The sequence below is a fragment of the Staphylococcus sp. HMSC036D05 genome (assembly GCF_001836225.1).
Taxonomy (GTDB): Bacteria; Bacillota; Bacilli; order Staphylococcales; family Staphylococcaceae; genus Staphylococcus; species Staphylococcus caprae.
Genome location: NZ_KV827789.1, coordinates 1 through 42,772, shown reverse-complemented (window position 1 = coordinate 42,772; position 42,772 = coordinate 1). Strand labels below are relative to the sequence as shown.

Here is a 42,772-nt window from a genome sequence, read left to right as displayed (position 1 = left end):
CGCCGTTAATCGGTTTCCCAGAGCATAAACCAAAAAGTTCCCAACCTCTTCTTATTTTTAAAAATTACTATTTATTTTTAAATAAGTGGTGGTCCTGCGGTATCTGGAGTAAATGAATCCCATATACTTCGTGTCACATGAACATTCGCGAAGGAATGTAAAATCAGTATAAATAATAATTGATTCTCATTAAATACTTCATGGTTCCCTTCCACGTGTGCATAGTCACCAATCTGTTTCCAACTTGCTATTTCATTTTCTCTTTTCGTATCTTTAATTACCGTATATCTATTTTCATCTGAATGAATATTGTAAATGACTCCATTATATTTCATTATTCCGTATGTTTCTTCCCGACCATTACTTTGTTTATCGAATAGAATTTGAGATTCCCCACTACTCGAATAGTAGGTTACCTCGAAATGCTTTTGTGTCATTTGGGTCTTTACTTTAACATGCGCTATCAAATGATGATGGTTATCATAAATTGTGAATTGATTAAATTTAAAGCCCATACTGAAGAAACTAATGATACGTTGGAAAACATTACTATATTTTTTCTGTATCGTACCAATATGTTTATCTAAATTCCCTTTAATGTCGGAAGATTTTGTAGAAAATCGATTTCGCTTAAAGTATTTATACATGCTTTCACCTATATTCAATATGTCTTATTTTTATGATAAACAAACCTTTATAATGAATTCAAATCGTTTCTATCCTATATGAGTAGTCATTTTCCAAAGCGGGTAGACAAATCCTGTAAGAATGATTAAGTAATCACTTGAAAGGGTGTTAGAGAGAATGACTAAAACAGTTTATGATGTTATAGATTTCGGTGTGAATTATATCAGAAGTGTTTATGACGACTGGGATGTGGTGGAAGTATTAGATAAAGATGATAGCGTATTTCCAAATACATTGCATTGGCAATATGGACATGTGTTAACTGTGTTCGAAGAAGCGTTATCTATGGGTAACCAAGAAGTTGTAGATGTTGAAAAGTATGGCCGATTATTTGGTACTGGCACAAAACCAGCTGACTGGGGAAATGAAGACGTACCTTCCATTGAAAGTATTTTAAATGATATTAAAACATTACCTGAACGTGCGAGACATTTAACTGATAAGGACCTTGAAAAAGAAGTAGATCAACCTGTCGCAGGATGTAAAACTTTAGAAGAATTTCTTGTACTGAACGCATTACACATCCCATTACATGCGGGTAAAATCGAAGAAATGACACGTGTGTTAAAATCTGCGCAATAAACCGTTTGATTATTCCGATGGCTTATGATTAAGCTGTCGGAATTTTTATGTTTTCAAAAGTGTAGCACCTTTATTGATAATCTTTCTCATTAAAATTCTTTTAGGTCTGTACATATCATTTTCAGAAGACTATGATTGAAATGTAAAAAAGAACATTAAAAGAAAGAAGGAAAGTTATTATGGAGAATACGGTAAAATATCGTAAATTCATCCTACCAATTGTCGTAGGTTTGATTATTTTGGCACTTACCCCTTTTAAACCTGATGCCTTAAATGATCAAGCTTGGTACATGTTCGCAATCTTTGTTGCTACGATTATCGCATGTATCACACAACCTATGACCATCGGTGCTGTATCTATCATAGGCTTTACGATTATGGTACTCGTTGGCATTATGGATACTAAATCGGCTGTTCAAGGATTTGGTAATAGTAGTATCTGGCTGATTGCTATGGCCTTTTTCATTTCAAGAGGGTTTGTTAAAACTGGTCTTGGTCGACGGATTGCACTCCAATTCGTTAAATTATTCGGTAAGAAAACGTTAGGACTAGCATATTCACTTGTTGGTGTAGATTTAATTTTAGCACCAGCAACACCTAGTAACACAGCACGTGCAGGCGGAATTATGTTCCCTATTATCAAATCTCTTTCAGAATCATTTGGTTCAACACCTAAAGATGGTACTGAAAGAAAGATGGGTGCCTTTTTAATTTTCACAGAATTCCAAGGCAACTTAATTACTGCGGCCATGTTCTTAACTGCAATGGCTGGTAACCCTATTGCTCAAAGTTTAGCAGAGAAGACTGCACATGTTCACATCACATGGATGAATTGGTTTATTGCAGCTATCGTGCCTGGTCTTATTTCACTTATTGTTGTTCCATTCATTATTTATAAGATGTACCCTCCAACTGTTAAAGAAACGCCTAACGCTAGAAAATGGGCAAACGAACAATTAGACGAAATGGGCAAAATATCTTTAGCAGAGAAATTTATGATTGCGATTTTTATTATCGCATTGGCACTATGGGTAACAGGAAGCTTTATCAATGTTGATGCAACGCTCACAGCATTTATTGCGTTATCACTGCTATTACTTACTGGTGTATTAAATTGGAAAGATATTTTAAATGAAACTGGGGCGTGGAATACACTTGTATGGTTCTCAGTTCTTGTACTTATGGCTGATCAGTTAAATAAACTAGGATTTATTCCTTGGTTAAGTAAAATCATCGCACATAGTTTAGGTGGATTTAGTTGGCCAATCGTACTTATTTTACTTATCTTATTCTTCTTCTATTCACACTATTTATTCGCAAGTGCAACGGCCCACGTCAGCGCAATGTATGCCGCACTCCTAGGCGTAGCCGTAGCAGCTGGAGCACCACCATTATTTAGTGCATTAATGCTAGGTTTCTTCGGTAACTTACTTGCTTCAACAACGCATTATAGTAGTGGTCCGGCACCAATCCTTTATGCATCAGGCTATGTGTCTCAGAAACGTTGGTGGCTGATGAACCTCGTACTCGGTATCGTGTACTTTATCATTTGGATTGGATTAGGTTCACTATGGATGAAATTAATTGGTATTATGTAGAGTTGAATCGCTCTTTTTAGGGCGATTCTTTTTTAATTACACTCAGCTTCTATTCCTAACATTTGGTGGACGGGATGGTTTGAAATTTCCACGAGAACTTTAGCTATATAATGTGATCCATATTCCACTTCACTATTCATCCAGCGTTCAATAACCCCTAAATGGCCATATATAGTATGGTTCAGTATAATATCCTTTTTAAAGTCAATGTTCACATCGTTTTTCTCCAGTAAAGGATAATAGATTTCCTCTCTTACTTTTTGAACAAGTAAAGCCCTGAAATACGTATTATTCATATTCATAATTAGCACTTTGATAAATTCAAAGTTAAGTTCAATAAATTCTAGTAGTCTATAAAATGAAATCTCAAAATCTATGTTGAAAATCGCATCTTCATTCATTGGATTACTTTTCACATATTCAATCATCTCGTTGATAGTTTCTTCAATAATTGAATTAAGGAAGTCATCTTTACTTTTATAATGCAAATAAAAAGTACTTCTGTTGATATTTGCTGCATTCGCAAGTTGCTGAATCGTAATTTTTGAATAACTTTCCTCATTCATTAGTTGTGTTAATCCCTTTTTCAAATACTTATTTGTTCTAATTTGACGTTTATCCATTCTAGACAACTCCTAACTTAAGTCTATTAAATCTAATTTAATTAACATTTCATCCTAATTTGTTTATTAAGTCGTTTTCCTCAAAATTTTAAGGAGGACATTCTTATTCTTCTGTGCTATTTTATCTAATAGACACATCGTCTATTAAGTTTGATTATATTGTATCAGAAATCAACGGTAATTAATAAAGGGAGGTTCTTATTATGAATAATAAACGAGAGATTATAGATATTCATCACCATATTATTCCCAAAATTTATAAAGATGCATTAAAGAAAATTGGCGTTACCACTGCGGGTGGCTACCCTATCAAAGATTGGGAACCTCAAGATAGTATTCAAATGATGGATGCATTGAACATTCAAGTTGGTGTCACATCTATCTCAGAACCAGCGACATTACCTTTTAAAAGAAAACAAGCAGCGAAAGTCGCACGTGAAGTTAATGAGTATCAAGCTGAACTTAAGCGCACCTATCCAGGAAGATTTAAATGTTTAGCATTACTTCCTATGCCTCACGTTAAAGAAACGATTAAAGAAATCGAATATGCTTTAGATGTTTTAAAACTAGATGGTGTAGGTTTGCTTTCAAACTATGATCAATCTTATTTAGGTGACGATGAATTTGATAAAGTGATGGCTAACTTGAATCAACGTGATGCCATTGTATTCGTCCATCCTAGTTCTGCATCATCTCGGTTTAAAGCACCTCAATTTGTATTTGCTGACTTTATTGAAGAATTTACTTTTAACACAACGCGCGCTGCTTCGAATTTAATTTTCAGTGGAACGATGGAGCGCTATTCAAATATTAAATTTATCTTAGCGCATGCTGGTGGAACCTTACCGTATTTGAAATGGCGTATTAATGAAACGTTAAATACTCAAAAATATGTAATGGAAGATCCTAAAAATAGACTTAAATCATTTATTACTGGTAAAAAATCAGATTTAGCTAAAGAAGTTGCCAAACATCCAATTCGATACGCTAAAATGTTCAAAACATATAAAAAAGGGTTGGATCGTTGGAGCACTTTATCACAATCTGCTGAAGATTATATGCGTCAATTTTATTATGATACAGCACTATCAACAGGTGAATCGGCATTCGCCAGTTTAAATGAAGTAACGGACAAATCACATATTTTATTTGGTTCAGATGCACATTATGCCCCAAATGATTGGATTGCCAAAATGGAGAAAAATATTGAAGAATCTAGGTATTTTAATGAAAATGATAAACAAAATATTTTCCAAGGAAATACTGCTCAAATTTTGAAATAGGAGGAAAAAATGATGAAGGCTTTATTAAAATTTAAATGGCCGATATCCATATTAGTGATTATTGTTATCGCTCTATCCCTTATTTTCTCACCTAATTTATCTCAACTTGCAAAAGAGAAAGGTGAAATTAAGCCTCCGAGTGATACTACATCACAAAAATATGAACAAATGTTAAAAGATGTCGGTGCAAACTCTAATTCTATGGTCGCTGTCATCGACTTGAAGAAACCGATTAACAGTAATGGAAACGACCAATTAGAATCTTATATTAAAAAAATTAAAAAAGTAGATAACGTTGATAACGTCATCTCACCGTATACTAATAAAGAAACATTCAATAAAGTCGTTTCTAAAGATAAGAAAACGGTCATGCTTCCAATAGAGTTAAAGTCTAATAACTCTGAAAAGGTCGCAAACAATATCAACAAAATAGATCAACATTTCAAAGGTGTGTATTTAACAAATAATGATTTAATGACCAAAGATATTAATAAAAGTGCTGATGCAGGCTTACAAAAAACTGAAATTGTTACGGTCATTCTCATTTTAATTATTTTATTTGCGGTGTTCCGCTCAGTAGTCACACCATTCATCCCATTATTTATTGTGGGTATTTCATATGTATTTAGTTCTGCAATTGTAGCGATATTAGTAAAATATTTTGATTTCCCAGTGTCCGTATATATTCAGCCGTTCCTCGTAGCCTTACTATTCGGTATTGGCACAGATTATTGTATTTTATTACTCAACCGCTTCAAAGAAGAACTAGGTAAAAATGATAAATCAACTGCTGTTTATAACACGTTTGTAAGTGGTGGTAAAACTATCTTATTATGTGGACTTACAATTTTCGTAAGTTTCTTAGTCATTTTGTTTGCTAAATTCGACTTATTTAAATCTGCCATTGGCATTGGTATTGGTGTTATTTGTTTAATGCTCGTTATTTACACATTATTACCATTGATTATGTCATTGTTAGGTGAAAAAATCTTTTGGCCTAGTAAGAAATCTACAAGCCACAAAGATAACAAGTTCTGGGGTAAGTTGGGTTCATTTTCAATTAAAAATGCATTCCTCACTATCTTAGTGATACTCGCAGTGTTTATCCCATTAATTTACTTTACACCTAATAAAATCACTTACGATAACACAAATGAAATTAGTGACAGCTATCACTCAGTTAAAGCCATCAACATCATTAAAGATAAATTTGAACTTGGTGAAGCCTTCCCAGTCACTATTGCCATTAAAGACGACCACAAATTAACAACGAGCAAGGGATTAGGAGATCTTGAATCACTTTCTAAAAGTATTAATAAAATAGATGGTGTGAAAGGCGTAAACACAGTCACTCGTCCTACAGGTACACCAATCAAACAACTATCAGCAACAAATCAACTCGATACGATTCAGAAGAAATTAAATAAAGCCAATAATGGTTTAGGACAAGTGAATAGTGGCTTAGGAGATATGCAAAGTAAAGTTGAGCCTTATACTAACTCTGAAAAGGTTCAACAACAAATGCAACAAGGTTCTCAAAATCCACAAGCTGCATCACAAAGTATCACGCAACAAGCTGGTCAATTATCTCAAGGCTTACAACAAGCCCAACAAGGTAACCAAAAAGTAATGAACGGTCAAAAAGAGATTCAATCTTACTTAGACGGTATGGCCAACGATAAGAGCGTGAACCAATCTGGTATGTATATCTCTGATGACATGATGAAAAACAAAGATATGAAACAAGCTATTAATCAGTACAGTGATGATAATGGAAAAGTTGTACTGCTCAACGTAGAGCTTGATAAAAATCCTTATTCTAAGTCTGCGTTTAAAACATTAAATGACATTAAGGATACAGTTTCAAATCAAACGAATGATACAAGCTTTGATCACAGTAAAATTGAATATGGTGGGATTACGTCACAAAACTCTGATCTAGACCACACAATTAATTCAGATATGCAAAAAGTGATTATACTCATGTCATTAATCACATTTATCGTACTCGTTATATTTAAACGCTCAATTATTATGCCACTATATATGATGTTCTTAATACTCCTCACATACTATGTATCAATGAGTATTGCTAATCTCATATTCGATCATGCATTCGGTGGTAATGGCGTATTACTTGTCGTACCATTCTTTAGTTTAGTTATTCTCTTCTCACTGGGTATCGATTATGCTATTTTCTTACTCAATCGATTTAACGAAGAGGTTCAAAACGATGATATTCATACTGCACTGATTACTGCTATGAAGAAAATGGGTACAGTTATTATTACAGCATGTATCATTATTATCGGAACGGTGGCAGCACTTTATACATCTGGTGCACTCACATTAATGCAAATCGCTACCGTATTAATTATTGGATTGCTCATCTATAACTTACTCATCTTACCTTTATTCATTCCGTCTATGGTGGCTACATTTGGTAAAGGAAATTGGTGGCCATTTAAGATGAATAACAAAGAAAAATAAATGATCGCTAGATATAGAAATGAGGCTGAGACATAATTAAATGTTTCAGCCTTCTTTAACATATTGGCAGTAGATGTCTGAATTAAAAGTGCGCTTATATCAAGCTTCTTTCAATCCTAGCCATCCTTGCCGGCGGGGCCCCAACATAGAGAATTTCTTTTTAAGAAATTCTGCAAACAATGAAAGTTGGGAGAGGGACAACGAAAATAATTTTGCTAAATTATATTTCTGTCCCTCTCCCATTTTTTTAATATATGTGCCTTTTACTGAGAAAATATAATGAAATAATTATTTTGCAATTGGATTTCTTTTAATATTCATATATTGAGAAATGCTGTATAAAATAATTCCTATCCAGATAAAGATAAATGTAATAAGTTGATTGATATCGAATTTTTCTTTAAATACAAAGATACCAAGTATAAACATAATCGTTGGCCCTACATATTGAATAAATCCTGTCAGTGATAAAGGTATACGTTTCGCTCCTGCAGAGAACAGTATTAATGGAATCGCTGTGACTGCCCCTGAAAAGATAAGCCAAAATGATGACATATTGAAACCAAACGTCATGTGATGTTGCTGCCATAAATAAATGACATATATAATACCCGCTGGTGCAGTTACAATGCATTCGATAGCTATACTACTAATCGCATCAATGTGAACAACCTTTTTAAGGAGACCATAGACGCCAAACGATAGTGCAAGCATGATAGATACGAATGGGAATTCTCCTATTTTGATTGTCATATAGAGTACACCGATTAATGCAAAGATAATTGCTAGCCATTCAAATTTGTTGAATCTCTCTTTTAAGAAAATAAGTGCAAGCACAATACTGACTAGAGGATTAATATAATAACCTAGACTTGATTGAAGTACATGACCATTCGTTACGGCCCAAATAAAGGTTCCCCAATTAATCGTAATCACATATCCAGCCACAATAATTGCGATGAGTTGTATAGGATGCGAAATTAACTGATTCACATCTCTAATGAACGCTTGTCGTTGATTGCGTCCTACGATGAGTACAAGAATCATAAAAATCATTGAGAAAATGATTCTAAAAGCAAGTATTTCGAAAGCGCCGATATGATTGATGAGCTCCCAGTACATAGGAAGAATTCCCCATAATACATACGCGCCTAACGCAAAAAATATTCCCTTTTTATACTCAGATGCCATGATAAGCCCCCTCACTCTATGTAAAATAAAAAATGAGCATTATTTCAGCTCATTTGATAGTATGCTTATTTAGTTTACTAATTCTACTCAATGAATGATACAAATCTGTTTGTGAGTACAGACTGAGTGATTAAATTTTTACTCGCCATGAATGAATACGATCATTTAAACGATGAAGTTTTATCCTCCAAAGAATAAATCTATAAAGTCACTTGTACGGTTTGCGCTTTCTTTATAAAACTCAGTATAACCACAATTTGTACATGTAATTGTTTTAAAATTATTATGTTGAATGTCGAACATTTTCGATAAACCTGATCCAGTCGCCGATAGTGTTCCTTCCTCGATTTCAGTGTGACCGCACTTTACGCAACCTTTTTCTTCAGACATATATTTTCCTCCTTACAATTACCTTCTTTTCATTGATTACACACTCAACTATTACACATTGGATACTGAATGAAACACAATTAGGTATAACAGTGTTGTCACTTTTTCTTACAAATAATAGGCATTTCTAAGACTAAAGCGTAAAATAATTGCATCACATATGGAAAGTAGGTTATTCAGTGAGTAAGATAAATCACCGTAAATTAAGTTGGCTCCCCTATATCACTATCGTTATCTTTTTACATATCATCGGGTTTAGTTTCTTATGGATTGCTGGAAAAGATCATCATATTCTCTTTGGAATGGGCATTCTTGCCTATACACTCGGTTTGCGACATGCGTTTGATGCGGATCATATCGCTGCTATTGATAACACCGTTCGTAAATTATTACAACAGCGCCGTGACCCTGTCGGCGTAGGTTTTTATTTTTCGATTGGACATTCGACTGTTGTCTTTTTAATGGCAGTATTGCTTGGAATCTCTGTTAAATGGGCTAAAAGCGAACTACCTCATTTTCAAGACATTGGTGGAACCATTGGTACACTGGTTTCAGGTTTCTTCCTCGTGTTAATTGGTATATTGAATTTAATTATATTAGTTTCTCTCATAAAATTATTTGCCAAATTGCGTCATCAACGTGTTAATGAAGAGGAAGTTGATGCGTTATTAGAAGCACGCGGTTTTGTATCACGTTTTGTAGGTCCATACTTCAAGGTGATTAGTCGTAGTTGGCATGTATTACCTTTAGGATTTTTATTTGGTTTAGGCTTTGATACCGCAAGCGAAATTGCTTTACTCGCATTATCATCAGGTGCTTCTCAACAAGCTATTTCATTTATCGGCATTTTGTCTTTACCTATTTTATTCGCTTCAGGTATGAGTTTATTAGATACATTAGATGGTATTGTGATGAAATCAGCTTACAACTGGGCATTCTTCAATCCTATTCGTAAGATTTATTACAATATCACAATCACAGCTATTTCCGTGATTGCAGCCTTAGTGATTGGTGTCATTGAATTACTTCAAATTATAGCTGATAAGTTTGACTTTAAAGGGCGTTTTTGGGATTTTATTCAATCCATTCAATTTGATTATTTAGGTTACATTCTAGTCGCATTATTTTTGGTAACATGGCTGATTTCTACGCTAATTTGGAAATTTGGAAAAGTAGAACAACATTGGTCATAAACAAAGCCGTCCAGACGTCTTTTAGTTAATAAGATGTCTGGGCGGTTTTTCATTTTCCTGAAAACAACTAAAACTACCGTCATTAATCTTATCAATTGACTTTAATATTTGAATAGTAAATACTTAACCAACATTAAACAAAGGAGAATATGTTATGAATAAAAAGATCGTGCTCATTACCGGAGCATCAACTGGGTTAGGTTATGAAACTGCCATCTTACTGGCGAAGCAAGGGTATAAAGTTTATGCGACAATGCGTAACTTAAATAAACAAGATACACTATTACAAATAGCACAAGAAAATAATTTAGATATAATCATTCAACAACTTGATGTAACTGATATAGAGAGTATTCAAACTACTGTTAAAAGAATCTTAAAGAATGAAGAAAAAATAGATATATTAATTAATAATGCAGGAGCTGGATTTGTTAAGACAACAGAACACGCGAGTGATGACGAAATCATATGGCAATTGAATTTAAATTTGATGGGTGTGATTCGTATGACGAAAGCAGTCTTACCTTCAATGAGAGCACGTAGAGAAGGTCATATTATTAATATTTCATCTGTAGGTGGTTTGGTAGGTCAACCTTTCAATGAAATATATTGCGCAACTAAATTCGGTGTCGAAGGTTATACTGAAGCACTCGCAAGCTATGTACAACCTAAGTTCAACGTTAAATTTTCAGTGATTGAACCAGGAGGCATTCAATCTGAATTCACAAATAACGTTATGGCTCAACTCGATTCAACGGGAGGCATTCAAAGCGATGAATATAAACCTATTCTTAATACTTATTTAAACGGTCTTAAGAAAAATTATGGCCCCGGTTCGTCTCAAACATCAAATGAAGTCGCACAAGTCATCCTTAATACAATAGAAAATGAAGAACCACCTATTCGAACACGTACCTCTCCATGGTCTGAAACATTTACAGAGTTAAAAACCAAAGCTGATCCCACAGGTAAGATCCAACAACAACGTGTTGCTAAATTATTAGGAGAATAAACACATTCCCACTAACTTATCGAAAATATAAATCGATTAAGTAGTGGGGATATTTCGTTCAAAATGAAAAAGCATTGATAAAGATGAAAATTTACCAATGCTTAAATCAAGTTCTTCAATTTTAGACTGCCTACCCTCTTATTTATTGAGATAGCGCAATTTTAATATGTTCAAGATGATGACGTTCATGCCAAGATAATTTAGCTAATAAGAATCCAACTGTGAGCTCACCTGTTCCTACTAAATTAACTTGTCTATCAAGTTGTTCTTCTGTGACATTTTCTCCAATTGCTACTACACGTTTGTTTAACCCCTCAAGCAATTGAATAGATACTTCAATTGGTAATTCCGAATCTGCCAAATCTACCCATTGATTTTGATCAAACTCAGGTGCTGACGGATTTTCTTCAGTTAACGCTAATTTCAAACGGCTGAATAACTGTAACTGAGAATCTGCGATATGATGGACAAGTTGTCTCACCGTCCAACTACCCTCACGATATCTTTTCTTCAACTCTTCCTCTGAAATTCCATTAACTACGTTTTTGAGTTGGTCAATATATCTTTCTACCTCACTCATCCATCGTTTCACGTCGGCTAAACTCACTTGGTTAGGTAATTCCAATTCTCCTATAGGAAATCTTACATCCATTTTATCCACCCCCACATTTTATCAATACAACTTCAGTATAATTTAATTTTCAGAAAATGAAAAACTTACACATTTATAATTTGAGTAGTCATTCTACTTCAATTCATATATTGAGAGGAGGTAGTTGTCTTAGTTAGATTATTAAGTATGTCATGTACACGTGAATTCAGTGATTTACTTGAAGAAATTAGTCCCACTTTACGCACGTGATTTTCAAGTCTAGTATAATTAAGCTTTAAATTTATCTTATCTAAATAAGAATATGGCAAAAGAGTAATACCTTTATTCGTAGCAACATTAGCTAAAATTGTTTCAAAGTAATTATTATAAACCAAATGTTCTCTTGTATTTTTGAAATTACTTTTTATAAATCGTAGGGTGTCACATGGAGGTGTTTGGACATAAATCTGTTCTGCTGAAATATTTATGTCCGAATTATTCAACTCTCCTCTCTCCTTAGAGTAAATGACAAAATAATCTTCATCATATAATTCTTCAGTATAAAAATCATCGATTCTCAAGTTAGTAATATCGCCAATAGCTACATCTATTTTTTTATCTTTTAACGCATCTATCAAACTAATAGTATTGTCGTTAATTAAAATCTGAAAGTTATAACAATCACTATTTTGAATTTCCTTAATGTTAATAGGATAAAAGCTAGGTAATATCCCCAGTCTAATAGTATTGCCGTTTATATTAGATTCATATACCTTTATACTTTCAATTTTTTCATAAACTAATTTTAGTTTTTCTAAAATTAATCGCCCTTCTTTTGTTAAAAAAGCCCCCTTGCTATTTCTAACAAAAATTTTTTGATTTAATTCATTTTCAATTGCTGTAATTCTTTTTCTAATCGCTGGGGTACTTATATTCATTACTTCAGAAGCTTTATTAAAGCTTTTATATTTAGCAACTTCTAGTAAATCTTTAATATAATCCGTTTCCATTTCATTCTCCTTGAAACTTTTAGTTCACACGTCTTGAAACATATTTATTATTCAAAGTAATCTATTTAAATACTAACCTTAATTTACAATATTAAAAACTATTTAGATTAGTTAAATGGAGGTTAGTATGAAAAGAATTCTTATTTTAGCTTTAGGTATGTTTACTCTAGGAATGGATACATATATCGTAGCTGGATTAATCCCGGAAATAAGTAAAAGCTTAAATCACACAAGTACAGCCATCGGACAAGGCGTAACAATCTTTACACTAGTTTTTGCAATTTCTGCTCCGTTGTTTTCAATATTTTTATCAAAAATTAATGTGAAGTATACGCTTATGGTAGCATTATTCATTTTTATTATAGCGAACATCTTAACAGCATTATCATTTAGCTTACCTATTTATTTGATTGCTAGAGCTATTGCTGGCTTAGGCGCTGGTATATTTTCACCCATGGCTGTAAGCACAGGTAGTCAATTGGTAGAGAATAGTCATAAAGGAAAGGCTTTAGCAACTATCGTTGGAGGCATGAGCGTAGGAACTGTAGTAGGCGTACCACTAGGTATTCAAATATCTAATATAAGTTCATGGAGATTCACTCTGGCATGTATAGCTTTATTAAGTAGTGTGGCTCTGCTGCTCATCTCTATTCATTTCAAACAAATATTTGTACCTTCTCCTCCAAGCATTAAAGCACGTTTTAATTTATTTATAAATCCCAATATTATTAGAGTTATAACAGTTACGGTTTGTGCAGCAATATCTAGCTTAGGGCTTTATACCTATTTAAGTAACTTAGTTGATCAATATCCTAGTGTCTACTCAATACCTATTTATTTAACAATATGGGGTATTGGAGGCTTAATTGGGAGTTTTGGTATTGGCTTTATTTTAGATAAATTTAAATCTACTAATTTAATTATGTTAAGTATAATGGTTTTCCTTCTTATCAGTTTTATACTTTTACCGTTTATTATTCAAATACCTCTGTTGAGTAGCATTCCCTTTTTAATATGGGGAGCTATGGGGTGGGCAACACAAGCACCTCAACAACATATATTAATTAAGCAACATCAAGATTATGGAAGTACTGCTGTTGCCCTAAATAGTTCGATTAACTATTTAGGAAGTAGTATTGGCTCAGCCTTATATGGTTCTCTATTATTGATAACTCGGAATATCAACGCACTTATAATTCTGTCTATTTTGTTTTGTAGCATGGGGGTATTGGTACAATTAATAAATACAATTTTAAACGTAAAGAAAACGCAATAAAATTATCTTTATTCATATAGACTTAATACAAGTTCCTTTTTGATGTTTTTCGTTAAATCTATAAAATAATTACATTGCCATTTTTGAGTTTTAAGCGCAGTAGTATTCAAATTTGTTTCCCAAACTGGATAAACTCTAAATGCCATTTTGCCTTTCTTTTCATCATGGCTTAAGATACCTTTTTTCAACAAGAGATCCTTAGATAATACATATTGACCACATTTATCATTATCGATAACATTGACAATTAATTTCTCGGGAAAGTTTTGATAATCAAATGGTTGGTTGATTTGAGTTTTATCTTTAGTCCAGAGTGTTACAAAATACCCTGATTTTTTAGGTGTCTTTTTAGCTAATCTACTTTTACAAAATGTATGATTTAACTTAAGATCCATTGCTTCATACTCTGTATTCCATTGTTCTTCGGAAATGATGTTATAGTTTAAATCCATACACTTTGATAAGTGATTCAAAATTTCAACTGATTTCAAGTTCATTTTTTATTAGCACCTTTAAATTTATTTTTATAAGAATATCACGTTTCAATACAATAAAAATTCCTATGACACTTCATTACATTCATGTTTTTGAGTCATAGGAATTTTCTTTATATTCTTGATCTACATATCTCCAATTGATAAATATTTTGTTTCAAGGTATGGTTCTATGCCTTCGATGCCACCTTCTCGACCGTAACCACTTTGTTTCATGCCACCAAATGGTGCGTGTGCAGCTGATGGCCCTCCATCGTTCCAACCAATAACGCCATAATCTAAAGATTCGTATAAGTGGAATCCTGTATGATAATCGTTAGTGAAGAAATAGGCTGCGAGTCCAAATTCAGTGTCATTCGCCATTTGAATCGCATCTTCTATATCTGAATATGTCATGACTGGTGCAATAGGGCCAAATGTTTCTTCATGCATTGCTTTCATTTCTTGATTCGCATTTGAAATAACTACAGGTTTTAAGAAATTACCACCTAATTCTTGAATGTCTGATAATGAACGCGATAATTGGCCACCCTTATCTTCTGCGTCTTTAATCTGGTCAATTACTTTATTAACACCTTCTTGATTAATAAGTGGACCCACAACGACATCCTCATCCATGCCGTTACCTATTTTCAATGCATGAACTTTTTCTGTTAACTTTTCAATATACTCTTGTTCAATTGATTCGTGAACATAAATTCTATTTGCGCAAATACAAGTTTGTCCTGCGTTACGGAATTTAGTAGCAATCGTTTGATCAACCGCTAAATCCACATTCGCATCTTCATGTACGATTAGAGGTGCTAAACCACCTAATTCCATCGTTACATTTTTAATAGATTGAGATGCCTGCTCAATTAATTTTTTACCAACTTGAGTTGAACCAGTAAATGTAACTTTTTGAATGATTGGACTCTCATTAAAGATTTCTCCAGCATCTTTACCGGATAAAATCACATATTGAATCGCATCTTCTGGAATACCCGCTTCATGTGCTAACTCAACTAATCGAATTGTCGTTAGAGGTGTTTGCGTTGCTGGTTTACAAACAATCGTGCAACCTGCGGCTAAAGCGGGCGCCATTTTACGTGTAATCATAGCTGCTGGAAAGTTCCAAGGCGTAATTGCACCTACAACACCTACTGGAAATTGCTGTACGATAATCTTTTTAGATGATGAATTGGCAGGAATTGTACGACCATAGATACGTTTTGCTTCTTCTGCATACCATTTAATATAAGAATTAGCATAATCGACCTCACCTTGTGCTTCTTTATAAGGTTTGCCACCTTCTTGTGTAATCAGTTTTGCTAATTCATTTTTATGTTCATCAACTAAACGTGCCCATTCAAATAACTTTGCTGAACGTTCATGTGCATCCACTTGTTTCCATGATTGAAATGCTTCATGTGCGCGTTCAATTTGACGATGGGCGGTTTGTTCGTCAGTATATTCTAAAATCTTAATCACTTCATTTGTTGCTGGATTCAAAACATCTAATTTCGTCATTTAAATCCACCCCTTTGGTAATATTTTACACTTCCGATTGTATACTACTCTATCTTTATTCGCTAACTTTTAAGATGGATTGGCATCCTTCACCTTTCGTACAAGCATTTCGATGTCTTCAATATTCACTTTACCAATTAACTTTCTATAATCACTCATTAACGTTTGTATGATATTGTTACCCTTTTCCGTTAAATAAATATATGTCGCACGTTGATCTTCTTTACTCATATCCTTACAAATGAATGCTTTCTTTGGAGATCTCAGTCGGTCTATAAGGCGAGACATAGCACTCTGACTCAATTTCACTTCTTTAATTAGGTCATTAATTTTATATTTCTTATCTTTCGCCTTATATAACTCATAAAGCACATAGAATTCTCTTAAACTTATGCCATAGTTCTGTTTAAAATTACGTTCAATCATATCTTCTATATATCTGAAATATTCTGTAACCTCAATCCATTCATCTATACCATTCTGTTGTGTCATTCTTGCACCTCCTCAGCTGACTTATTCTCACTTATTATTATACATTGATGCTCGTTTTGTAGAAATATACAGCATTTATTTCTGTTTTTGAAAATGAATTATGAGATTATGTTTATTTAATATCATAAAATGACTCATGCGCTGAATTGAAGTTAATGATAAAATATATAGCGGTTTGTTAGCATTTTACATATAAAAATTAAGCGAAATAAAAAGGGAGTATATTCATGAATAAAACAGTGCATATTATCGGTGCAGGTTTAAGTGGTCTTGTAGCGGCTACGGAACTGCTTAAGAAAGGGTTCCACGTTACTTTAATTGATCAAGAACCTAGACAAACGATTGGAGGACAGGCTTACTGGTCGTTTGGAGGCCTATTCTTAGTTAATTCGAAGGTACAACGTCGATATGGTGTTAAAGATTCTTATGATTTAGCACTTAATGACTGGATGGGATCTGCACAATTTGACCGCCTCGATGGAGAGGATTATTGGGCAGAACAATGGGCAAAGGCCTACGTCAAATTTGCCACTTATGAAAAGGAAGATTACTTACATCGTATGGGTATCAAACTAACACCAATTCTTGGATGGGCTGAACGTGGTGGATCATCTGCATCAGGTCACGGTAATTCAGTACCTCGTTTCCATATTACATGGGGAACTGGTCCTGGACTTGTCGAACCATTTACGAATTATGTTTTACAACAAGAACAGGCTGGTCGCGTAACATATTTACCAAGACATCAAGTCACAGCTATCGACATTGAAGATAATCAAGTGCGACATATCTCAGGAAATATTCTTGAAGAAAGCGATGTAGAACGTGGCGCACCCTCTTCTCGTGAAGTCATTGATACGTTCTCATATGATGTAGAAAATCTTGTAATCACCTCTGGTGGTATCGGGGCTAATATAGAACTGATTAAGAAGTATTGGCCGAAACGTCTTGGCAAAGCGCCTCAACATATGATTCAAGGCGTGCCGGATTCAACTGATGGACGTTTAATCGGTATTTCTGAAAATGCCGGTGTCAATATTGTAAATAAAGACCGCATGTGGCATTATACGGAAGGCGTTAAGAACTATAGCCCTATATGGAAGCAGCATGGTATACGTATTATTCCAGGCCCTTCTTCAATGTGGTTTGATGCTGAAGGTCATCGTATGAAGGCACCTGATTATCCTGGATTCGACACATTACACACGTTAGAAACAATTATGAAAACAGGATATGATTATTCTTGGTTTATCTTAACAGAAGACATCATTAAGAAAGAATTTGTATTATCAGGTTCTGAACAAAACCCAGATTTAACGAATAAAGACATTCAATTATTAATTAAAGAACGTTTAAGTAAACAAGCTACCTCACCAGTCAACGCATTTGTAGAAAAGGGTGAAGACTTTGTTGTCGCTGATGATTTAGGCACATTAGTTAAGAAAATGAATGCACTTGTTAACGATCATTTACTAAATTACGAAGAGATTAAAGCAGAAATTAAATCTCGTGACTTACAAATTACAAATGCATTTAGCAAAGATCCTCAGATTGCATTTATTCATAATGCAAGACAATTTTTAGGAGATAAGATTGTAAGAACGGCAAAACCTCAACCATTCTTAAGTAATAAGAGTGGTAAATTGATTGCTGTGAAACTCAATATCATCAGTCGTAAAACACTTGGTGGTATTCAAACTGATTTAGATGGTCGTGCCATGAATCAACAGAGTGAACCTATTCAAGGTTTATATGCTGCTGGAGAAGCTTCAGGCTTTGGTGGTGGCGGTCTTCATGGATATCGCGCACTTGAAGGTACGTTTTTAGGTGGCTGTATCTTTAGTGGTATTCGAGTTGCAGAAGGTATAGATAAATATAATCAATAAGTCATTTCTTATAGAGTGGTTACTCATATTTTTGATATGGGTAGCCATTTTTTTGAAGGTTGAAAAGGGTTCTCTATTTTTATACACTACTTTATATTTATTTTATGATATTATTTTTATAATAATTGAAGAATGGAGTGTAAATGATGCCAAGAGATTCTTTAAAGCCATTTCGTAATCGCCTCGTGACTGTTTCTGGTCAAGTCGTACTTATGCATCATGGAGGTCGCTACGGCAGATATCCTTTTCACAATAATACAAGAATGTTACTTCGAGATTTAATGATTGAAGGACAACCCATTGATCATATTTGGCTCAAAGTTCCTCAAAGATATTACAATAAAAGAAGGAGTATCATAAATCAGCGTGTTAAGTTTAAAGCTAAAATTGTGCCTTATGTTAAAAAAGGTATGCATGGCTTTATTCAAGAATATGGATTACAAAAACGGAGCGGTTTCACTATTATTAATGGAAATCACGAAGAGATACTTGACCATGAAGAAAAATATTTCGATGAAGAACTTACCGTAGAATTCTTCTTAAAAGAACCATAGAAAGCGTATTGTTACCCTCACTTATGGATGAGTGAGCTCACAATACGCTTATTTTTTATAACTATTTATATTTTATTGTAATGTTTTAAGAACGGTCACTACGAATGTGTAGTCCTCGATATCTATTTATTGTGCCAATTAATTCTTGTTTGCGTGGTAAAGCTAAATTACCTGGATGACCTTGATGATGTGAAATCACTTCTAGACCTTCTTGTTCAATACGTTGATATAAGCGATCTGTTGCTTGAGCAAGCGTAACGTCATTGTTGAGTATTTCATTTTTAAGATAATCTAACATCATCGCTAAACTGTTCGTCTGGCTATCATCCACAAGTTGCTCTAAACCAGAAATTTGAATAGGGACTTTCCCATATGTCACTGTATGAAGCCCTTTAGCTTTGAAACGGTCATCTTTCCCTTTCTTATTGAAGCTAGATTTAAGAGGGACTCTAGACGGAATGCTACCAAAGTCTGCATGTGATTGATCGATTCTCTCATAACCTGAAGATTGTGCAATGTCCTTCGCTTCAGTTGTGACATCTTTTAAATGATATTCATCCATCATTAACACTTGATCTGCCACATCAAAGTAGTCTCCAGAACCCCCTACAATAAGGATTGTAGATACGTCATGATGCTCATATAATGGTTTCACTCTATTTGAAAATGGTGTAATCGGTTCTTTCTCAGGCGCAATCAATCTTTGCATGCGGCCATCACGAATCATAAAGTTTGTCGCAGACGTATCTTCATCAATCAGTAAGAGCGATGTTTGTGCTTCTAAAGCTTCCATTACATTCGCTGCTTGAGACGTACTACCACTCGCATTTTCCGTTGAAAATTCAGTCGTGTCTTTCTTACCAGGCAGATGATCGATAAACGGTTGAATATTAACCTTCTCAATACTTCTACCGTCTTCGGCTCGAATCTTCATTGCGTCATGTTGCGTAATCACATACTCTCTTCCATCTCCAGCAATATGATTATAAACACCGCGCTCTAATGCCTCAAGCAATGTTGATTTACCATGGTAACCGCCACCTACAATTAAAGTAATACCTTTGGGAATTCCCATACCTTTGATGGATTTTCCACTAGGTAAGTCTAATTGAATTTCAAACTTTTCAGGGCTTTGGAACTTAATGGCATGTGTCATAGGACGGTCAGATACACCACTTTGTCGAGGTAAAATGGCATCATTCGCAACAAATGACACTAGGCCTCTTTGAACTAATTCATTTCGTATAAACATTTGGTCTATCATCAATTTAACTTGATTGTGAAGTTTTGTTTGATCAAGATGCTCATAACGTAGTGCTTGGTTCACAATTTCAGGTAGTATATCGATAAGTGTGTGTGCTGCAGCTTTACCAAGAATTTTCCGACCAGCTGCAGGTAGTCCCACTTCAATTCGAACTTCTATATCTTTATCATTGATGACTACAGATGTACGTTCTAACATCTCTTGTCCACAACGATCGATAAATAGTTTCCCTGACTTTTTAGACTTTTGCGTTGCTGATTGAATATGTTGATGCATTGATCTTGTTAAGAAGTCACTGACTGCAAGACGCTTATATTTATCATTCAATAAATCATCTGGTATCCCCGTCGTATTTCTATCCATAATGACTCTCATTTTAGAAGGTGGCGCAAACGGATCGACTTGTACATGGTCGATTGCGAGTCTAAATTGGTCAAATTCGTACATTCCTTTCGTACGTTTGTATGCACCGTACTTTTGACCGTCTAATGATTTTAATGTGTGTTCAAGTGCTTGAGCACTTTTCATGTCATACACCTCCGTTCTTAATTTTCGTAACTTACATTTTTTACCCTGAAAATGAAACCCATTAAACGTATGCGATTCGCTTAAATGTAACTATGCGCGCACACTTAAAAATAAAAAACACTCCAAGTTCTCAACATTATATTGAAAACCGGAGTGTGAAATTTATATATTATTCAGTTTTAGCACCTGTACGTTCACGTAAGTCATATTCAATTTCTTCAAGACTACGTCCACGTGTTTCAGGTAAGAATTTAATAACAAATAACATGGCAAGTACACCAATCACAGCAAAGATTAAGAATACCCATTCTGTACTTAATGCATCACTTAAAATTGGGAATAATAATGACACAATCAATGTACCAATATTAAGTACTAACGCAGAGATACCTGTTGCCGCACCACGTGCACGCATTGGGAATAACTCTGGTAACATAACCCATAATACAGGACCCCATGAAATACCAAAGAAGACAATAAATAATGATAAGCATAAGATAATAATCCAAGCTGAAGATGCAATACCAATTGTCCAAATTAATACAGCCATGATGATTAAAGAAGCAATCATCCCAATATTACCCATAACTAATAACTTCTTACGATCGACTCTATCCACTACAAATAGTGCAATAATTGTAACAAGTACATTGACCACACCAATACCTACTGAACCTAAGATAGAGGCTGCTTCGCCTAAACCTGCTTTAGCGAAAATAGTTGATGAATAGAATATCACTGCATTGATACCAATAAATTGTTGGAATATCGCAAAGATACAACCAACGATTAATGTTCGACCTAACCATGGTGACTTAATGACTGTCCATGTAGATTCAGCAATTGCTGAGATTTCTCTCATTTCTTTAATTTCTTTTTCGATTTCACTATCGTCGTATGTAATTTTCATTACTTTACGCGCCGCTTCTTCGCTTCTATTTTCAAGGAGCCATCTTGGACTTTCAGGCATGAAGTATATACCAATCAATAGAATAACTGATGGTACTACTGCAAGACCTAACATCCAACGCCAACCTTCGATACTCGCAAAACCATAGTTAACAAGGTATGCCGCTAAGATACCAATTGTGATCATTAATTGGTTTAATGAACCAAGAGAACCACGGTATTCCGTAGGTGCCATTTCAGATAGATATACAGGCACGGTAGACATTGAACCACCGACAGCTAGTCCAATAATTAATCGACCAATAATCAATAATGCCAGGTTAGTCGAGAAGGCAAGTGTTAATGCGCCAATAATGAATACGACAGCGATTAACATGACAAGACGGCGACGTCCAAGTTTATCAGCTAACGGTCCACTGCTTCCCGCCCCAATAATTGCACCAATTAACATAGAAGATACAACAATTCCTTCTGTTGTACTGTTAAGTGGTATGTCTTTATGTATAAATAATAATGCACCGGAGATTACACCATTGTCATAACCGTAGAGTAAGCCTCCTAATGCTCCCAATATAAAAATCAAATATTTATTTACCTTCATGTAAATCATTCCCTTTTTTAAAAACTAAAACAATTATACGCCTAAAATGAAAGCGTTTCAATTTCTATTTTATTAAAATCGAATTACATGTTACTTTTTGCACTTATTTTTTGGTTAATCATTTTCCATTTGTATGTAAGTAACAAAAATAACACGCCGAGTATTGAAATATAATTCAATTCTCGACGTGTCTACATTTTATTTATCTGTTACTTTCTCGTTTTGAACTATTTCTTTCATCATGCTATCCCAGAAGTCTCTTAAATCGTCTACTGAAATACGCACTTCTGAACTATCTGAACCTACAAAATCACCGTGGTCCCAACCGTGTTTAACCGGCATAACTTGCCATACACCCTTTTTAATCTCTTTTGTTGCAGGTACAAAGGCTTGGTTAAATGGATGTTGTGCTGAAATGACAGACACCAATCCATCGTTGACTCTCCATTCTTTTTCTGGCGCTTTACCAATCACATTTGCTGTTACAAGATAAGAGAATTTGATATTAATATCTGCCTTTTGTCTACCATCTAATGTCGGACGCGTTGATTCTCCTGTGTATGTTTTATACACAATATTTGGATTAAGTGATGTATGTTGATTTAACTTACTCGTACCTTCGCGACTTAAATCGTAAAATGCATTATCTTTCGTTTTCCAAATCTTACTTGTGTTGTTAACGCGTTTCACATATTGCGCGTGCGTTTCACCGTCTCTTTGAGCAAGGCCCCATTGTTTTAAACCTAAATCAACTCTTGAAAGCTTATGCCCTTGAAATCTTGCATAGTCATAAGCAAGTTGACGGATAAATGGTTCATTCCCTACATCAGCAGCATGCGTACCATTATGTGGCGCAGCTAGAGTGGTAATTGAAGAAATCATATTATCCTGTCCGCCTTTAAATAAAGGTGATATGCTTCCGCCGTGTTGCTTTTGATAATCAACCTCTTCTGGATTGCCATTACGTAGCATTTCTTCTAATAAACGTACAGTTTGACCACCCATACTATGACCAATTAAATGAATTTTTTGACCTGGTTGCCATTCACGGTATGCACCGGCGTATGTTTTACCATATCTATCATGGCCATATTTAGCTGCATGGGCAGCGCCGTAATCGACTTTTCCGCCTTTAATATAGTAATATAATTCGACTGCTCGATCATAATTACTACCAAATGCGCTTACGCTGGCTTCACTGACGTTATAACCTTTAGCTCTTAATTCTTGTGTCAATTTAATTCGGTCGCCACCCCAATAATTTCCAGCAAGGGCAGGTCCATTATCTGCAGTATAACCGTTGAAACCATGCACTAAAATGATAGGATCATGATTTTTATATTGAATTTGAGGGAATGCTTTATTTGCTTGTTTTTTAACCTGTTTATCAGTTTGTTGAGCGGATTTATTTTTAGGTGTAGCAACAGCATTTCGTGTTAAAGTATTTAAGCCTTTTTTAGATTGATCATCTTTTTTACCAGGGGCATGTGTATTTGTCATACCGTCGCTGTCTAAGTCTTTTACTTTAAGGTCTTTTTGATTTGCCTGCTTTTGAGTTGTCTGCTTTTGTGGTGCTTTCGTTTGTGGATGCTTGTTTAATGCTTCCACTGGGGCTTCTTTTTTCGCATTTTGAGTATCTTTTGCAGTCACTTGTTGTTTTGGTGATTGTGTGTGATTCGAGTCATTATTTTGAGTCGAGGCAGGATGTGATTTCTTTTGAGGTTGTGCTTGAGTCACACTATCATTATCTTGTTTTTCTAAAGGTTTTATTGCATCATTGTCCCCTTTTTCAGATGACTTTGTCACATTTGTGTTCGAAGTTGATGGTTTCTGAGTATCTTCACTTTGCGGTTCTGCTTTACGTTCAGAAACTTTTTCTGCGCTTGCTTGTTCAGTTTGCTGTGATTGTTCATTTGGATTTTGTTGATTCTCTTGAGCTTGTGACGACACATGGTCATTTTTGGTTTGTGAACTTTGTGATTGTTGGATTTGCGGTTGCTGAGTTTCTGATTTATTTGTTTTAACATTGTCTTGATTCTGTTTGTCTTGAGTTGCATTTTCTTTAGTTTCAGTTACTTTGTCATTATTTTCCGTGTTTGTTTGCGCTTGTTGTTGAGCATCTTCATTATGTATAGATGATGGCGCATTATTTTTAGTTTCTAGTGAACTTTTATTATCATTTTCAACATTCGATTGCTTCTCACTATTTTTATCATTTTCAGCCCCAATAGATTGTGCTATGTGGTTTTCAGAATTCCCTTGAGCGTCTTGTTCTGCGTCTTGTTCTGCGGCATGTGCAGTTTGGCCCCCAATAAATAACATTGATGCGACGATGATTGAAGACGCACCAACACTTAATTTACGAATACTGTACGAGTTCTTTCTGTTTTTCATGTTTTTAGCACCTCTACATCATTTTTTAATTTTGAATTCGGTCTTAAATGAAAATATTTACAATAGCACGTGGGATTAACTCAAAGATTTTACTCAACCATGCTTTTATCATCTTCATGCTCCTCTCTGTTGAAAATAAAATACAAACACCTAAAGGCAACTTCATCATATAAAAACAATATTAAGCCCATATGAATTTACCTTTACATCTTTCTAAAGACGAAAAAAGGGAGCTGAGACATCATTAAATATCTCAGCTCCCTGTTAAATTAGTATATATTTTGTATGGGTATTTCAACTAATTCGTGTTGCTTGGTTCTTACCGTACATAATTGAATCATCATGTTATATTCAACGAATGGTTGAAATGATACTTCTTTATTTTTATAGAATAAAGGTTGCGTCACATCATAAACATCTATGCCGCGTATTAATCCTTCACCTATCATTTTCGTGTAGCTCTCTTTTTTCGTCCAAATTTCATAGAAGTCTTTTAATATTTGCACTTGTTTAAATTCATTTTCCGAAAATTGATGCGCCAAACTCATGTAATCAATCTCTTTCATCAATTCAATATCAAGTCCCACTGGTTGATCATCGATTGCACAAGCAATATATGGAAAACTGTATGAAAGATTCACATATAAGCCGATAGAATGTGCACTTTGAATGTCCACTTTCCCATTTTTCGCAATCTGATACTCCCATTGATTAGGACTCAACTCGCCCCATTGCTCAATACAATATTGAATAAAGAAGTCACCTAACGTATGCATGACACGGTCTTTTTGAAAACGGTACTGTATACGTCTAGGTTTCTTCGCTTGCCGCCTTGATGTTAATAATCTTTGCGCAATCATGTCGATGTCAGCGTTTATTTTTGTTAAAAATACTGTCATTCGTTATTCTCTGTTTTCTTGAATTTGTCAAAGAGTAAATCTCTCCAAGCGCGTAACCATTCAGAAGTTACTACAGGCCATCCATCACCTAATTGCGCGATCACATGTTGCGTCATATCAGAATTAATCTCTGCCGGCACTTGTGATGCATTACCACTACTTAGGCCAATCACCTCATGCATACCTTCATTAATTAACATTTGTTCAAACGCTTCATCACTAATGATATTCATCTGTGTATGATTGGCACCCTCTAATACACTTTGCATCGTTTTTGTATGAGGTGAATAAATATGATAAATAATTGGCTGTGCTTGTGATGCAGCAAGTTTCACAATATGACGTGCGGTTACATCAATAAATGAGAAATCTAGACATGTTTTACCGAAATATTCTCCTATAGATGATGTTTTTAATAACTCATGCATCATGATTGAGAATCGATTTGTTGTAAGATTTTTCATATTTAATGCGCCAGAATATGCACTTGTTAAATTACCTAATCTCATAATTTGTGCGTCTAATCCATCATTGACCGCTTCTAGTACTTTGATTTCACTATAGAATTTACTTTTGGTGTAAGGTGACGTAAATAATTGTTGTTTATAAACATCCTTTTCTGAAAAAGTTCTATCCTCAACATGGGCTTCAAAGACTGCTCCGACGCTAATTGTAGAAATATATATAAACTTCGCATGATGCTGTTGAGCGATGTTTAATAAATCCTCAGTACCTTGAACATTTACATCAATAAACGCCTCATCATCACCAAAATGATCTGTACGTGCGCCTGCATGTATAACGGTATCAATTGTTTCATTAATGCCTAAAGAACCTAAGTTTGTTAAATCGCCCAATACGATGTCTACATTTTTCATTAAGTCAGTTACATGTGAGTTATCAAAATAACAAGTCAAATTCTCTTGTAATTTGTATCGTGCCTCAGCTATGTCATGACCTCTCACAATACATGTCACTTTATCCGCATAACCTTGTAACTCATTAATGAGATATGCACCTAGGAACCCTGTCGCACCAGTGAGTAATACGTGACCCAATGCGTTTTGAGTAGGCGCAGTGATATCTTTTCGATATCGGCGTTCAACTAAAGCTTGTAACTGAGGTAAGTGATCCGGCACATTGACCGCTACCAACTCATTATCCGTCTCAAATTGTTCTGCTAAATGGCGCACCGTTTTATATTGGTATACATCTTGCATTGTAATGTGAATATCTTGTGATTTAAGTTTCGACACTGCAACCATGGCATCAAGGGACGTTCCGCCTATTTCGAAAAAGTCATCATCAATACCAATCATAGGCACCTCTAAAACTTCAGCAAATATTGATACAAAGGTTTGTTCCATGTTATTTCGTGGTTGGACAAAGGTATTTCGTTGAATACGAGGTCGAGGTAACTTCGATTCATCAACTTTGTCATTCCGTGTTAAAGGAATCTCATCAATTGCTGTTAATGTTTTAGGAATCATATATTTCGGTAAATAATGATTTAACTGTCTCGCCACCTCTGATTCTTTTTGATCACTTCCTACAAAGTAGGCATGGAGTATTTCGTGGTCATTTTGTTTATCAACAATTACTACACTATCAGAGATATCTTCCACAGAATTAATGACATTCTCAATTTCTCCGAGTTCTATTCGATACCCATTTACTTTGACCTGTTTATCAATGCGTCCCATAAATTCTATTTGACCCTCATGCGTATATCTTGCTAGGTCACCACTTCGATATAATTTACCTTCTCCAAATGGATTGTCTATAAATGATTCTGCTGTCAGTTCAGGTCTATTTAAGTATCCAGCTGTTAGACTTTTACCTGCAATACACAACTCACCTGATATACCCACGCCACATAGTTTAGTTCCAGAAAGAATATACACTTGTATGTTAGCTAAAGGCTGACCAATAGGTATCATTGATGGAATAGGTTCTCCTTTAGAGTAAGACCAATTCGTAGCAATAACTGTTGATTCAGATGGTCCATATGCATTGAAGTACGTATCACAATGTTGAGAAATGTGTCGGACAAATGCTGGCGTACTTGTTGCGCCTCCTGTAAATAGTTTAGAAATATAAAAGTCTTTCATCACATTACAAACTTGTAGCGGTATCGATGCAGCAGTGATGTGCTCTCTCGCAATGAGTTGTTCTAATTGTTCCGTGTCTGTCCGTTCATTGTCATTCGCAATCACAAGTTTATAACCATTTAACAGCGTACAATAAATTTCCATAGCTGACGCATCAAAGACATAGTTGTGATATTGCATAAATGTCTCTTCTTCTGATAATGCCAGCCTATCGGTCCATGCATTCACTAGATTTAAGATGTTGCGTTGTCTCACCGATACACCTTTAGGCATACCTGTAGTTCCAGACGTATAAATACTATACATTTCATCTTCTAGACTGCCCGCATATTCTGAAAATGATTTTTCAATAGGAATCTCTGTATCAATGGATTCAATTGGAATCGTTAATACATTTGAATCATAAGTGACACCATACGTCAGTATTGCTGACACTTCCGCATCTTCAAGGATATGTTCAATACGTTTTTCAGGATTTGTCACGTCAATGGGTACATATGAAGCCCCTACTTTCCAAGAAGCCACCATACATGCAATCATTTCAAAACTTCGCTCTGTTAATAATGCAACACGTTCACTAGCTTTGACTCCGCGTTGGATTAGTGCGTTTGCTATACGATTTGCGTATGTGTCCAATTCACGATAAGTCATAGAGTGACCACTAAGTTTAAGCGCCACGTCATCACCTTTACGATTCACGATGTCGTTAAATTGTTGTTGAAGAGATTTATTTTCCGGGAAATCTAATGAATGACGATTCACATGTGTCTCAACCCATTCCAACATTTGTTGATTCTCTTCAATATCTTGAATCTTCAATTCTTGAGTAGATATGACATGGCTGATAATGTTTTCAAGTTGTTCAGCCATATGACGAATCGTGTCGTCAGCATATAAATCAGTATTATATTCAATATTAACTACATAATCATCTTGATCTTCCTCAATAATGAATGATAGGTCGAACTTCGCTGTTGTTGATTGAGGAGGTATGTGCGTCAATTGACTATGACCAAAGTTTGCATGATTCGTTTCATTGTTTTGCAGTACAAGCATAACGTCAAACAATGGATTACGAGAAGCATCTCGTTCATCTATAAGATCGTTAACAAGACTTTCAAATGGATATTCTTGATGTTCATAAGCGCCAAGGCTAGTCTCTTTAATTTCAGACATCAATTGTTCCCACGTCTTATCATCTGTCGGATGGCCACGATAAACCAGTGTATTCGCAAACATACCGAGCATATTTTCAGTGTCACGATGTGTACGCGCACTAATCACACTACCGATAACAATGTCATCTTGGCGTGAATACTTGTGAAGTAACACCATAATCGCACTTGCAAAGAACATGAAATCTGTCATTTGATGTTGCTCAACGTAAGATTGTAATTGTGTCTTAAGTGCTTCATCAAAATGGAATGTCATCATATTTCCATTTGTCGTTTTAATACTTGGTCTAGGGTAATCTGTCGGCATATTTAATACAGGAACCTCATCTTCAAACTGTTGTAACCAGTAACGACGTTGTTTACTTAAGTCTCGATTTGCCATCCATTCGCTGTAATCTTTATATTGCAGTGCCAATTCAGGCAATTCTTTTTCTTGATACAATGCATTTAAATCAGCCAATAGAATGGTATTACTCATGCCGTCGTTAATACTGTGATGCGTATCGATAAATAAATAGTCTTCGTGAGGTGCATGAATATATCTCACGCGCATTTGACTCGGTTGTTCAAGGTTAAATGGCTCTGTATATGCCCGGATAATTTGTTGTTCATCTGTATATCTTGTTGTTACTTCTTTAAAGTCAGCCTCAACATCGTTTGCAATACGTTGTTTCACTTCATTTTCATCAATCACATATTGCGTTCTTAAAATTTCATGTCGTGCGATGAGTTGATTGAGTGCACGTTTCAATTGCGCCACATTCAACTCTGATGTCAAACGCCACAAGAACGGAATATTATAGACTGTATCTTCTGGATTGACGCTCCACAATAGATACATACTCTTTTGAACAGCACTCAATTCATATTGATATGCGGACTGTGCTTTCGGTATAATCTCAAAGTCCTCATTCTTCATTTCCATAATATGCTGGCTTAACTGTTCTACAGTCGGTAACTTCATGATATCTCCGACTTTAAGACGCTTTTTAAGTTGAGCTTCAATACGGTTTACTACTAACGTTGCGCGTAATGAATGTCCTCCAAGTTCAAAGAAATTATCTTTGATCCCTACTTGGTCCACATGTAGTATCTCTTCAAAGATACGACAAATCACACGTTCTCCATCATTACGTGGTGCGACATAATTTGATAGATCTACCATCTCAATATTCGGTAAGGCACGTTTATCTAATTTTCCATTTATTGTAATTGGTATTTGATCTATTTTCTTAAAATGAATCGGAATCATATAATCAGGCAATGTTTCGCTCAACACTTCTTTTAAGTGACTTGTCGATTGTGGTTGTGAAGCTTCATAATATGCCACGATCTGTTTATCTTGTTCGTGTTCACGTACAATCACGACAGCTTTATTAATATCTCTGATTGCTTCTATCGCTTTCTCAATTTCTGAAAGCTCGATTCTAAATCCACGAATTTTAACTTGCTTATCGATACGACTGATGTAATCGATATGCCCATCTTCTTGAAGACGTACTAAGTCACCGCTGCGGTAGAGTCTTTCATTTTCAAAAGGTGAGGTAACAAATCTCTCAGCCGTGAGCTCAGGTTGATTTAAATAGCCTTTCGCTAAACCAACGCCACCTATACATAATTCACCAGGAATACCTACGCCACATAAATGGTCCCCTTGCATGACATAAACTGTCGTGCCATTAATTGGTTGACCAATTGGAATACGTGCTGGCATTTCTTCAGGTATCGCATACGTTGTAGTAAATGTTGTATTCTCAGTAGGTCCATAACCATTAATGATTTCTGGATGACGCTGACGAGAATTTAATAAATTCACCCATTTGGCATTGAGCACTTCGCCTCCAATCAATAGATAAGTCAACGGCTCTAATACTTCAATGCGTTCACTTGCAATTTGATTGAAAAGAGATGACGTCAGCCACATCGTATTGATTTGATTGACAGCAATGGTTTGACCTAATTGAGTTGGGTTTAGCAATGTATCCTTGGAAGTAATGATTAAACGTCCACCATTTAACAATGCACCATAAATTTCAAACGTTGCTGCATCAAAAGCCACAGTTCCTGAGAGTAAAATGACTGTTTCATAGTTTAATTCAACATAATTTGGTTGATGTACTAAACGATCAATACCTTTGTGCGGTACTACGGTACCCTTAGGTTTGCCTGTTGTACCAGATGTATAAATAATGTATGCCGTATCTTCAGCAGTATTGATTTGGCTCGGATTTTCCAAATGGTTATCAGCATACCAATCGATCTTCTCAAGTTGAATTTGAGGTACATCTGAATAGAGTGTTGTTTGGTACGTAACGACAGCTTTAGGCTGTGCATCTTCAATAATATAAGCCGTTCTATCATCAGGATAATCTGGATCAATAGGTAAATAACCTGCACCAGATTTCAGAATACCTAACATTCCTACAATCATATCTAAACTACGCTCTGCTAAGAGTCCAACAATATCATTAGCTTGAATATCATATTCTGTTCGTAAGTGATATGCTAAATGATTCACGCGATGATTTAATTCAGCATATGTCATAGCATGTTGTTCAAATTTTAACGCTATTTTGTCTGGATGTTGTGCTACCTGATATTCGAAACGCTCAATCACTGTTTGGTAATTTTTAGCACTTGATAAATGACGATTGATTTCTTGATAAAGATGTTGATCCTCTTCATTACAAAGTTGTATATCTTTAATTAACATTGATGGATTTCGTGTTAATTGCATATAAATATCTTTTATTAAACGCATCAATGTCTTAATAGTTAAATTATCGTAAGCATTCGCATTATATACTAAATCAAACCCATCCTGTGCACATGGATAAATTTCCAAATCGGCTAACAATGACGTATCACTATATAATCGATGTACTTTATGCGTAGTATGATTCAATTCAAAACGCTTGATAATTGTTGAAGCGTGCACTAAAGTTTCAAATTCAACGTCACTCGACATCGGATCTGCCATGAAAGATGTTCCATTTTGCATCATTTCTGAAATGACCGATTCCCATTCATTCATGATTGTTTCAACTGAATGAGACCCTTCGATATTTAAACTTAATGGTGCTACATGAGTGTTGATAAGCATCATATCGTCTGTCTTGTCATAATTGAGTGGAAATTGAATTCCTAATGCCACATGATTGGACTGACTCATAAAGTAATTTGCCAAATATGTGCTTATAACGAGTCGATTCATATCAAACGACTCAACTTGAGCGTGAAGATGTTCAACTTCTTTGTGCTCTGTATTGTTTTTAATTGGCATATATGACTCGTACTCACTATCAGCACTCAATACTTTAAAATGCTCTAATTGAGTATTGTCCTCAACATGTGCAAAATCTTCGTTCATGTCTTTAATCATATTATAGAAATCAGAAACCATATGTTCGTGGAATAAACCATAATTATAAGCAATATTAAGTTGTCTGAAGAAGTCGCCCAATTGACTATCATTAAAAATCATAGAGTGAAAATCTAAAAGTAAGAAAGTGTCATCCAAAAATTGATAAATTGTAAAATTAAATAGAGGTAATTGATTGAAATAGTAGGAATTTAGTTCTTGTCTGAAGTAAGCCTCGATATCGAGATTTTTCGCCTTTTGATTGATATCCTTAATTTGAATAAACGGGAAAAATTCTCGTACATCGATTCTTAGTTGTTCATTATTCATTTGAAATGTAGATCTTAACATTGGTTGATGTTGTACAACATCTAGTAGCGCGTACATCAATCTGTGACGTTCAATGTCATTATCTAATTGAACCCAATATGTCACCCTTTTAGTAGTTGAAGATGTTTGTAAATATTTATTATAAAAATATTGTTGAAAATGCAGTGTGTCTATTGTCATTCAAGTCCTTCCTTTATACTCATACTTTATAATACTCACTAACATATAACTTACATATTTCTTTAGATACGCTATATATTAGTACATTTAAACACATTAAAACAATTGCTTGAATGATATTTTTACAAAAACTTAATAAATAATTTTTGCGTTTAATTACGAGCAATTCAGTAGGTTATTGAATGTGTTTTACATCATTTTTGATTGATTAAAGCTTTTCCATTAAATTGACGAACTCCTCCATATAATAGGAAACTGCCTACCATAAGAAGTACAAACATATAAATCGTCATGCCCACGGAATTCAGAAATACACCTAAAATAATGCCAAATCTTGCAAGTAAATTAGCAAAATGAAAGCTTAACGCATTTACCGCTGAATACGTTCCTCTTTTGTCAGCGGGTATCACTTTATATCGTTGTTCTCCAAAAATAGGAGAATAAATCATTTCGCCAAATGTTGCAATAATCATAAATATGATGAGTAAACTCAATTCATTTAAATATGTAATGCCTGAATATCCGATAACATAAAGGATAAGACCAATGAGAAGTGCTTTTTCATTGTTCATTTTCAAGATGTACTTAGAAATAAAATACGTGAGTGCTATAACTACAATCGTATTCGTCATAATTAAAATAGAGTACATTCTCACCCCATCGATATGGATATGAAATAGAGAAATCGTCTCAAATTCCTGTTTTAATCTTATAGAAATATAAGACGAAGTAGATAACTCACCCATAATAAGAATGCTTGATCCTATAATTAAGTACATGTAAATTTTGTCTTTTAATACTATCTGGTATTGATGTAAAAAGCCTTTCAAACTACGCGTATGGTTTAAAGGCATCTCTTTCTCTTCAGCGTTTGAAACATAACTTTGATCATTAGGAATCCAAATGTATAATGCGAAAAGTACAAGCGTGAAAATAACAAAAGCTATAAAAAAGAGTGCTGACTTATTCAAACTATACATTGTTCCCCCGATAAATGCGCCACAAGCCACAGCCACATTGATTAGCCAATAACTCACTTTATAAATGTAATGTTCAACTTCTGGTGTAATCGCGTCCATTATAATTGTGTCTATTAATGGCTGTGCCATGCCGGATGAAATGCTAAATATTGAATACGCGATGCAGAATAAAATAATAAATATAAGTTGATTTGAAATTGTTACTGCCATCGTGAGTAAACTTATACATAAAATGACTTGGTAAATGAGTAAGGTACGTTTCTTAGGAAACCGTTCAATGATATGCCCTGAAATCATTGAAATCGGAAAGTTAAGTAACACTAACATAAAGAGAAACACACCCGAAAAAGTTTGGTTTACCATATCAGATAAATATAGCGCCATAAAAGGTAAAAATGCCATTGTTATTAAGTTCTCAAAAAAACTACATATCAATCTCACTTTTAAGGTGATGCTCATTTTCTTCATTTCATTGCCCCCTTTATATTTTTATTTGTTTTATCGGGCGGTGAAATCACCATGAATAATTATAGCCTGCTCTGTCACAATTTTGGTTATATTAATTTCTCAAAATATGTCATAAATAGTAATTTATTCAATAACTATGCAATTGGATTTAAGACATTTACTAAAAATCAAGGAAAAACTCCGTGAATTCTTCGTTTTATAAGTGGTCTAGTAGTCTAACGTCACTATACCGTTAGTCTTCCTTAATGAGGGAAAAGCTATTTACCTTTAAAATTTTATTACAAATCGATTTGTTCATATGATTTTATCGATAAAATCATGATTACAATCGTCTTTTCTGTTTATCGAAGTATGTTATTGTAAAAGAAAAAAGGAGTTTCAATATGGGTTATATCTTTTTATGGATATTTGCGATTTACGGTTTGATTCGATTTGTTTTTGGAATTGGAAAGGGTATAGCAAGTCTGATTAAAGGTATGATTAAAGGTGCCATTGATGGCTACCAACATCCCGAAAAATATCCAAATTATCTTTCTAAAGAAGAACAAAGACGTCAAAATTTCAGAAAAGAACGTGCACGTCAGAAAGATGCTTAAAATTTAAAGATGGTCGTTTACCTATTCCCCAGGAAATGACCATCTTATTTTGTTGAGTTAGTTGTTGAATTTACATATTGATTTTACATTAGACTTAATAAGATAAGCTGTCGTGTATAACTTTGCAACGAAGCAATGTAATTACCTTGATAAAACAATTCATTGAATAACGTATCAGATGATCGAGTACTGTGGGGATGACTATTCTTAAAAGGCATGCTTAAGTACCTAACTGTCGTCTAAGAAAAGAAAAACTGGCCCTCACTGTATGAGAACCAGACTATAAGATTTATTCCTTTATGAAATTACGTAATATTAGATAGAATTATTTAACTCGTTTACCATTTTCATCAAATTTAGCAACTTTACCATCAACAGTCGTGTAAGTGGCTACAATCTCACCATCTTTATTACGACAATTGACTTTCCAATTACCATCTTTTTGCCAATTCACAACGTCCCACAGATATTTATCAGTATCTAATGGATGACCTTCTAAATTATTAATAAATTGATACACTTGGCTACTACCGTGAGCCATGATAACACCCTTTTCTTTCATTTCTCTATAAGATAAACCGTTATATTTCCATTCATCATTAGCTATTGGTAATTGGTTACTTACATGCATCTTATTAGCTAATTCTGGTAAAGCTTTATTCTTTTTGACTTTATCATAGACTTCTTGTGTACTATATTCCTTTCCCTGTTTGAGCAACTGTTTATAATCTTGGAGACGGATCTGAGAACCACCAAGTATAATCTTATCGTTACTAATGCCAACGATTGATTGGAAACTATGATTACTTGGATATACTGAATAAAACTTCATACCTTTAGGTGCATTTGAAAATTTAGGATAATTGACTAAAACAAATTGATTAATTATTCGGGGGTCGTCTTTGTCATTTTTATATGCTCCGGTTAAGATGTTGTTCTTAGTAAGTGTATATTGGCCTTTATCATCAGCACAAAAAATGAGCGCTAATTTTGTTTTATCAGGTAGATTCTCTACTTTGTCTTTAGCTTTAAGGTTTGTCTGTGTATTGTCTTCTGAATTCGTTTTGTTGGATGAATTTTCCTTTTTGGATTTAGTTTCTGTTTTGTTTTGATTCTTTTTCTGATCTGATGAATTGTCTGAGTTACATGCGACTAGAAATAGTGTCAAAGCTGTTGTTATGGCGAATAATTTTTTCATTCATTTGAATCCTCTCGATGTTATTTCATGGTGTAGTGGATTTCTTTATTTATAAATATATTTTATTATAATGAAATTATTTACTGAATGCGAACTCATTTTGTAAGTTAACTAACAAAATTATTCTTTCTTTTTATCTTTTTGGGCATTTTCCCATTCAACTGCAAGTATTAGTAGTGCTACAGCTATCAAAATTATTGTTCCTATTAAATTTAAGTGTAATAATCCAGTTTTATATGTGTAGATAAATCCTATAGTTACTATGACTGGGACAACAAATCCTAATAATTTAATACCTGTTCTAGATAAAAAATAATGAACTGCCATGGTAAGCACAAAATATATTATTGGCAAAAATCCATGTAATTGTTCCATAACTTAAAATATCCTCCAATATTTAAAATAGTTATCTTTTCATTTAATTACTTTTCTATCTTAACGTAACAATGTCACTTATTCATTATTTTTTAAATAATTAATAAATTCTTGTATTGTTTTCTCATTATGTTTTCCATCTTTAACTACTGCTAAAAATGATATAGCTGCATCGAAAGGTTTTCCGAGTGAGACCGCTTCAATCATTTCATCATTAAAGAAGTGTTCATTTTCTACCATTAAGTTGGAGACAATACCTATCCCAAGTCCCTCTGCAACTGTTCTCATCAATACAATCGGATTTGTAGTTTTGAATACGATTTTGAGTGGTCCATGTGTTTTTTCGAATTCTTTTAGCTGATGATGATAAAATCCTCGATCATATAGAATAAATGGATAGTCTTGTATTTCCTCTAAATTGACATAGTCCCTGAATGTTAATTTAGACTTTTTAGGAACGAGTAACTTAAATTTTGTTGTGAGATTCAATGATATTTCTCTGACTGGAAGTGTGTTTTCTTCAGTTTCTGGCTTTCCGATTAAACCAATATCTATATCTCCTTTATCCACCATATCTACAATATCTTCACGATCTGCTTCTTTAACTTCGACATCTACTTGAGGATAATCATTTTTAAAATGTGATAGTGCTTTAGGTACAATTTTATGGAAAAGTGTGGGTATCGTCGCAATTTTCAATGTACCTGCAATATCTGTTTTCATATTTTGAACTTCTACTAATAAATCATTTTGAGATTCTAATATTTCTAATATATATGGTATAAGTCGTTGTCCTTCTTCAGTTAAAAATGTTCCTTTACGAGAACGTTCAAACAATTTATAACCTATTTCTTTCTCAAGATTCGCAATTGATTGACTCATCGCAGATTGGCTAATATGCATTTTCTCACTAGCATGTATCATCGATTCCATTTCATAAACTGTCTTTACATAAGCAAGTTGTTCAAAATTCATGTGTTCACTCCCCACTTTTATATTAGTAACGCTTATTAATACTTCATTAATTCTAATTATACATTAGTAATATTAATTATTATAATATATGGGTAATACAATTATATGTACGGGAAAATTCAATCATTTTAGGAGGGAAATAATGGAAACACGTCTTTGGACTAAGGACTTTTTATCCGTGACGTTCGTGAATTTCTTTATGTATTTAATTCACTACATGTTAATCGTCACGATAACTGAATATACAATAGACGAATATCATGCATCTGAAAGTGTTGGCGGTTTAGCCGCTGGTATATTCATCATAGGTATGTTAGCGGGACGTCTTGGTTCAGGTAGAATTATTGATAATCTGCAACCTAAATTAGTATTACTTTCAGGTACGATTTTCTCTGTAATTGCAGTAGCACTTTATTTCACAATCAATAGTTTATGGGTATTGATGCTTATTCGTTTAATTCACGGTATTGCTTTCGGATTTTCATCAACTGCAACAGGTACGATTTCTTCTCGAATTGTTCCTGAAGATCGTAAAGGCGAAGGTATCGGCTATTATGGTTTAAGTGTCACATTAGCATCTGCAATTGGTCCGTTTTTAGGTTTAGTTTTCAATAAGAATTTAGGTTTCGAATCTATCTTCGGAATTAGTTTAATCAGTATCGTTGTTGCACTTATATTAACGTTCTTTATTAAAAAATTGCCTGTCTTAGGTAATACAACAGAAAACGAAGAACGACCTAAAGGTATTCATGCCTATTTACAAAAAGAAGCTTTACCTATTTCTATGGTAATTGTACTCGTTGGTGTCGCATATGCCAGCGTCCTTTCATTCTTATCTATTTATGCTGAAAAAATCAATTTAGTTACTGCATCAAGTTTCTTTTTCGTTGTTTTTGCAATAGTCACATTTGTTACTCGTCCGTTTACAGGTAAAATTTATGACAATTATGGTGAAAACAAAGTCATGTACCCTGTATTATTCAGTTTTATGATAGGACTCGTTATCTTAGGTTGTACACATTCTAGCCTAGTATTATTAATTGCGGCAGCATTTATTGGTTTCGGTTACGGTACCATCGTGCCAACTGCTCAAGCTATTGCGATTCAACAATCACCGCCTAATAAAATGGGACTTGCTACATCTACTTTCTATATTTTTACAGACTTCGGTGCAGGCATGGGACCATTTATTCTTGGAATGATTATTCCATTCTTAGGTTACAGAAACCTATATATCCTAATGGGAGTCGTAGTTATTATTGCTATTATCATTTACTTCTTTGTTCATGGTAGACATCACACAAAACCATTTAAAACTAGAGAAAATGAATAGTCACTTTGTTTTTTGAAAATAATACGGTTAGCAGTTTCGTCATGAAATTGTTAGCCGTTTTTTTATAAAATAATTTACGATTAGTATCTGAAAAATAGGTTAAATGAAATATAGATAATAATATTAAAAATGATATAAAGGAGTTTTGTTATGAAAAAGATAACTATTCTATTAGCAATAGCCATTATTTCATTAGGTCTTGTCGGCTGCTCAGATCAATCAAGTGATAGTCACAAATCAAAGCATCACTCTGATAATAAACATCACTCAATACATAATACTAAAATTCCAAAAAAGATATTTAGCAAAACTGATAAAGATAAAGACATTTCTAAGCCAACAATGAAAAAAGATATTAAACTTTATTTGGATAGTGATAGAAAACTAACCGATGCTTTAGAACCATATCAAGATAAAATAAGCTCTGAGAAAAAGTTATCGAAGAAACAATTGAATAAATTTAAACATATTGTCGATTTACAACACAAAAATAATCATAGATTTGATGAATATATCAATAATAATTCATTACCTAATCATAAATATGAACTATATACTAAAAAAATAAATGATTATACAGCTCATGTTGATCAACTTTATAAAAAAGAACTGAACATTGCGAAGGAAGGGAGCAGTGTTAAAAAAGCAAGTAAGTTAGCTGATACAGATAAAAATGTTAATGGTAAAGAGCAGAAACAGATTGAAGATTTCTTAAAAGAAGAAGATATAAAAACCATTGCTTATGATAAATAAATGAGTTGAATGTTGATACTATTTAAAGGCGCTCAAAGACAGAATCCTGTTACTTTGAGCGCTTTTTTATTTTTATTATTGTTTTACGTGAAACATATATGTAAAATACATCGATGATTCATCAGCATTATCAATTTATAGGGAAGCGAGTATTGCCTCAACTATTTTATTGGCTTTCTTATGTAGTTTATTTGTTTGATAAACTTCAATAAATGCACGTTTAATGACTTTATCTAAATGGTTTGTTCTAAAATCGTCTTTTAAAATTTGAGTTAAAATATCTTTGTTATTTTTAAAAATCTTTTTCAAAATCAATGCCATATCTTCCATAAATATTTCGAAATCCTGTGGATTTTCATTTGGATTTATAAACGGGGTAACTTTCCCTCTAATATTTAATAACCTAAATATATCTTGATCATACTTTTGTTCAAGTTGAGGAGACAATTGAATTTCATCAAGTACCTTTTCACTCTGAAATTCATGAAATGCGAAGTAAACTTCTTCATCGGCTAAAGTATAAATATGAGAACTTTGCGGTTTCACCTCACCATAACGTGCTTGATTTTTACACAACTTACACAAATAAAGTTTGATTAAAATAAAAGCTGCATTTTTAATATAAATTATATTTTCAGTTTCATTTTCATCTAACTTTTCATCAGCTTCAGTAAATAATTCATTATGAAATTGAATCATTTTATCCAAACGTTGATTTAATAAATATAAGGTTAATATATTTTGTGTAATTGTCACCCCTCCTTTATAAACTTATTTTATCATTAACGATTCTATATATTCATATAATAATTTTTAAAGCCATAAACACAATGATTTAAGATGAATATCCCACATAAGTGAATTTAAATCTAACGCTTGGAGATTCCCCCATCATTTGTCTATGGCTTTATCTTAGGTTATTTTATTGTACGTCGTTTTTCTCTTCTTAATATAAATATGCTACCTATGATTAATAGTATAGCTGCAATAAAGCTAATGATACTTTTAGTAGTTTTACCTGATTGTGGTAGGTTTTGATCTTGTTTTTTAGTTTTACTCTCTTCTTTGTATTCATATTTAGCTTTTTCATGGGGTTCCGAAATTGACGTTTTGGTGTCGTCTTGATGTGATTGCGGTGTTTCTGAATCATCTCTCACTTTTTTATTCACTTGAGGATTTTCTCTAGTTGTTGTCTCTAATTTAACTCCCTTAAATGACTCTGAGTTTTTATTACTCTTTAATGGTTGATATTCTAGTTCATTTGAAGTACTGTCATCTTTACTTTCATGTTTTGTACTTTCAATTTTCCTATCATCTTTATTATTAATGTCTGTGTTTGAATAATCATTTTCAGAAGAAGCGCCTAAATTGGGTTGAGTCGATGAAAGATGATCTTGAGTAGACTCATTCATAGAAAGAATTTCAAATGATAAATTAGTGTAATTTGTAGGTTCTGACAATTCATCAACGACTGCAGTAATATTACCATACTCATCTTCTGCACTAACATGTGAAAATTTGTAAGTCGATGCAGCAATATTCTTAGGAATCTGTAGTGCAATATCGGCCATCCACGTACCATCTGGTAAACGTGTCATATCTTTAGCATATGCAAATTTATTAATACCATCTAAACCTATGTAAGGTGCATTAACGAATCCTAATGAAACTTCTTTAAGTTGACTCGCATCTTTAATGTGAACACGTGCATGTATTGTATTACCTGGGTAATATTGCTTCTTATCAACCGTTACGCCAAGAATTTGTGGTGCTTCTGTATCCACTGCTTCTTTATTCTTAATGTTAAATTTAAGATGATCTGTATTCATTGATGATGGAGCTAAACCTGGCGCCACAGTATCTCCATTGCCACTTGCATCGTCAGCGACAACTGCTGCAAAACTAAATGATGTATCTCCAATTTTATCAGGAATCTTAAGATTTATATCTACAGTCCATAGTCCATCTTGACTTTTATGCATATTTTCAGGCTTTGCAATTTCATTGATTGAAGACGTTCCCACACGTGTGTCGTTGGAAAATCCGATTGATACGTCACTGAGTTGACCTGCTTCTTTAATTGTTACACGTGCTTTCACTGTCTCACCTGGTGCATATGTATGCTTATCTATATCTACATCTATAATTTGTGGTGCTGTAGTATCATGATCAGATGAACCTTGATTTGGCTCACTTTGATTTAGTGAATGTGGTGCCGTTGTTGCTAGTTTCGATGAACTTCGTTGCGACGAAAGTTTAGGAGGTTTCTTTGTCGATACCGTTGAAACATCTTTCCCGTTAATCGAGTTGATTTCTGATTCTTTATCTGACACTTGTGTTTCATCATTGCCCGATGACGTAGTCGCGTGTACCCCTTCAGTTTGAGAATGTTGCTCTGCTGCGGAAACATCCTCATGCCCACTTAAAAAGATAATGCCTCCGATAACGATTGAACTTGCCCCCACTGCAAATTTTCTAATACTAAATTTGTGTTGTTTTATCATGTTAGTCTCCAATTATATAATAAATTTACAGTATAAATTTCCGTTTATTTAATATTACTTTACGTTGCATGTATATTCAATATAATTTTTAAGTAACTGGAAATATTTATCTTTTATTCACTTGAAAATTAATCTTCAGAACTTCAAGATCACGATTGTAAAATTTTGATTTGCTATGTAATTAAATTTGAATGCAGATGTAATAGACAAGATAAATAAGGAGGATGAAACTAGATCGTTTCACCCTCCTATTTTTACCTATTCAGTTTTAAAAGAATTTTGAGTAAATTACTCTTTTTCATTGTTGTCTTCATCTTTTCTACGACGTTTAAATAGTAGTAATAATGCACCTAGACCTGCAAATAGAGAACCAAATAGAATCCCTTTACTTCCTTTCTCTTCACCAGTTTCTGGTAAATCCGTTTCACTATTGTTTTTACCATAGTTTGCTTTACTATGATCACGTTGCGATTGAATAGGTTGTTCTTCTTGGTTGTTAGAAGTATTTGTAGCACCGTTTATCTTTTGATGTTCATTGTGATGAGTATAACTAGGTTTGGATTGATTTCCGTTTGTTTGATTATCATCATTGTTTGACTGTGATTTATCTGGATGATTTACATGCTCATTATGACTAGGTTTCTCTACATGATGATTGTTTGAACCTTTAGAATTGTTATGCTTGTTTGGTTCTGGATTCACTCCATTATGATGGTTTGGATTATCAGGTTTAGCATTATTGCCGTTGTGATGATTTGAATCATCAGGTTTATCGCCTTTTCCATGTTTATGAATACCTTCAACTATGACATCAGATGGTTTTGATATGTTACCTGATGTGTCCGTTGCTGTCACGCTGATGTGATCTCCACCTTTTAGATGTTCATCGATCGGCACTTCGATGTGATAGTTGCCATCTGAGTCTGCTTTCCCCTCTGCTGTTTGACCATCTGGGAATGTGATGACTACTGTTGAA

The 42,772-nt window shown here is 34.1% G+C and carries 33 protein-coding genes; 12 read left to right on the top strand and 21 right to left on the bottom strand.

The window, feature by feature from the left end:
• Window positions 1-77 precede the first annotated feature (77 nt).
• Complete coding sequence (locus HMPREF2580_RS11320) at window positions 78-647, bottom strand: tubby C-terminal domain-like protein (protein ID WP_070833155.1); 570 nt, start codon at window positions 645-647, stop codon at window positions 78-80.
• 157 nt (window positions 648-804) lie between these two features.
• On the opposite strand from HMPREF2580_RS11320, the gene HMPREF2580_RS11315 reads away from it, so the two are divergent.
• Both HMPREF2580_RS11315 and HMPREF2580_RS11310 read left to right on the top strand, forming a co-directional pair.
• On the top strand, window positions 805-1,269 hold the full coding sequence (locus HMPREF2580_RS11315) for a DinB family protein (RefSeq protein WP_002444781.1): 465 nt from the start codon (window positions 805-807) through the stop codon (window positions 1,267-1,269).
• Window positions 1,270-1,448: 179 nt separating this feature from the next.
• The gene (locus tag HMPREF2580_RS11310) at window positions 1,449-2,867 is read left to right on the top strand and encodes an anion permease (protein ID WP_070833152.1); all 1,419 of its coding nucleotides are present in this window, start codon (window positions 1,449-1,451) and stop codon (window positions 2,865-2,867) included.
• Between the two features lie 32 nt (window positions 2,868-2,899).
• Here the strand turns inward: HMPREF2580_RS11310 and HMPREF2580_RS11305 are convergent, their stop codons facing one another.
• Window positions 2,900-3,490: a TetR/AcrR family transcriptional regulator gene (locus HMPREF2580_RS11305; protein WP_002444784.1), complete on the bottom strand. Its 591-nt coding sequence runs from the start codon at window positions 3,488-3,490 to the stop codon at window positions 2,900-2,902.
• Window positions 3,491-3,693: 203 nt separating this feature from the next.
• On the opposite strand from HMPREF2580_RS11305, the gene HMPREF2580_RS11300 reads away from it, so the two are divergent.
• Window positions 3,694-4,773, top strand: coding sequence for an amidohydrolase family protein (locus HMPREF2580_RS11300; RefSeq protein WP_049402045.1), 1,080 nt, complete (start codon window positions 3,694-3,696; stop codon window positions 4,771-4,773).
• 12 nt (window positions 4,774-4,785) lie between these two features.
• A complete protein-coding gene (locus HMPREF2580_RS11295) occupies window positions 4,786-7,263 on the top strand; it encodes an MMPL family transporter (RefSeq protein WP_070833148.1) in 2,478 nt (825 codons plus the stop codon).
• 288 nt (window positions 7,264-7,551) lie between these two features.
• Here the strand turns inward: HMPREF2580_RS11295 and rarD are convergent, their stop codons facing one another.
• Both rarD and HMPREF2580_RS11285 read right to left on the bottom strand, forming a co-directional pair.
• Window positions 7,552-8,454 (bottom strand): EamA family transporter RarD, encoded by a 903-nt coding sequence (gene rarD, locus HMPREF2580_RS11290; protein ID WP_049402047.1) that lies wholly within the window; start codon window positions 8,452-8,454, stop codon window positions 7,552-7,554.
• A gap of 180 nt (window positions 8,455-8,634) precedes the next feature.
• Window positions 8,635-8,844, bottom strand: coding sequence for a zinc ribbon domain-containing protein (locus tag HMPREF2580_RS11285; RefSeq protein ID WP_002444793.1), 210 nt, complete (start codon window positions 8,842-8,844; stop codon window positions 8,635-8,637).
• Window positions 8,845-9,023: 179 nt separating this feature from the next.
• On the opposite strand from HMPREF2580_RS11285, the gene HMPREF2580_RS11280 reads away from it, so the two are divergent.
• Both HMPREF2580_RS11280 and HMPREF2580_RS11275 read left to right on the top strand, forming a co-directional pair.
• Window positions 9,024-10,037 carry a HoxN/HupN/NixA family nickel/cobalt transporter gene (locus HMPREF2580_RS11280; protein WP_002444795.1) on the top strand — a complete coding sequence of 338 codons (1,014 nt, stop codon included), beginning with the start codon at window positions 9,024-9,026 and terminating at the stop codon, window positions 10,035-10,037.
• A gap of 154 nt (window positions 10,038-10,191) precedes the next feature.
• Complete coding sequence (locus HMPREF2580_RS11275) at window positions 10,192-11,049, top strand: SDR family oxidoreductase (RefSeq protein ID WP_070833146.1); 858 nt, start codon at window positions 10,192-10,194, stop codon at window positions 11,047-11,049.
• Between the two features lie 142 nt (window positions 11,050-11,191).
• Here HMPREF2580_RS11275 and HMPREF2580_RS11270 read toward each other — a convergent pair whose 3' ends face one another.
• Together HMPREF2580_RS11270 and HMPREF2580_RS11265 are read right to left on the bottom strand one after the other, a co-directional pair.
• Window positions 11,192-11,701, bottom strand: coding sequence for a YfiT family bacillithiol transferase (locus tag HMPREF2580_RS11270; RefSeq protein ID WP_070833143.1), 510 nt, complete (start codon window positions 11,699-11,701; stop codon window positions 11,192-11,194).
• Between the two features lie 98 nt (window positions 11,702-11,799).
• Window positions 11,800-12,651: a LysR family transcriptional regulator gene (locus tag HMPREF2580_RS11265; RefSeq protein ID WP_070833140.1), complete on the bottom strand. Its 852-nt coding sequence runs from the start codon at window positions 12,649-12,651 to the stop codon at window positions 11,800-11,802.
• A 127-nt stretch (window positions 12,652-12,778) separates the two neighbouring features.
• Here HMPREF2580_RS11265 and HMPREF2580_RS11260 point away from each other — a divergent pair, with 127 nt between their 5' ends.
• The gene (locus HMPREF2580_RS11260; protein WP_070833137.1) at window positions 12,779-13,927 is read left to right on the top strand and encodes an MFS transporter; all 1,149 of its coding nucleotides are present in this window, start codon (window positions 12,779-12,781) and stop codon (window positions 13,925-13,927) included.
• Window positions 13,928-13,935: 8 nt separating this feature from the next.
• Here the strand turns inward: HMPREF2580_RS11260 and HMPREF2580_RS11255 are convergent, their stop codons facing one another.
• The 3 genes from HMPREF2580_RS11255 to HMPREF2580_RS11245 all read right to left on the bottom strand — a co-directional run bounded on the left by HMPREF2580_RS11255 (window position 13,936) and on the right by HMPREF2580_RS11245 (window position 16,422).
• Window positions 13,936-14,424 carry a MepB family protein gene (locus HMPREF2580_RS11255; protein ID WP_070833135.1) on the bottom strand — a complete coding sequence of 163 codons (489 nt, stop codon included), beginning with the start codon at window positions 14,422-14,424 and terminating at the stop codon, window positions 13,936-13,938.
• 123 nt (window positions 14,425-14,547) lie between these two features.
• Window positions 14,548-15,930 (bottom strand): NAD-dependent succinate-semialdehyde dehydrogenase, encoded by a 1,383-nt coding sequence (locus HMPREF2580_RS11250; RefSeq protein ID WP_070833132.1) that lies wholly within the window; start codon window positions 15,928-15,930, stop codon window positions 14,548-14,550.
• Window positions 15,931-15,999: 69 nt separating this feature from the next.
• Window positions 16,000-16,422 (bottom strand): MarR family winged helix-turn-helix transcriptional regulator, encoded by a 423-nt coding sequence (locus tag HMPREF2580_RS11245; RefSeq protein ID WP_002444802.1) that lies wholly within the window; start codon window positions 16,420-16,422, stop codon window positions 16,000-16,002.
• Window positions 16,423-16,649: 227 nt separating this feature from the next.
• Here HMPREF2580_RS11245 and HMPREF2580_RS11240 point away from each other — a divergent pair, with 227 nt between their 5' ends.
• Together HMPREF2580_RS11240 and HMPREF2580_RS11235 are read left to right on the top strand one after the other, a co-directional pair.
• Window positions 16,650-18,308, top strand: a complete 1,659-nt coding sequence (locus tag HMPREF2580_RS11240) for an FAD-binding dehydrogenase (RefSeq protein WP_070833129.1) — start codon at window positions 16,650-16,652, stop codon at window positions 18,306-18,308.
• Window positions 18,309-18,451: 143 nt separating this feature from the next.
• A complete protein-coding gene (locus HMPREF2580_RS11235) occupies window positions 18,452-18,862 on the top strand; it encodes a hypothetical protein (RefSeq protein ID WP_141756905.1) in 411 nt (136 codons plus the stop codon).
• Window positions 18,863-18,947: 85 nt separating this feature from the next.
• Here HMPREF2580_RS11235 and HMPREF2580_RS11230 read toward each other — a convergent pair whose 3' ends face one another.
• The 6 genes from HMPREF2580_RS11230 to HMPREF2580_RS11205 all read right to left on the bottom strand — a co-directional run bounded on the left by HMPREF2580_RS11230 (window position 18,948) and on the right by HMPREF2580_RS11205 (window position 34,062).
• On the bottom strand, window positions 18,948-20,654 hold the full coding sequence (locus tag HMPREF2580_RS11230) for an ABC-ATPase domain-containing protein (RefSeq protein ID WP_070833123.1): 1,707 nt from the start codon (window positions 20,652-20,654) through the stop codon (window positions 18,948-18,950).
• A gap of 169 nt (window positions 20,655-20,823) precedes the next feature.
• Window positions 20,824-22,164: a glucose transporter GlcP gene (locus HMPREF2580_RS11225; RefSeq protein WP_070833120.1), complete on the bottom strand. Its 1,341-nt coding sequence runs from the start codon at window positions 22,162-22,164 to the stop codon at window positions 20,824-20,826.
• A gap of 198 nt (window positions 22,165-22,362) precedes the next feature.
• The gene (gene lip, locus HMPREF2580_RS11220) at window positions 22,363-24,558 is read right to left on the bottom strand and encodes a YSIRK-targeted triacylglycerol lipase (protein ID WP_070833117.1); all 2,196 of its coding nucleotides are present in this window, start codon (window positions 24,556-24,558) and stop codon (window positions 22,363-22,365) included.
• A 269-nt stretch (window positions 24,559-24,827) separates the two neighbouring features.
• The gene (gene ausB / locus HMPREF2580_RS11215) at window positions 24,828-25,457 is read right to left on the bottom strand and encodes an aureusimine biosynthesis 4'-phosphopantetheinyl transferase AusB (protein ID WP_070833114.1); all 630 of its coding nucleotides are present in this window, start codon (window positions 25,455-25,457) and stop codon (window positions 24,828-24,830) included.
• Complete coding sequence (gene ausA, locus HMPREF2580_RS11210; RefSeq protein ID WP_070833111.1) at window positions 25,454-32,614, bottom strand: aureusimine non-ribosomal peptide synthetase AusA; 7,161 nt, start codon at window positions 32,612-32,614, stop codon at window positions 25,454-25,456. The genes ausB and ausA overlap by 4 nt, the downstream gene beginning before the upstream one ends.
• 194 nt (window positions 32,615-32,808) lie before the next feature.
• The gene (locus tag HMPREF2580_RS11205; protein WP_070833108.1) at window positions 32,809-34,062 is read right to left on the bottom strand and encodes an MDR family MFS transporter; all 1,254 of its coding nucleotides are present in this window, start codon (window positions 34,060-34,062) and stop codon (window positions 32,809-32,811) included.
• A 383-nt stretch (window positions 34,063-34,445) separates the two neighbouring features.
• On the opposite strand from HMPREF2580_RS11205, the gene HMPREF2580_RS11200 reads away from it, so the two are divergent.
• On the top strand, window positions 34,446-34,658 hold the full coding sequence (locus HMPREF2580_RS11200; protein WP_002444818.1) for a hypothetical protein: 213 nt from the start codon (window positions 34,446-34,448) through the stop codon (window positions 34,656-34,658).
• 325 nt (window positions 34,659-34,983) lie between these two features.
• Here the strand turns inward: HMPREF2580_RS11200 and HMPREF2580_RS11195 are convergent, their stop codons facing one another.
• The 3 genes from HMPREF2580_RS11195 to HMPREF2580_RS11185 form a co-directional block, all read right to left on the bottom strand.
• The gene (locus tag HMPREF2580_RS11195) at window positions 34,984-35,856 is read right to left on the bottom strand and encodes a hypothetical protein (RefSeq protein ID WP_070833105.1); all 873 of its coding nucleotides are present in this window, start codon (window positions 35,854-35,856) and stop codon (window positions 34,984-34,986) included.
• Between the two features lie 120 nt (window positions 35,857-35,976).
• The gene (locus HMPREF2580_RS11190; RefSeq protein ID WP_070833102.1) at window positions 35,977-36,231 is read right to left on the bottom strand and encodes a hypothetical protein; all 255 of its coding nucleotides are present in this window, start codon (window positions 36,229-36,231) and stop codon (window positions 35,977-35,979) included.
• Between the two features lie 78 nt (window positions 36,232-36,309).
• The gene (locus tag HMPREF2580_RS11185; protein WP_044466675.1) at window positions 36,310-37,206 is read right to left on the bottom strand and encodes a LysR family transcriptional regulator; all 897 of its coding nucleotides are present in this window, start codon (window positions 37,204-37,206) and stop codon (window positions 36,310-36,312) included.
• Between the two features lie 142 nt (window positions 37,207-37,348).
• On the opposite strand from HMPREF2580_RS11185, the gene HMPREF2580_RS11180 reads away from it, so the two are divergent.
• Together HMPREF2580_RS11180 and HMPREF2580_RS11175 are read left to right on the top strand one after the other, a co-directional pair.
• Window positions 37,349-38,539 carry an MFS transporter gene (locus tag HMPREF2580_RS11180; RefSeq protein WP_037541763.1) on the top strand — a complete coding sequence of 397 codons (1,191 nt, stop codon included), beginning with the start codon at window positions 37,349-37,351 and terminating at the stop codon, window positions 38,537-38,539.
• Between the two features lie 150 nt (window positions 38,540-38,689).
• Entirely contained in the window at window positions 38,690-39,292 is a 603-nt protein-coding gene (locus HMPREF2580_RS11175; RefSeq protein WP_070833099.1) for an NDxxF motif lipoprotein, read from the top strand.
• A gap of 135 nt (window positions 39,293-39,427) precedes the next feature.
• Here HMPREF2580_RS11175 and HMPREF2580_RS11170 read toward each other — a convergent pair whose 3' ends face one another.
• From HMPREF2580_RS11170 to HMPREF2580_RS11160, 3 genes are all read right to left on the bottom strand, one after another.
• Complete coding sequence (locus HMPREF2580_RS11170) at window positions 39,428-40,048, bottom strand: hypothetical protein (RefSeq protein ID WP_235309990.1); 621 nt, start codon at window positions 40,046-40,048, stop codon at window positions 39,428-39,430.
• A 161-nt stretch (window positions 40,049-40,209) separates the two neighbouring features.
• Window positions 40,210-41,796 carry a YSIRK-type signal peptide-containing protein gene (locus HMPREF2580_RS11165; protein WP_070833096.1) on the bottom strand — a complete coding sequence of 529 codons (1,587 nt, stop codon included), beginning with the start codon at window positions 41,794-41,796 and terminating at the stop codon, window positions 40,210-40,212.
• A 288-nt stretch (window positions 41,797-42,084) separates the two neighbouring features.
• Window positions 42,085-42,772: Ig-like domain-containing protein (locus HMPREF2580_RS11160; RefSeq protein WP_141756904.1), on the bottom strand; the 688-nt coding region annotated here is incomplete at its 5' end.

Excerpts from the sequence above, each read along its gene's own strand:
- HMPREF2580_RS11200 (WP_002444818.1), top strand. The coding sequence starts at position 34,446 with ATGGGTTATATCTTTTTATGGATATTTGCGATTTACGGTTTGATTCGA.
- HMPREF2580_RS11260 (WP_070833137.1), top strand. The coding sequence starts at position 12,779 with ATGAAAAGAATTCTTATTTTAGCTTTAGGTATGTTTACTCTAGGAATG.
- HMPREF2580_RS11190 (WP_070833102.1), bottom strand. The coding sequence starts at position 36,231 with ATGGAACAATTACATGGATTTTTGCCAATAATATATTTTGTGCTTACC.
- HMPREF2580_RS11245 (WP_002444802.1), bottom strand. The coding sequence starts at position 16,422 with ATGACACAACAGAATGGTATAGATGAATGGATTGAGGTTACAGAATAT.
- HMPREF2580_RS11315 (WP_002444781.1), top strand. The coding sequence starts at position 805 with ATGACTAAAACAGTTTATGATGTTATAGATTTCGGTGTGAATTATATC.
- HMPREF2580_RS11205 (WP_070833108.1), bottom strand. The coding sequence starts at position 34,062 with ATGAAGAAAATGAGCATCACCTTAAAAGTGAGATTGATATGTAGTTTT.
- HMPREF2580_RS11305 (WP_002444784.1), bottom strand. The coding sequence starts at position 3,490 with ATGGATAAACGTCAAATTAGAACAAATAAGTATTTGAAAAAGGGATTA.
- HMPREF2580_RS11180 (WP_037541763.1), top strand. The coding sequence starts at position 37,349 with ATGGAAACACGTCTTTGGACTAAGGACTTTTTATCCGTGACGTTCGTG.
- ausB (WP_070833114.1), bottom strand. The coding sequence starts at position 25,457 with ATGACAGTATTTTTAACAAAAATAAACGCTGACATCGACATGATTGCG.
- HMPREF2580_RS11320 (WP_070833155.1), bottom strand. The coding sequence starts at position 647 with ATGTATAAATACTTTAAGCGAAATCGATTTTCTACAAAATCTTCCGAC.
- HMPREF2580_RS11235 (WP_141756905.1), top strand. The coding sequence starts at position 18,452 with ATGATGCCAAGAGATTCTTTAAAGCCATTTCGTAATCGCCTCGTGACT.
- HMPREF2580_RS11265 (WP_070833140.1), bottom strand. The coding sequence starts at position 12,651 with ATGGAAACGGATTATATTAAAGATTTACTAGAAGTTGCTAAATATAAA.
- HMPREF2580_RS11275 (WP_070833146.1), top strand. The coding sequence starts at position 10,192 with ATGAATAAAAAGATCGTGCTCATTACCGGAGCATCAACTGGGTTAGGT.
- HMPREF2580_RS11255 (WP_070833135.1), bottom strand. The coding sequence starts at position 14,424 with ATGAACTTGAAATCAGTTGAAATTTTGAATCACTTATCAAAGTGTATG.
- HMPREF2580_RS11310 (WP_070833152.1), top strand. The coding sequence starts at position 1,449 with ATGGAGAATACGGTAAAATATCGTAAATTCATCCTACCAATTGTCGTA.
- HMPREF2580_RS11165 (WP_070833096.1), bottom strand. The coding sequence starts at position 41,796 with ATGATAAAACAACACAAATTTAGTATTAGAAAATTTGCAGTGGGGGCA.
- HMPREF2580_RS11300 (WP_049402045.1), top strand. The coding sequence starts at position 3,694 with ATGAATAATAAACGAGAGATTATAGATATTCATCACCATATTATTCCC.
- HMPREF2580_RS11185 (WP_044466675.1), bottom strand. The coding sequence starts at position 37,206 with ATGAATTTTGAACAACTTGCTTATGTAAAGACAGTTTATGAAATGGAA.
- HMPREF2580_RS11240 (WP_070833129.1), top strand. The coding sequence starts at position 16,650 with ATGAATAAAACAGTGCATATTATCGGTGCAGGTTTAAGTGGTCTTGTA.
- HMPREF2580_RS11195 (WP_070833105.1), bottom strand. The coding sequence starts at position 35,856 with ATGAAAAAATTATTCGCCATAACAACAGCTTTGACACTATTTCTAGTC.
- ausA (WP_070833111.1), bottom strand. The coding sequence starts at position 32,614 with ATGACAATAGACACACTGCATTTTCAACAATATTTTTATAATAAATAT.
- HMPREF2580_RS11270 (WP_070833143.1), bottom strand. The coding sequence starts at position 11,701 with ATGGATGTAAGATTTCCTATAGGAGAATTGGAATTACCTAACCAAGTG.
- rarD (WP_049402047.1), bottom strand. The coding sequence starts at position 8,454 with ATGGCATCTGAGTATAAAAAGGGAATATTTTTTGCGTTAGGCGCGTAT.
- HMPREF2580_RS11230 (WP_070833123.1), bottom strand. The coding sequence starts at position 20,654 with ATGAAAAGTGCTCAAGCACTTGAACACACATTAAAATCATTAGACGGT.
- lip (WP_070833117.1), bottom strand. The coding sequence starts at position 24,558 with ATGAAAAACAGAAAGAACTCGTACAGTATTCGTAAATTAAGTGTTGGT.
- HMPREF2580_RS11250 (WP_070833132.1), bottom strand. The coding sequence starts at position 15,930 with ATGACGAAATTAGATGTTTTGAATCCAGCAACAAATGAAGTGATTAAG.
- HMPREF2580_RS11285 (WP_002444793.1), bottom strand. The coding sequence starts at position 8,844 with ATGTCTGAAGAAAAAGGTTGCGTAAAGTGCGGTCACACTGAAATCGAG.
- HMPREF2580_RS11225 (WP_070833120.1), bottom strand. The coding sequence starts at position 22,164 with ATGAAGGTAAATAAATATTTGATTTTTATATTGGGAGCATTAGGAGGC.
- HMPREF2580_RS11295 (WP_070833148.1), top strand. The coding sequence starts at position 4,786 with ATGAAGGCTTTATTAAAATTTAAATGGCCGATATCCATATTAGTGATT.
- HMPREF2580_RS11175 (WP_070833099.1), top strand. The coding sequence starts at position 38,690 with ATGAAAAAGATAACTATTCTATTAGCAATAGCCATTATTTCATTAGGT.